Genomic DNA, 49999 nt, shown 5'->3' with positions numbered 1-49999 from the left:
GATCGACACGCTGCTACCGTTTCCAAACTCTACGCAGAACTAGCCTTGTGTGGAAGGTGGAGCGGCTGGACGCTTACTTTACAGTGAATGGTTTTAACTCTTGCTGCCGCTCAATGCAGCCTCAGCCAGCAGGATCAAGAATGCCTTTTCCGTACTCCGTCTCTGCGAGGGGAACTCCATGCCATTCATCTACAAAGATGTAGATACACTGGATATCATTCCACCACCACTTGCCGTAGGCGACGGTAGCTGCGTCGCGCTAATCAAACACTATGTTCCTGGCCTAAAGGGCGTGCCGACGTCAGCATGGAGTGCGGGCGGGAACGTATTGGAATTGGGCGACAAGGTAAAGAGAGGAACGGCAATCGCCACTTTCGTTGACGGTCGCTATCCTAATGCGGTCCATGGCAATCACGCCGCAATCGTTCTGAAGGTGATGAAATCCGGTTTTTACGTCCTCGATCAGTGGAAAGACAAGGGTATTATTCGATCCAGATTCATTCGAATTCCTCCGCCTCACTTGCAATACAACCGTGATGGCTCTTTCAGACACCCCAGCGATAATGCCCTGGCATTTTATGTGATCGAACGATGAACCCTCTTCGCAAACTAGCGATGGCCACTACAGCATGCTGGATGTGCGCCACTGGCGATTGCGCGCAGCAGCGCATCACCTGCCCAGAACTACTCCAACCTGAATCTATGCAGCCCCAACGTCCACCTGCCGGCTGGGATGTATACATGCCGCATGCGCTCAGCTTGACCGAAGGCGGGATGCTGCACGGTGCTCCCAATGAGTCCGCGTATCTGGTCCCAGATAACTACACCAGCAAGAAATTCGGCAAGCAGACTATTCAAACGCAAAGTTGGACCTTCGACGTTCCTCATGGCTACACCACCTGGGCCTACTGCGGCTATGGCGGCGCAGGTGGCCCGCTTCAGTTATTCAAGCGCATCGCTGACGACGCTACGCAATGCATTTTGACGACCAAAAGCATTGATCAGAGAACCAAACAAATGGCGGAGTTCATTTGCAAATAACTCAAGAGCTTGGGTATTCCAAATCGCAACTGATTCCGAGTTTACGTCCGCTAATCCGTGACGAATCTAATTTTTCTGCACCAGCGACTGGCCGATATCCAGCGGCCGGATGTCCAGCCGCATATTGAGGATGGAATAGCTTTGCGGCGCCGCCGACGCGTAGCCCACGCTGTCGCGCGTCTTGGAGAAGGTGAACTGGAAGCCCAGCTCCGGCAGCGGCGTATTGCGGCCGCTGGTGGCGATGCCGATCGCTTCGCTGCGGCGGTTGTTCATCAGGTTCTCCATCAGCTCCACCACCGCGTTCTTGCCCAGGATGTCGGCCGAGAACACCGGCTCGCGCAGCACCGCCGCATGCGCCTTCAGCTTGCCGGCGGCCTTGGCCTCGGACGGCGTGAAGGTATGCGTGCCCAGGTCGTACTGGTCGCCCCGGTCCAGATAGCTGATGACGGCGTTGGAGACATTGAAGCCGGCGCTGGCCGGATCGGTGGTGGCGCGCGTCAGGTCGATCAGCAGCGCGCCCTTGTGGCCGACGATCTCCACCCGCCGCCGGTTGTCGACCACCATCGCCGTGTTCTCGTCGATGCCCAGCCCGAATTTGTAGCCCTTCTTCAGCATGGCCGGGATCATGCGAGCGAAGCGGCCGCGCACCAGCAGGTGCTGGTCGACAAACACGTCGTCACCGATGAAGCCCAGTCCCGGCGCGATCTCCCGGCCCTCGGTCACGCCGCCGCGCAGGGTGGCGAACACCGTGTTCGGCGCATAGAACATGGTGCTGCTCATGATGGCCGCGCCGGCGCTGCTGCCCGCCACCACGCCGCCGTTGCGGTACAGCTCCCACACCGCCTCCAGCACCGCGCTGCGGCTGCCGTCCTCGCGCACCAGCGCCTGCGTGATGCGGGCCTGGTCGCCGCCGACGAAGAACACGCCGCCGGCGCCGCGCACCGCCGCCGCCAGTTCGGGATCGTCGGCCACCTTGCGGAAATCGCTGTCGGCCAGCTTGACGGCCAGCGGCACCAGGAAGGCATCCGCGCCATACTGCTTGAGGAAGCCGACGATGGCCGCGCCCACCGGCGCCGGATCGGCGGCGGCCGACGGCAGCACCGCCACCCGCGCGCCCGGCCCGCCGGCCAGCTGCACGATGCGCTGCCAGACGTCGGCGTTATCCGGCCGCAGGTTGCCGCCGATGATGACCAGCGAGCCCTTGGGCGCGGACGGCGCGACGCTCGACGCAGCCAGCGCCCCGTCCAGCGGCACCGCCAACATCAGCGCCGCCTGCAAGCAATGCTTCAAGAGTGACATCCGCATACGCGCCCCCGCCATGAAAAATGGGATGGAGCCAGAGGCGCCATCCCATCCAATATACCCGATTTTTCGCCGCCGCTAGCGGTAGCGGTACAGCGGCTGTTGCAGCTGGATAGGCCGGATATCCATGCGCAGCTTGAGCACCGAATACGCCTCGACCTCGGTCGAACTGTAGCCGACGCTGTTGATGGTTTTACTGAAGCGGAACTCGAAGCCCAGGTCCGGATAGGCGTCGCGCGGATTGCCGAAGGCGATGCCGATGGCTTCCTGCTGGGCGTTGTCGATCAGGTTGACCATCAGGTCCAGCACCGCGTTGTTGCCCAGGATGTCGTTGGTGAACACCGGCTCGCGCGTGTCCGGCTGGTTGGGATCGAGCTTGTTGTCGGCCTTGTCCGGCGACGGCGTGAACTCGCGCGACACCAGGTTGAACTTGTCGCCCCGGTCCAGGTAACTGATGGTGGCGTTGCTGATATTGAAGCCCTTGATGCCGCGGTCGGTGATCGCCGCCGACAGGTCCAGCAGCAGCGCGCCGCTGTAGCCGATGATCTCGACGTCGCGCTTGGCGTTGACCACCATGGCGCTGTTCTCGTCGATGCCCAGGCCGATCTGGTAGCCCTTCTTCAGCATCACCGGGATCATGCGGGCGAAACGGCCGCGCACCAGCAGGTGCTGGTCGACGAACACGTCGTCGCCGATGAAGCCCAGGCCCGAGGCGATTTCATGGCCGTCGTTGACGCCCAGCTTGAGCATGTCCAGGGTCGGCTTGGCGTCGTAGAACATGGTGGTGCTCATGATGGCCGCGCCGGCGCTGGAGCCGGCCACCACGCCGCCGTCGCGGTACACGTCCCACACCGCGTCCAGCGCCGCCGTGTGCTTGCCGTCCGGGCGCACCAGCGCCTTGGTGATGCGGGCCTGGTCGCCGCCGGTGAAGTAGATGCCGGTGGCCGAATGAATCGCCGCCACCACTTCCGGATCTTCGGCCGCCTTGCGGTAGTCGCTATTGGGCAGCGTGACGCCCAGCGGAATGAAGAACGCCTGGGCGCCGTACTGATTGAGCTTGTTGACGGTGTTCTGGGCCGACTTCTCGGGATTGATCGAGGCCGAGCCGAACACGCCGATGCGCGCGCCCTTGCCGCCGGCCAGGGTGACGATGCGCTGCCAGACTTCGGCGTTGTCGGCCCGCAGGCCGCCGCCGATGATGACCAGGTTGCCCGCCGGCGGCGCCAGCACCGGCTTGGGCGGCGGCACCGCCTTGGCCGGCTTGCTGGACTTGACCGGCGCCTTGGCGGCCGGCGCCGATCCAGCCACCTGCGCCGCACACACGCCCGCGCCGGCGACGACCAGCAGCCATAGCATGACGAGACGCCGCAGTGTAAAACCTGTTAATTTCATGTTGCCCTTCCGATGAAAACCGGCGCCACGCTCACGCGCGGCGCCGTCGATAATGCAGATGATACCAATCAATTACGCAATCCGGCTTAAAGCATCATTACGTTACATTACTTGAAGGCGTAATTGGCGCTGGCATACAGGCGCCGGCCACGCGGATCGGTGTAGGTCGGATCATAGCCCGAGATGAAGAAGAAGGCCTGGTTCGAGTACGGCGGCGCCGTGTTGAACAGGTTCTGCACCCCGGCGCGCAGCTTGAAGGCCTTGTTGACCTGCCAGGCGCCAGACAAGTCCCACAGCGAGTAGGCCTTCACATGGTTGGCCGCCACCACCGTGCCGTCGTCGGTGTTGATCGCCGAGTTCTGGTCTTCGTAGCCACTCGACCAGGTGTTCGACAGGCTGGCCGAATACGGGCCGCGGTCCCAGTCGAAGGTGACGGTATGGCGCCAGCGCGGCACCACGCCGTCGGTAACGAAGCGTCCCAGGTTGCTCAGGTAGGGGTCGCCCGCCGCGTTCTGGATCTTCGAGTTGAGCACATAGGTGCCCGACAGATGGCCGCCGAAATTGCCGGCCCAGGTCTTCACGCCACGGTAGTCCAGCGTCAGGTCCAGGCCCGTGGCCAACTGGGCGCCGCGGTTTTCCTTGTGCAGCTCGATATAGTCGATCAGGCCATCGTCGTCGCGGTGCACCAGGTTGCCGTACTTGGCCAGGTTGCCCAGGATGACGTCGTCGCCGATCTCGCTGATCAGGTCCGTGCGCTTGATGTTCCAGTAGTCCAGCGTCATCGTCACCTGCTTGGACGGCTCGATCACCATGCCCACCGAGTATTGGCGGCTATGCTCGGGCTTCAAGTTGGCGTTCGAATAGCGGCGGGTGTTCCAGTTGTCGGCGCAGTCGGCCAGGCTGTTGTCCACCTTCGCGCAGTATTGCGGATCGGGCAAGGTCGCGGTGCTGCTGTAGACGGTCGGGCGGTACAGGTCCGACATCGACGGCGCGCGGAAGCCGCGGCCGGCCGAGGCGCGGAACAGCATGGTCTTGGCCGGCATATAGGTCACACCCACCTTCGGGCTGGCGGCGCCGCCGACCACCTGGTAGTGATCGTAGCGCGCCGACAGCTGCGCTTCCCACTGTTTGGTGAACGGCAGCAGCAGCTCGCCGTACACCGCCTGCACCGTGCGCTTGTCGCTGGTGGCGCGGCCGCCTTCGGGCGCGGCGTCGTTGTTGATGTTATCGCTCAGCAGCAGCGCCGACGGCGTGAAGTCGGTGCGTTCGTGGCGCACCTCGCCACCGATCGCCAGCGCCGCCTCGCCGCCGGCCAGCGTGCCCACCGCGTGCGAGACCTTGAAGTCGACCGAATCCATCACGCCGCGCGCATGGCGCACGTCGTCGTTGACCTGGATGCTGTCGAGCAGCGCCACGCCGGCCGCGCTGGACGGGCCGAAGGGATTGATCACGCCGTCGTAGATGCCCTTGACCAGCTTGTCATATAGCAGATAGCCGTGGGTGTCCTTGTCCTTGATGGTGTTGACGCTGTGGTTCAGCGCGACGTCGTAATCGAAGCCGTTGGCGCTGCCGGTCAGGCCGACCACGAAGCGCTGGCTTTCGCTGGTCAACTCGCTGGTGCGGCGGCCGGCGTCGTTGAGGCGGATGCGCAGCTCGACATCGCCGGCCACGTCGTCGTCCGCGCTGGCCTCTTCCGACTCCAGGTCGTACTTGGCCAGGCCCGGTATTTTCTTGTAGTTGATCAGCGCTTTCACCCGCGCCGTCGAGGCCACGTAATTGGTCTTCGAGCGGCTCAACGCGACTTCGGCGAACAGCTGGTTGTCGGGGTTCAGTTGCAGCACGCCGCGGCTGAGGAAGTTGACCTTGTCCGACTTCGGATACAGCTCGGTGTCGCGCATGTAGTTGTAGGTGCAGGCGTCGACCCCGCCGATACCGGCCGGCAGGTACAGATTGGCCGGCGGCGCGCAGCCCGGCACCGACAGGTTGATGGTGCGGTTGGTCAACGGCTTGCCGTTGAGGGTGAAGCCGTTGTCGTTCAGGTAGTCGCGCTGGGCGCCGGTCAGCCGGATGTTGGCCGGCGAGGTATAGCCGGACAGCAGGTGCGGCAGGCGCTCCGGGATCTGCAGGTTGCCGATGAACTTGCGCTGCGAGGTGCTCAGGGCGTCGGTGCGCTGCACGTCCACCACCGCGAACACATTGTAGCCCTCGCGCGTCAGGTCGCCGGTGCCGGCGGTCAGTGTGGCGGTGCGCTTGCCGGCGCCGCCCTCCTTGGTCTTGCTGCCGTAGGCGTTCAGCTCCACGCCCTGGAAATCCTTGCGGGTGATGAAGTTGATCACGCCGCCGATGGCGTCGGTGCCGTACAGCGCCGAGGCGCCGTCCAGCAGCACTTCGACGCGCTGGATGGCGGCGGCCGGGATGTTGTTCAAGTCGACGCCGGTGTCGTCGCCGGGCGAGGCGAAGTTGGCCATGCGGCGGCCGTTGAGCAGCACCAGCGTCGACGAGGTGCCGATGCCGCGCAGGTTGGCGCTGTTGAAGCCGCGCTGGTCGTGGCCATCGGTGATGCTGGCGCCGTCGGTCAGGCCGCCGACGTTGGCCGACACGCGCGCCATCAGCTCCGAGGCGGTGGTGACGCCGGCCTTCTCGATATCCTCGCGCGTGATCACCTGCACCGGCAGCGCGGTTTCCGATTCGATGCGGCGGATCGCCGAACCGGTGATCTCCACCTTCGGCAACACGGCCGGATTGGCCTCCGTATTCTGCGCCAGCGCCGGCTGGCCCAGCAGGCCGACCACGGCCCCCGCGCTCAAAGCCAGGCGCACCGACCGCGCCATCATCGTCACTCGCATACTCTGCACATCACCCATGATTTTCTCTCTGATTGTTATATAAATAATTCCATTAAACTAACTGTACGCACATCGCCGGGAAAACTCAAGAAACCAGGCCGCCTTTCGCCCCGCAGCGATTTACTTTGTGAAAATAGTGCTACATACTCAATCTTTGTCGACAAAGTCCTTCCCGCCATGCAAGTACACAAACATCCGCTGTCCGGTCCGCACAGCAACGCCAGCTTTGAACTGACCAGCCTTCACTACGGCCGCCCCGGCGCCGGCAAGAAGGTCTACATCCAGGCCTCGCTGCACGCCGACGAAGTGCCCGGCATGCTGGTGGCGCAATTCCTGCGCAAGGAGCTGGGCGCGCTGGAAGCGGCCGGCCGCATCAGCGGCGAAGTGATACTGGTGCCGGCCGCCAATCCGATCGGCCTGGCGCAGGCCATCCACGGCGCCGCCTTCGGCCGCTTCGACCTCACCACCGGCATCAATTTCAACCGCTCGTACAAGCACGTGGCCGACGACCTGAAAAAATCGCTGGACGGCCTGCTGGGCGCGGACGCCGACGCCAACGTGCGCCTGATCCGCGAACACGCGCGCGCCTCGATCGCCGCCTGGCAGCCGGCCACCGACGCCGACACGCTGAAGAAAACCCTGATGACGCTGGCCGTCGACGCCGACATCGTGCTCGATCTGCACTGCGACAACGAGGCGGCGCTGCACATCTACGCCGGCACGCCGCTGGCCGAAGGCGTCGCGCCGCTGGCCGCCATCCTGGGTGCGCACGCGCTGCTGCTGGCCTACCAGGCCGGCGGCGAACCATTCGACGAAGCCTGCAGCCGTTTGTGGTGGGACCTGGATAAACACTTCGAAGGCCGCTACCCGATCCCGCCCGCCTGCCTGTCGACCACCGTCGAACTGCGCGGCGAAATGGAAGTGAGCTACGCGCTGGCCGAGAAAGACGCGGCCGGCCTGATTCAGTTCCTGACGCTCAACGGCGTGCTGCAGGCGGCGGACGCCGCGGCCGCCGCGGCGGCGGCCGTGCTGCCGGCGCCGCTGTGCGCGGCCACGCCGCTGGAAGGCGTCGAGCCGCTGTACGCGCCGCACGCCGGCATCCTGGTCTACACCCGCGAGCTGGGCGCGCGCGTGGCGCCGGGCGACGCCGTGGCCGACCTGATCGACCCGGTCAGCGGCGAGACCACGGTGATACGCGCCGGCGTGGCCGGGGTGTTCTTCGCCCGCAGCGCGCACCGCCACGTGATCCGTGGCATGAACGTCGGCAAAGTCGCCGGCGCCCAGGCTTACCGTGCCGGCGATTTGCTGAGCCAATGACGCTGTCTAAAAAAATGACCACTAAAAAATTCAAGCTGCCGCACACCTTCGTCCTGCTGTTCATCATCCTGGCCCTGATCGCGGCGGCCACCTGGCTGGTCCCCGGCGGCAAATACGACACCCACCTGGTCAACGGCAAGCAGCTGATCGATCCGGCCACCTTCCACTACATCGCCAGCGCGCCACAGGGTGTGACGGCGCTGATGAAGGCGCCGATCAAGGGCTTCGTCGACGCCGCGCTGATCATCGGCTTCGTGCTGATCGTCGGCGGCGCCTTCTCGGTGCTGCAGAAGACCGAGGCGGTCGATTCGATGATCAAGTCGCTGGCGCGCGCGCACGACAGCTCGGTGTTCATCCAGAGGGCGCTGATCCCGGTGTTCGTCACCATGTTCTCGATCGGCGGCGCCACTTTCGGCATGAATGAAGAAGCCATACCGTTTATATTGATTTTCGTGCCGCTGGCGCTGGCCCTGGGCTACGACACCATCACCGGCGTGTCGATTCCCTTCCTCGGTTCGCAGGTCGGATTCTCGGCGGCGTTTCTGAATCCCTTCAACGTCGGCATCGCCCAGGGCATCGCCGGGGTGCCGGTGTTTTCCGGCTGGGCCTATCGTTTGATCGTGTGGGTGATCGCCACCGCCATCACCATCGTGTTCCTGATGTGGTACGCCGCGCGCGTGAAGAAGACGCCGGAACTGAGCCCGACCTACGCGCTGGACCTGGACAAGCGCCGCGAGCAGCCGCACGGCCTGGGCGAGTTCCACGGCATGACCGGGCGCCACAAGCTGGTGCTGGCGATCTTCGTCGGCTCGCTGGTGATCATGGTGGGCGGCGTGGTCGGCTACGACTGGTACATCGACGAAATCGCCGCCCTGTTCCTGACCATGGGCATCGTCATCGGCCTGGCGGGCAGGCTCGATTCGGGCCAGATCGTCGAAGGCTTCATCCAGGGCGCGCGCGACCTGGTGGGCACGGCGCTGGTGATCGCGCTGGCGCGCGGCACCATGATTTTGGCGCGCGACGCCCACATCATCGACACCATGCTGCACGCGCTGATGCCGCTGGTGCAGTCGTCCAGCCCGATCTTCGCGGCGTGGAAGATGTTCGGCATCCAGACCGTGATCAATTTCTTCGTCCACTCCGGCAGCGGCCAGGCCGCGCTGACGATGCCCATCATGGCGCCGCTGGCCGACCTGGTGGGCGTGACGCGGCAGACGGCGATCCTGGCGTTCCAGTTTGGCGAGTTCACCACGCCGATGATACCGACGTCGGGCATCACCGTCGGCGTGCTGGCCCTGGCGCGCATCCCGTGGATCACCTGGGCCAAGTGGATGGTTCCGCTGCAGCTGATCTACGCCGTGCTGGCGCTGGCGCTGCTGGTGCCGCCCTGCCTGATGAACTGGCAATAACGAACGAATGTCAGACTTGCCCCCACTAACAGCCTAGTTGCTGTAGATGTTGGGGAAGTAGCGCTCCATCAGCGACGCCGGCCGGGCCGGCGGCGTGAAGCCGAACTTTTCGTACAGGCCATGCGCGTCGCCGGTCGCCAGCGTGAAGCGGCGCAGGCCCTGCAGGTCCGGGTGGCCCAGCACCGCCTCCATCAGCTGCGTGCTGTAGCCCCGCCCCCGAAACTCCGGCAGCACGAACACGTCGACCAGGTTGGCGAAGGTGGCGCAGTCGGTCACCACCCGCGCGAAGCCGACCTGCCGCCCGTCCAGGTAGGCGCCGAAGCACAGCGAATTGTCGATCGCCCGCTCCAGCACCGGCAGCGGCATGCCGACCGCCCACGTCGACTGCTCGCTGATAAATTGATAAATCAGCGGCACGTCCAGGTCCGCCTTGTTGGTGCTGATGTGCAGAGTCGTCATGTTTTCGATAATCAAAATACTAATGTTGACATATTTTTGAGCAGCTTGCGGTTTATAATCGGTGCTGACATCAATCATATTACTCACGCGTACAAGCCTTCCCCACTATGACAGCACAACTTTCCAAAAAAAGCGAAGCCTGGTCGGCCCGTTTTAACGAACCCGTCTCGGACCTGGTCAAACGCTACACCGCCTCGGTCTTCTTCGACAAGCGCCTGGCCAAGGCCGACATCCAGGGCTCGCTGGCCCACGCCGAAATGCTGGCCGCGCAGGGCATCATCAGCGCCGCCGACCGCGCCGAGATCGAGCGCGGCATGGCGCAGATCTCCGCCGAGATCGAAGCCGGCCAGTTCGAATGGCTGCTGGACCTGGAAGACGTCCACCTGAATATCGAAAAACGCCTGACCGAACTGGTAGGCGACGCCGGCAAGCGCCTGCACACCGGCCGTTCCCGCAACGACCAGGTGGCCACCGACATCCGCCTCTACGTGCGCTCGGCGATCGACGACGTGGTGGTGCTGCTGGCGGCCCTGCGCGGCGCCCTGACCGACCTGGCCGAGAAAAACGCCGACACCATCATGCCCGGCTTCACCCACATGCAGGTGGCGCAGCCGATCACCTTCGGCCACCACATGCTGGCCTACGTCGAAATGTTCGGCCGCGACGCCGAGCGCATGGCCGACTGCCGCAAGCGCGTCAACCGCCTGCCGCTGGGCGCCGCCGCCTTGGCCGGCACCACCTTCCCGATCGACCGCCTGCGCGTGGCCAAGACGCTGGGCTTCGACGACGTCTGCCACAACTCGCTGGACGCCGTCTCGGACCGCGACTTCGCCATCGAGTTCACCGCCGCCGCCTCGCTGATCATGACCCACATCTCGCGCATGTCGGAAGAACTGGTGATCTGGATGAGCCCACGCGTGGGCTTCATCGACATCGCCGACCGCTTCTGCACCGGCTCGTCGATCATGCCGCAAAAGAAAAACCCGGACGTGCCGGAACTGGCGCGCGGCAAGACCGGCCGCGTGTACGGCCACCTGATGGGCCTCCTGACCCTGATGAAAGGCCAGCCGCTGGCCTACAACAAGGACAACCAGGAAGACAAGGAACCGCTGTTCGACACCGTCGACACCGTGGTCGACACGCTGCGCATCTTCGCCGACATGGCCGGCGGCATCAGCGTCAAGCCGGAGGCGATGCGCGCCGCCGCGCTGCAAGGCTACGCCACCGCCACCGACCTGGCCGACTACCTGGTCAAGAAAGGCCTGCCGTTCCGCGACGCCCACGAAGCCGTGGCCCGCGCCGTGCGCGCCTGCGACGACCTCAAGATCGACCTGTCGGAAATGTCGCTCGACCAGCTGCGCGCCTACTCGGCACTGATCGACGACGACGTGTTCGCCGTGCTGACGCTGGAAGGCTCGGTCGCCGCGCGCGACCACGTCGGCGGCACCGCCCCCAACCAGGTGCGCAAGGCCATCGCCCGCGTGCGCGAGCAGCTGGCCAAATAAGGCAATGGCGCGCCCGACGCTCACCTATCGCAAACCGCAACTGGGGCGCGACTACTGGGTCATGGACAACATCCTGCCGAACGCGCAGGAAGTGGCCCAGCGCTGCTTCGCCCGCGAGGACTGGGAACTGGGCGCGCCGCATCGCCCCGAGCCGTGGCCCGGCATGCGCAGCAAGGGCGCGCTGCTGCCGGACGAACTGGCGCAGGTGGAAGCCTGGGTCAAAAAAGTCACCGGCGCCAAAAAGCTGTGGCAGGAAGCCACGCCGCAAGGCAGCACCCTCAATCACAACTACGTGCAGCTGGTGGGCGGGATCGAATCCGGTCCGCGCCCGCACACCGATTCCCTAAAACTGTGCCGCTACGCCGCCGTGATCTACCTGTCGCCCGATCCGCTGCCGGCGGCCGGCACCTCGTTCTACCGCCTGCGCTACCCGGACGGCACGCTGGGCGGCAATTACTGCAGCCCGCCGCACGCCAACCTGCGCGAGGCGCTGGGCGTGACCAGCCTGCCGCCGCAGGCCTGGCAGGAGGACCAGCGCGTCGACAACCAGTTCAACCGCATCCTGCTGTACCGCGCCAACCTGGTGCACTCGGCCAGCAGCTACTTCGGCTGCGACCACGACGACAAGCGCATGACCGCCGTCTTCTTCTGGATGGCCTGAGCTGGAAGTTGTTTCAAAATGAGCGCAGCTAGGCGCGGCCCCGAAGACAGTGCGAATGCACGGCGAGGGACCGCAACGACGCTGCGGTCTTTTTGAAACGACTTCCTACTGGGTGACGATCTTCGATAAGACAGTGAACGCCGCGCCGGTCTGGTTCTGCTCCAGCAGGATGGTCAGCTCGGTGTAGGTGCAGATCATGTTGACCAGGTTGATCTTGTCCCACGCCAGCTGCTTGAGGATGGCGTGATAGATGCCGGGCGTGCGGCTGGTGTCCGGGTTCAGGTGCAGCGTCACCGCGTTCAGGTTGTCCTGGCGCGCCAGCAGCCGCTCGCCGGCGAACACCTCCTCCACCATCGCCGTCAGCACGCGGCTGCAAATGACCATCACCTCGTTGACCCCGCGCGTGACCGTGACGAAGGCGCCGCGCATCGGCTCCGCCTTCGCCAGCAACTGGCGATGGCATTCGTTGATGCTGTCCGAATAGCGGTAGGTGTATTCGGTCAGCTCGGTGCGGGTGGTCAGCTCGCCGGTCTTCTGCGCCAGCGCGAGCGGCTGGTTGCTGGCCTCCGGCAGGCGCTCGGCCACGCGCCGCAGCGCCATCACCACCGCCGCCTGGCCGACCGGCTTCCACATGTCGCTCTCGAGCTGCGGCTGCAGCTGGCGCGCCAACTCCGACAGATTAATCAAATTGCGCCGCAAGCCCTCCGTGAGGAAGGACGACTCCATGACGATGCGTTCTACTTTGGTAGCAATCGACAGCATACAAGCTCCCCTGTCCGCGCGCCGGCGGACAAAAACGATACTGAACTGCAGGCGCTGCGCCAGGCGGCGCGCCTTGGTAGGCGTCCGCGCGGCGACGCAATCCCGCTGCCGGCGCCTCGGGTGGAGGCGCAGCGGCAGTCAAGGTGCGGCAAGCGGTGATGATTGGAGGGCGATGCTAGGCCGGTGGCGGCGCCGTTGTGTGGGCGGCGCGCAGTGCGCGGGCGGAACTGACGTTATGCGTTGGGTGTGCGGTCATTATTTTCTTCCTGTGGTTCCCGTTGCGCTTGTTACCAAGGGTCGTGCCCTGCGCTTTTTATATGCCAGTCACGAACCATAATCCGAGCTGGCATCAACTAGTTTAATTCGCAATATTAGAACTCTGCAACTACGATTTGCTGAAAATTTGGGCATTGTGTTGCGTAGCCACCGAAAATAGAGGGTCCCCCCTAGTTCGTTGTTGATATAAGACAAACCTGGCCTATCGTGCGCATTCATGCGGCTTACATCTGGTATGGAGACCTCCGCCGGCGCGGTTTGCCGCTCGCCGGAGTGTCTAATTTCGGACATTTTTTTGTTCCGCGACTAATTTTCCAAGTTTTTTGACTTCGTCATCTCGACAGGAATAGTGTCGCCCCTACTCGCCGTTTTAGCCGCAAAAAAACGCTGTCAGGCCAACCGCCGACGCAGCGTCGGGAACGCCGAGTTGGCCACTATCCCGGCCAAGGCCGCACCTAGCGAAAACACATAGACCCCATGGAGAAGAGATGAATTTACGTAAGACCCTACTTGCTGCATCCATTGTCGCCGCACTGCCGATGATGGCCTCCAACGCAGCCCAAGCGGCGGCACAGCTGATGTCCGCGCCAGTGGCCCAGGCCTCTCCACAAGAGAGCGCCGGCCTGGTGGCCAAGCTGTCCGCGTTGGACAACCAGCGCGGCCTGTCCGCCGACCATAGCTTCCGCATCGCCAGCCAGCACCCCGGCGTCGTCGGCGAGAAGATCACCCGCGCCAACCACACCTTCAAGGGCCTGCGCGTATTCGGCTCGGAATCGGTGGTGGTGACCAACAGCGCCGGCGACATCATCAGCGAATCGGTGGCCGACCGCCGCACCGCGCTGAGCGCCCCCGCCGCCTCGGGCGGCGGCCGTTCCGCCACCGTCGCCCCGGCCGACTGGAATCCGACGCTGAGCGCCACCGACGCCATCGCGCTGGTGGTCAAGGCCGTCGCGCCAAGCGGTACGCACCGCTGGGAGCCAAGCGCCGAGCTGCTGATTTACCCGGTCATGAAATCGGTGCGCGTGGCCTCGGCCCTGAACAAGTCCGAAGCAGCCCTCAACGCGATGGACCTGGAAGAAGTAGTCGACCACTATGAGCTGGCCTACTACGTGAAGACCCGCATGGCCGACAAGGGCAAGCCGGTGTACTTCGACACCATGGTCAACGCCAAGACCGGCGCCGTGATCACCCAATGGAAAGCGCTGCAGACCGTGGTCGGCACCGGCAACAGCCAGTACAACGGCGTGGTGCCTATCCAGACCACGCTGTCGGGCAGCACCTACAAAATGCTGGATTCCACGCGCGGCACCGGCGGCACCTACGGCGGCATGGCGATCACCGACGCCGCCCACAGCTCGGCCAACAATCCGAACGCCGGCAGCATCTACACCAACACCACCAACACCTGGGGCGACGGCAAGCAGTACGTCAACGGCGGCAGCGACACCAACGCCAACGGCCAGACCGCCGCGGTCAACGCGCTGTGGGGCCTGATGAACACCTACGACGGTCTGAAAAATGTGCTGGGCTGGCAGTCGCTGGACGGTAACAACACCGCCACCTACATCGCCGCCCACGTCGACAACTCCTACGACAACGCCTTCTACGACGACGGTTGCAAGTGCATGTACATCGGCGACGGCTCCAGCTTCTACAGCCTCGGTTCGATCGACGTGATCGGCCACGAGATGTCGCACGGCGTCACCGCCTCGACCTCCAATCTGAACTACTCCGGCGAATCGGGCGGCTTGAACGAATCGAACTCGGACATCGGCGGCGAGATGATCGAAGCCTACGCCCGCAACGGCGGCACCGGCAGCGTGATCCCGGCCACCGGCAACGACTGGATGATGGGCAAGGAGATCAGCAAATCCGGCCAGCCGCTGCGCTGGATGTACAAGCCTAGCAAGGACGGCGGCAGCCCGGACGCCTGGAGCAGCACGATCTCCAACCTCGACGTCCACTACTCCAGCGGCCCTAACAACCGCATGTTCTACTTCCTGTCGCAAGGCTCGAACTCCAGCTCGACCAGCGACTACTACTCGAAATACCTGGTCAAGAGCCCGGCCGCGATGACCGGCATCGGCAACGACAAGGCGTTCCGCATCTGGTTCAAGGCCAACACCACCAAGTTCACCTCCACGACCAACTACGCCGACGCCCGCAACAAGGTGCTGGCCGCAGCGACCGAGCTGTATGGCGCGGGCTCGAAAGAAGCCATCGCCGTGCAGCGCGCCTACGCGGCGATCAACGTCGGCGCCGACATCGACGAAACCGGCGCCACCGGCGGCGTGTCGATCACGACCCAGCCGTCCAACGTCAGCGTCGCTGCCGGCTCCACCGCCTCGTTCAGCGTGGGCGCGTCCGGCGGCACTTCGCCGTACAGCTACAAGTGGTACCGCAACGGCGCCGTCATCAGCGGCGCCACCTCGGCCACCTACTCGCTGACGGCGCAGACGGCCGACAACGGCGCGGTGTTCAACGCCGTGGTCAGCGACTCGTCGTCGCCGGTCAAGACCGCCACCTCGGGCAACGCCACGCTGACCGTCGGCACCACCGGCGGCACCACCGAGCGCGTGACCAACGGCGGCTTCGAGTCCGGCGCCACCGGCTGGGCCGGCACCACCGGCGTGATCGGCAACTACAGCGGCCAGACCGCCTATGAAGGCACGCAGTTCGCCTGGCTGGGTGGTAACGGCACCACCGCGTCGGAAACCATCACCCAGGCGGTGACGATTCCTTCGACCGTGACCTCGGCCACGCTGACCTTCGCGCTGCACATCGACACCGATGAAACGGGCAGCACCGCCTACGACAAGCTGGTGGTGACCGTGAAGAACAGCGCCGGTTCGGTGCTGGGCACCCTGGCCACGTATTCGAACGTGAATGCGGCCAGCGGCTACCAGGTCCGCACCTTCAACATGAGCGCGTACAAAGGCCAGACCGTCACGCTGTCGTTCGCCATGACGGAAGACTCGTCGCTGCAAACGTCGTTCGTGGTGGACAAGGTCAGCCTGATCACCCAGTAAGTGTGATACGCAGCCCCGCCTGACCCGACGGGGCTGTTTTTGCCGGGGCGGCAGTCGACCGCCGCCCCGTTTTTTTCAGCTGAGTGTTTAAGGCAGTACGCATGCAATGCAGTACCATCTCCAAGTGCAGGGTGGGCCATCCGGCCCGCAAACCATAGCGATCGACGCCGCCAGCGAGGCGGAAGCGATCCGGCAGGCGGCGCGCAACGGCTGGCGCGTGCTGGCCATCGGCAGTACCGAATCCACTGGTGCGGGGGCGCGCGCGCCCGCGCGCCTGAGCAAGCAGCCCTTCCCGCTGCTGCAATTCAGCCAGGAGCTACTGGCCCTGCTGGAAGCGGGCCTGAACCTGAGCGAAGCCACCGCCACCTTGCTCAACAAGGAAACCCGCGGCGGCGCGCGCGCCACGCTGGCCGCGATCCAGCGCTCGCTGCAACAGGGGAAAAGCTTCTCCGACACCCTGGCCGACTTCCCGGCCGTCTTCCCCGACCTGTATGTCGCCACCGTGCACGCGGCCGAGCGATCCGGCAATCTGCCGGAGGCGCTGGCGCGCTTCGTCGGCTACCAGCTGCAGTTCGACGCCATCCGCAAGAAGCTGGTCTCGGCCGCCATCTATCCCACCATGCTGCTGGTGGTGGGCACGCTGGTCACCTTGTTTTTGATGGGCTACGTGGTGCCGAAGTTCAGCGTGGTGTACGAAAGCTCGGGCCGCGAAATCCCGTGGGCCTCGCAGATGCTGCTGTCGTTCGGCCAGACGCTGGCCGCGCATCCCTGGCTGAGCGCCAGCGCGCTGGGCGGCGTGGTGCTGGGCGTGGTGTTCGGCCTCGGTAACGCCGCCATGCGCCAGAAGCTGGTGCTGGCCGTGCTGCGGCTGCCGGTGCTGTCGGCCAAGGCCGCCGAATTCCGCCTGGCGCGCTTCTACCGCGCGCTGTCGCTGCTGCTGCACGCCGGCATACCGCTGTCGAAGGCGCTGGCGATGACCAACGCCATGCTGCTGCCGGAGCAGCAGCTGCAGCTGGTGCAGACGCGCCGCGCGGTGGAACAGGGGCTGCCGTTTTCCACCGCGCTGGAACAGAACGCGCTGGCCACGCCGGTGGCGCAGTCGCTGCTCAAGGTCGGCGAGAACACCGGCCGCCTGGGCGACATGCTGGAACGCTCGGCCAAGTTCCACGACGAGGAATTCGCCCGCTGGGTGGACTGGGCCTCGCGCCTGCTGGAACCCGTCCTGATGACGCTGATCGGCGTGGTGATCGGCGGTGTAGTCGTATTGATGTACATGCCGATCTTCGAATTGGCGGGGAGTCTGTCTTGAACGCACGCGAACCGGCTGTCCTCAGCCCCGAGATGCTGCATGGCGCTCGCGCCGCGGCGATGGCGCAAGGCCGCCCGACCATGGCGCTGCTGCAGGAAACCTGCGGCCTGACGCCGGAAGAACTGACCCGCCAGCTGGCCAAGCTGTTCTGCTATCCGGCCTGGCCGATGAGCAAACTGCAGGCGGCGCTGCCGGCCTTCGACCTGCTGTCCTACACCGACTGCGCGCAGCGCGACTGCGTGCTGCTGCGCGACGCCGACAACACCGGCGCGGCGCCGGTGCTGGTCATCGGCAATCCGTTCGCCGAGGACACCTTGCAGTGGGCCGACTACGCCATCGGCTGCGCCTACAGCGTGGCGCTCGCGCATCCCGACGACCTGACCGTCTACCTGGTGCAGCAGGAGAGCGTGCAGCAGGCCATGCAGGACATGATGGAGGACGGCAGCCACGGCGAGCTGGCGGACCTGGACCAGACCATCGAGGACATCTCGCTGATACGCATCAGCGAAGACAGCAGCCCGGTGGTCAAGCTGGTCAACTCCACCATCTACGACGCGCTCAAGTTCCAGGCCAGCGACATCCACCTCGAATGCGACGCCGCCAGCCTGGTGATCAAGTACCGCGTCGACGGTGTGCTGGTGCAGGCCGGCACGGTGCAGGGCCTGCAGATGGCGGAGCAGATCATCTCTCGCATCAAGGTGCTGGCGGAGCTGGACATCGCCGAGCGCCGCGTGCCGCAGGACGGCCGCTTCAAGGTGCGCGTCAAGGGCAGCGAGATCGACTTCCGCGTCTCCATCATGCCCAACATCTTCGGCGAGGATGCGGTGCTGCGCCTGCTGGACCGGCGCGCGCTGACCGAGGCCGCCGCCGCGCTGCGGCTGGAAAGCCTGGGCCTGAACGACGACGCCATCGTGCAGATCCGCCGCCTGGCCGCCAAGCCGCACGGCATGCTGCTGGTGACCGGGCCGACCGGTTCCGGCAAGACCACCACGCTGTACGCCGCCATCACCGAGATCAACACGGGCCGCGACAAGATCGTCACCATCGAAGACCCGGTGGAATACCGGCTGCCGCGCGTGCTGCAGATTCCCGTCAACGAGAAGAAGGGCCTGACCTTCGCGCGCGGGCTGCGCTCCATCCTGCGCCACGACCCGGACAAGATCATGATCGGCGAGATCCGCGACGACGAAACCGCGCAGATCGCGGTGCAGGCTTCGCTGACCGGCCACCTGGTGTTCACCACCGTCCACGCCAACAATGTGTTCGACGTGGTCGGCCGCTTCCTGCACATGGGCGTGGATCCGTACAGCTTCGCGGCGGCGCTGAACGGCATCGTCGCCCAGCGGCTGCTGCGCCTGAACTGCGAGCACTGCGCGGTGGACGTGGCGCCCGCCCCGCAGGACCTGATCGACAGCGGCCTGGCCGCCGACGCCGTGCATGACTGGCGCTTCAAGGCCGGCGGCGGCTGCGGCCATTGCCGCGGCACCGGCTACAAGGGCCGCAAGGCCGTGGCCGAGGTGCTGATACTGAACGACGCCATGCGCGAGATGATCTGCACCCGCGCACCGGTCAGCCGCATGAAGGAAGAAGCCGCGACCATGGGCTTCCGGCTGGCGCGCAGCGCCGGGCTGGATCTGGTGCGGCTGGGCGAAACGACTTTACTGGAGCTCAATCGTGTCACTTATTGAACGTCTTGCCGGGTTGGCGCCGCTGGCTATGCTGGCGCAGCGCCGCCTGCGCGTGCTGCTCGCGCCGCAGCAGCTGTTGTGCGTGGTCCGCCAAGGCGGCCGGCTGGTGGACGGCAGCGCGCAGCACATCGCGGTCGACGGCGCCGGCGGCCACTGGCAGGCCGGCATCGACGCGCTGCGCGCGCTGCTGCAGCAGCCGGACATCGCGGCGGCCAGGCTGCCGCTGGAGATCAGCCTGTCCGGCCGCTGGAGCCAGCTGGTGCTGGCGCCGTGGAGCGATGCGCTGCTGTCCGAGCCAGCGGCCAGCCGCTTCCTGCAAACGCAGCTGGCGGCCCTGTACGGCGACAGCGCGCGCGGCTGGAGCGTGGTCGGCGACGATGCGCCTTACGGCCACACACGCCTGATCTGCGGCGTCGACAGCACGCTGCTGCAAGCCCTGAAGGAGGTCGCCGCCGAATGCGGCCACGCCTGCCGCGTGATCGAGCCGCTGCTGGGCACCGCGCTGCGCGCGCTGGAAGCATCGCAACCAAGACGGCTGCGCAAAGGTAAGGCCGCCACCACCGACGCGCTGGCGTTGATCGAACCTGGCCGCATCACGATGGCGGCGCTGCGCGACCACCGCATCGTCGCCATCCAATCGCAGCCGGCCAGCGAGGCATGGCGGCTCGAATTGCCGCAAGCGTGGCAGCGCTGGACCTTGCGCGCGCCGGAACTGGCCGGCATCGAGCAGGTGGCCGTCACGGACCTGAGCGCGCTGCCTACCGCGGTTGCGGCCACACCGTCCGCCGCCGCGCTGCATCTGGTACCCAGCGCGTCATCCTCGCGTTTCCACCTGAGCGCCAATCCGTTCGGCGCTCCCGCCGCCGTCGCCGTGGCCGCGACCCGGCAGGCGCCTGCGACTTCGCCGGAGGTGGCGGCATGACGCACCTGAACTTCCTGCCACGCGCCACGCAGCCCACCGGCTGGCGCCTTGCCGTGCTGGCGGTCGGCCTGCTGATGCTGCTGCCCGCTGCCGGCAACTGGATCTCGCAACTGCAAACCGTCAAACGGCTGGAGGCGCGGCTGGACGCGCAATCGGCCGCCACGCAACCAACGCGTTTGACGCGCCCCGCGCTGGCGCCGGCGCAGCAGCACGAAATGGATCTGCAGGTAAAAGCGGTGGCCGAAGCGGTCCGCCAGCTCAACCTGCCGGTCACGCGGCTGATCAAGGCCATCGTCGCGCCGGCCGATGTACGGGTGGCGCTGCTGGCACTGGACCTCAGCGGCCAGCCGCCGCAGGACGGCGCCGACACCGCCGCCCCTTCCGGCGCGCTGAAGATCGCCGCCGAAGCGGAAACCGCGCAAGACATGATCAACTACCTGGCCTTCCTCAACCAGCAGCCGATGTTCCGCTCCGTGTACCTGGTCAAACACGAGATGGCGGCCGGCGCCGGTGATCGGCCCTATCACTTTCAGCTGGAGGCCCAATGGCGGCAATGAAATCCGGCGCGCTGCCCAAGCTGAAGCTCGCGCCCAACCTCGCACCCAGGCTGGCGTGGCAAGCTAGCCGCCTGCTGCGCCAGGCCGGTCCCGGCGCGGTGGCGGGCATCGCCTGCGCGCTGCTGGCCGTGCTGGCGCAATGGCACGCGACCCAACTCGACCAGCGCCAGGCCGCGTTGACGCGCCAGCTCAACGCGGCCGCGCGCGCCGCCGCCATGCCGCATACGCCGGCGCCGACGGCCGCTGGCGGCGTGGCCGCCTTCTACGCCTATCTGCCCGCGCACGACGCCATTCCCGACCAGCTCAAGGAACTGGTGAAGGTGGCGCAGCAAAGCGGCATCGCATTGAACAAGGCGGAGTACAAACCTGAGCTGGACGCCAAGGCCGGCTTCCTGCGCTACCGCATCACGCTGCCGGTCAAGGCGGATTATGCGAGCGTGCAGACCTTCATCATCGGCGCGCTGCAAGCGCTGCCGACGCTGACGCTCGATTCGGTCGCCTTCAAGCGCGAGCAGATCGAATCCGGCGAGATCGAAGCGCGCATCCAGTTCGTGCTGCTGGTGCGGCAGGAGGCGCGGCGATGAGAAAGATCGTGATCGGCGCAGCCGCCGTCGCCACGCTGCTGGCCGCATGGTTCGCGCCCGACCAGGACGGCGGCGTGGTCGGCCCCGCAGCCGCCACCACGCGCGAAGCCGCGCCGGCGCCCGTGGCTGCCGCCGCGCCCCCGGCCAACGCAGCGCCACCAGCCGACGGCATCGACTTGCAAATCCACCCACGCGTCGCCGACGACGAGATGGGCAACGTCTTCGCCAAGCAAAGCTGGACGCCGGAGACGCCGAAGAAGATCATGATGGACCAGGCGCAGGCCCAACAAACGGCGCAACAGGCCAGCGTGCCCGCCGGCCCGCCAGCCCTGCCCTTCCAGTTCATGGGCCGCTTCACGGATGAAGGCAAGACCGCCTACTTCCTGCAAATCGACGGCCAGAACGTCGTCGCCCGCCCCGGCGAAAAAGTCAACGACAACTACCTGCTCGACAGCGTCAGCGACAATACGATGAACTTCATCTACCTGCCGCTCAATCAGAAACAAACCTTAGTCGTAGGGGACACCAATTGAAATCGACCGCCCACCGCCTGCACATCCTCGCCGTCACGTTGTTGCTGAGCGCCTGCGCCGGCAGCCAGACCTTCAAGGAAGGCAACGCCCTGCTGGACGCAGGCCAGATCGACCAGGGCCTGGCCAAGCTGGAACAGGCCGCGCGCGACGACCCGCACAACGCCGAGTACCGCATCGTGTTGCTGAACCGCCGGCTCAAGCTGGTCAACGCCATGAACGGCCAGGGCGACATGCTGCGCGCGAAAGGCATGCCCGCCGAAGCCGGCGCGATGTACGACCGCGCACTGGCGCTGGATCCGTCCAACCAGGTGGCGCGCCAGGGCAAGGCGGCGCTGGATCAGGACCAACGCCAGCAGAAGGTGACGGGCGATGTGGAGGCACTGGTCCAGCGCGGCGGCGACGCCAATCTGGCGCAGGCGCAGGAACTACTGCGCCCGCTGCTGGTGGAACGTCCCAGCCAGCGCGACCTGCTGCGCCTCAAGACCCTCGTCAGCGACGCCCAGACCCGCCTGCGCCCCGCCAGCGGACGGCTGGCCATGGCCTACCGCAAACCGGTGACACTGGAGTTTCGCGACGCGCCGCTGCGCGCCGTGTTCGATTTCATCAGCAAGGTATCGGGCCTGAACTTCGTGTTCGACCGCGACGTGGATCCCAACCTGCGCGCCACCATCTCGGTACGCGATACCAGCATCGAGGAAGCCATCGGCATGCTGCTGAGCGCCAACCAGCTGGAACAGAGCATCACCGGCGAGCGCTCCATCACCATCTACCCCAACAACCCGCAGAAGCAGAAGGACTACCAGCAGCTACTGGTGCGCAGTTTCTTCCTGGCGAACTCCGACGTGAAGACGGTGGCGTTCTCGCTCAAGACACTGCTCAAGGCGCGCGACATCGTCACCGATGAACGCATCGGCAGCATCATCATGCGCGACACGCCGGAAATGATACGCATGGCCGAACGCATCATCGCCGTGCAGGACGTGGCTGATCCCGAAGTGATGCTGGAAGTGGAAGTGCTGGAAGTGAAGCGCTCGCGCATCCAGGAGCTCGGTGTGCGCTGGCCCGACACCGTCGGCCTGACGCTGCTGGGCAGCGGCCAATACGGCGCGCTGAACGTGGGTGACCTGCGCAAGATCACCGGCAGCACCATCGGCCTGGGCTTCGGCACCGTCACCATCAACGCCAACAAGAACGACACCGACAGCAATATCCTGGCCAATCCGCGCATCCGCGTGCGCAACAAGGACAAGGCCAAGGTGCTGATCGGCGACCGCGTGCCGGTGATTACCGTCACCACCAACAACGGCGTCAGCTCGGACAGCGTGAACTACGTGGACGTGGGCCTGAAGCTGGACGTGGAGCCCAACGTCTACCTGGACGACGAGGTGGCGATCAAGATCAACCTGGAGGTCAGCAGCGTGGTCAAGGAGATCGTCAGCAAATCCGGCACCCAGGCCTACCAGATCGGCACCCGCAGCGCCGCCACCGTGCTGCGCCTGAAGGACGGCGAGACGCAGGTGCTGGCTGGCCTGATCAGCGACGAGGACCGCACCACAGCCAACAAGGTACCCGGCGTCGGCGACCTGCCGGTGCTGAGCCGTTTGTTCGGCACCCAGAAGGACGATTCCACCCGCAGCGAGATCGTGCTGTCGATTACGCCGCGCGTACTGCGCTCCATCCGCCGGCCGGAATTGTCGGCGGCGGAGTTCAATTCCGGCACCGAATCCGATATCGGCGGCCGCAGCCAGATAGGCAGCACGCTGGCTTCCGTGCCCGATACGGCGGCGGACATGGCGCCCACGCCGCGCGAAACCGCGCCGGCCCTGGCGCCGGCCGGCAGCTCTGGCATGACCGGCGGCGATACGCCGCCAACGCCGCCAGCCAAACCGGAACCGATCAACCCCGTACCCCACACGCCGCCGAAGAAGGGCCAATAGCCATGCCGCGCAAGGATCAAGGTGGCTTCACATTCATCGAGTTGATGATTACGCTGTCCATCCTCGCCACGCTGGCGATGGTGGCGGCGCCGATGGCGCAGGTGGCGCTGCAGCGCGAAAAAGAGCACCAGCTGCGCGCCGCGTTGATCGAGATCCGCGAAGCCATCGACGCCTACAAGCGCGCCGCCGACAATGGCCGCATCAAACTGGCGATGGGCGAATCCGGCTATCCGAAAAAGCTGGAGGACCTGGTCGCCGGCGTGCCGGACCAGCGCAGTCCGCGCAAGCAGAATATGTACTTCCTGCGCCGCATACCGCGCGATCCGTTCGCGCCTGCCGACGGCAACGGCAACGGCTTCGCCAGCAGCGCCGCCGGCGGCGGCTGGGCCGTTCGTTCCTACGCCTCGCCGCCGGACAATCCTGCCGAAGGCGAGGACGTATTCGACATCAGCTCCCGCTCCACCATCATGGGACTGAACGGCGTCCCCCTCAAACAATGGTGACGCCATGAAGCGCAACAAGGGATTCACATTGGTCGAACTGCTGGTGGTGCTGGCGATCATTTCCCTGCTGCTCACCATCGCGCTGCCGCGCTACTTCAGCTCCGTCGACAAATCGAAGGAAGTGGCGCTGCGGGAGAACCTGCAAGTGCTCCGCAGCGGCATCGACAAATACTACGCCGACCGCGGCGAGTACCCTGCGGCGCTGGCGGACCTGGTCGCGCAGCGCTACTTCCGCAAGGTGCCGCTGGACCCGGTGACGGAATCCGCCACCACCTGGCAGCTGCTGCCATCGGCCGACGCCGACAAGCCCGGCGTGGCCGACATCCGCAGCGGCGCCAAAGGAAAAACCCGTGATGGCATTCCGTTCGAACAGCTTTAGGCGGCAAGGCGGCTTCGCCTATCTGTGGACGCTGATGCTGGTGGCCTTCATGGGCGTCGGCCTGACCATCGCCGCCGACCTGTATGCGACCGCCATGCGGCGCGACAAGGAGCGCGAGCTGCTGTCCATCGGCCACGAGTTCCGCCACGCGCTGGAGGCCTACAACAAGGCCAATGGCGCCGGCCAGTATCCGCTGACGCTGGAGGAGCTGCTGAAGGACCCGCGCTTCCCCAACGCCAAGCGCCATCTGCGCCGGCTGTACAACGACCCGATCACCGGCAAGCCCGATTGGGCGCTGGTGCTGCAACAGGGCCGCATCGTCGGCATCCGCTCGACTTCCACCAAACGGCCCATCAAGCAGGACAACTTCGACGACGACGACGCCGGCCTGGCGAAAAAACCGCGCTACGCCGACTGGATATTCGCCTATCCCTATGACCTGTTCATCGTGCCGCAGAATGCGGAAGCCAAACGCTGACTCGTTGCGAATTTGTTGATATGGGACAGAACCCCCAAGCCATCCAAGATCTAGCGTGATTCATCCGCCACGCGGAATCGGCGACATCATTCGATGCCAGCTGGAATGGTCGAACTTGGGAGGATGAGATGATCCTGCGTACACGCCTGCTACCCGCCACCACCGCCGTCGCCGCTGCGACCGCGCTGCTGGCCGCCACCGCGACGCTCGCGGCAGACCAACTGATGGCCCCTCCGGTCAACACGCTCACGCCGCAGGACAGCTCCGGCCTGGTCGCGCAACTGGCGGCGATGGACGCCGCGCGCGGCGTCCCGCCCGACCTGAGCTTCCGCATCAGCAGCCTGCATCCCGGCGTGGTCGGACAAAAGATCGTCCGCGCCCAGCACACCTACAAAGGCTTGCGGGTGTTCGGTTCGGAGTCGGTGGTGGTCACCAACGCCGCCGGCCAGATCGTCAGCGTCTCGAGCGCCGACCGGCGCGGCCGGCTGGCCACCGGCCTGGCGCCGGCCTCCATCAGCGACATGGTGCCCACGCTGAGCGCCAACGACGCCATTACCGTGGCGGCCAACTCCATCGCCCCGCGCGGCACCAATCGCTGGCCGCCCAGCGCCGAGCTGCTGATCTACCCGGTCATGAAAACGGTGCGTCTGCCGTCGGCGCTGAACAAGCCGGAGTCCGAGCTCAATGCGCTCGACGTGGAAGAGGTGGTGGACAGCTACCAGCTGGCCTACTACGTCAAGCTGCGCATGGCGGAAGACGGCAAACCAATCTACTACGACACCGTCGTCGACGCCAAGACCGGCGCCATCATCGCACAGTGGCAGGCGCTGAAAACGGTGGTCGGCACCGGCAACAGCCAATACAACGGCGTGGTGCCGATCAATACCACGCTGTCCGGCGCCAGCTATCAGATGCTGGACGACTCGCGCGGCGTCGGCGGGAAATTCGGCGGCATGGCGATCACCAACGCCGATCACAGCTCGGCCAACAATCCCGATCCCGGCAGCATCTACACCAACAGCAGCAACACCTGGGGCGACGGCAAGCAGTACATCAACGGCGGCAGCACCACCAATGCCAACGGCCAGACCGCCGCCGTCAACGCCTTGTGGGGCCTGATGAACACCTACGACGCCAACAAGAACGCGCTGGGCTGGCATTCGCTGGACGGGAACAACACCGCCACCTACATCGCCGCCCACGTCGATACGTCCTACGACAACGCCTTCTACGACGACAGCTGCAAATGCATGTACATCGGCGACGGCAACAGCTTCTACAGCCTGGGCTCCATCGACGTGATCGGCCACGAGATGTCGCACGGCGTGACCGCGTCGACCTCGGACCTGACCTACTCCGGCGAATCGGGCGGCTTGAACGAATCGAACTCCGACATCGGCGGTGAAATGGTGGAAGCCTACGCGCGCGCGGGCGGCACCGGCGCCGTGATACCGGCCACCGGCAACGATTGGATGATGGGCAAGGAGATCAGCAAGACCGGCCAGCCGCTGCGCTGGATGTACAAGCCGAGCAAGGACGGCCAAAGTCCCGACGCATGGAGCAGCACCATCAAATACCTGGACGTGCACTACTCCAGCGGACCGAATAACCGCATGTACTACTTCCTCTCGCAGGGCTCCAGCAGCGATCCCGCGTCCGACTACTACAGCAAATACCTGGTGAAGAGCCCCGCCGCGATGACGGGCGTGGGCAACGACAAGGCCTACCGGATCTGGTTCAAGGCGAACACCACCAAGTTCACCTCGTCGACCAACTACGCCGACGCGCGCGCCAAGGTGCTCGCTTCCGCGCAGGAGCTGTACGGCGCCGGATCGAAAGAGGCCATCGCCGTGCAGCGCGCCTACGCGGCGATCAACGTCGGCGCCGACGTCGACGAAGGCGGCACGTCCGGCGGCGATGTCTCGATCACCACGCAGCCGGCCAGCGTGACCGTGGCGCCCGGTGCGACCGCGTCATTCAGCGTGGGCGCCAGCGGCGGCACGCCGCCCTATGCCTACAAATGGTACCGCAATGGCGCCGAGATCGCCGGCGCGGCGGCGGCCAGCTACTCGCTGACGGCGCAGATCGCCGACAACGGCGCGATGTTCAACGCGGTCGTCAGCGACGCCGCATCGCCACCCAGGAGCGCCACCTCGGCCAAGGCGACACTGACCGTCGCCGCCGGCGGTGGCGGCACCGAGCGCGTGACCAACGGCGGCTTTGAAAACGGCACCACGGGATGGCACGGCAGCACCGGCGTGATCGGCAGCTTCGCCGACCAGCCGGCGTACGAAGGCACGCGCTACGCCTGGTTGGGCGGCAACGGCTTCTACGCGATCGAAGTGCTGACCCAGTCCGTGACGATACCGTCGAACGCCACGTCGGCGATGTTGACCTTCGCACTGCATATCGACACCGATGAAACCAAGCCCACGGTTTACGACCGGCTGGTCGTCACCGTGCGGAGCAGCACGGGGGCCGTGCTGCGCACGCTGGCCACCTGGTCCAACCTCGACGCCGCCGACGGCTACCAGATTCGCAGCTACGACCTGGCCGCCTTCAAGGGCCAGACGGTGACGCTGTCGTTCGCCATGCGGGAGGACCGCTCCAAGCAGACCTCCTTCGTGCTCGACAAAGTCAGCCTGATAACGAAGTAATCAGCGCAGGCTGACGAACACCGGGTTCGAGTAGAACCACAGGCTGCGGTAGTTACGGTCGTTGATGTCGTTGAAGCGCGCGGTGTTGTCGGTGGTGCCGGTGCGCTGGTCAGCCAGCGGTTCGCCATCCTGGGTCAAGCCGGCGACATCGGCGCCAAGGTTGGTGCCGCGCAGACGGTAGTACTGGTTCTTGCTGGCGGTGGTCTCGTAGCTGATGCTGAAGTAGCCGTCCGCATCCACCTTCCAGTCCGCGCTGTTGAAGCGCTTCACCACGCGCGTGCTGGCGTTGGTGGCCACGCTGTAGGCCGCGCTGCCCGGCGTGGCTTTGGCCGTAACGTCGCCGACGATCAGGTCGACGTGGTCGACCACCGGCTTGACGTTGGCGGCGGTGCCGCTGTCGACCGGCTTCTCGTAGTTGTTTTTGGCCGGCGACTTGAAGCGGATCGTGATCGTCACCTTGTCGCCGCTGACCACCTTCAGTTCCCCGCCCATCTCCTTGCGGTCATCCTTGCTGGCCAGGTTGAAGTCCAGCGCGTTGATCAGGTCCCCGTAGGACGAGAACATTTTTCCGGAGCGCAGACCTTGCAGCAGGTCCTTGGCGGCCGGCTTGCCCTGGGCGCTGTTGAAGACGTAGTTCTTCGCGTACTCGCCGGGGAAGTAGCCGCTGCTGCTGTTGCCGACGATTTTGAAGTGGGTGTCCGAATCGGTCAGGTTCCAGATGCGGCGACCTTCGCCCAGCAGCGCATCCCACGTGCCGCCGACCTTGGCCACGATGTAGTCCACGCCGCCGTAGGCGCGCAGCGGCGCGTTCTCCGGCGTGTAGGCGGCCGTGTAGCCGCCGCGGTCCGGCTCCATCTGGTTGCCAACCATGCCTTCGATGGCGAACATGATGTTCGGCGCGAGGTCGTTGAAGCGGCGGAAGTCGTCGATGGTGTAGCTGCCCTTGTTGCGCGACGGGTGATTGACCACGGCGTAGCTGGTGTCCGGGTAGTTGTCCTTCAACCAGCTGATGGCCTTCAGCGCGTCGTCGGCGGTGGCGTTGTAGCGGGTGGTTCCGTACTTGGCCTTCCATGCGGCGACATCGGCCGCATCGAACAGCGCCGCGTCACGGGTGGTGAACAGGTACTCGAATTCCTTCATGCCCTTGGTGCTGGAGGCCAGCTTGTCGCTGCCCTCGAACAGGCCGATGCCGATGTGGTCATGCGTCGGCATGTCCCACTCGAAGCCGGAGAAGATCAACTTGTCGGCGTAGGTGCCGGCCGCTTGCAAGGCCTGCACGCGCGGGATCTCATAGCGCTCGACGCCGAGCGACAGCGGAATCGCCGCCGGCAGCGGCGCGCCCTTTTCGTCGCGCGACGACAGGCGCAGGTGGTTGCTGACCGCCATCCAGTCCAGGCCATAGGTGGTGAAGGCCTTGCCCAGCACCTTGTCCAGCGTCTGGCTGATGTCCGTATCGGGCGACTGCGTGGTGTGGGTGTGCAGGTCGCCGGCGATCCAGCGGCCGCTCGGAATCGGCGGCACGACGACGGCTGCGGCTTGGTCGCCGCCGCATGCGACGGCGCTCAGCAGGATGACTATGGCGGTCGGAATCAGCAATTGGCGTGGACGAAAATGGGAGGCAAGCGACATGATGGTGAGTCCTGAAAGTGGATGCGGAATTCGGCACACTAGCATTGGCGTATTACCTGTCTGTGACTTGGCGACGGGGGCAAAACTGTTATGATCGTCGGCTGGCGCAGACACAGATCCGCGCAGTCACGCAAATCAATTCAGGGATATAAAAATGACTATTGGCGGAAAAACCATGGAAGAGGCCTTGGCCTCGCTGTCCGACATGACCGCAGGCGCGGTCCCCATCGGCAAGGACGAGCACCTCCAGCGCCTGGCACGCGCGCAGGCTTACATGCGCGACCAGGGCATCGCGGCGATCTACGTCAACGCCGGTTCCAACATGACCTACTTCACCGGCACCAAGTGGCACGCCAGCGAGCGCATGGTCGGCGCCATTCTGCCGGCCAGCGGCGCGGTGGAGTACATCGCCCCCGCTTTCGAAGAGAGCACGCTGAAGGACTTCATGCTGGTCGAGGGGAACGTCAATACGTGGCACGAGCATGAGAGCCCGTACCAGCTGTTCGTCGACACGCTCAAGCGCATGGGCATCGCGCCAGCGGCTGCGGGCGGCGTTGCGCCGCGCGTCGGCATCTGCGAGAGCGCGGCTTTCTTCATCTACGACGGCATCCGTCCGCTGGCCGATGGCTACGCATTGGAAAACGCCGGCAAGGTCACGGCCCACTGCCGCACCCGCAAGTCCGCCAACGAGATCGCGCTGATGCAGCGCGCCAAGGACATGACCTTGGCCGTGCACGTGGCCACCGCCAGCATGCTGCGCGAGGGGATCACCACCGTTGAAGTGGAAGAGTTCATCAACCGCGCGCACCGCAAGGTCGGCGCCTCCGGTTCCTACTTCGTGATCGTGCTGTTCGGCGAGGCGACCGCCTATCCGCATGGTGTGAGCTATGTGCAAACGTTGCAACCGGGCGACACTGTGCTGATCGATACAGGCTGCAAACTGCACAACTACATTTCCGACATCACGCGCACCTATGTGTACGGCGAAATCAGCGCGCGTCAGCGTTCGGTGTGGAACAGCGAAAAGGCGGCGCAGGTGGCGGCCTTCAACGCGGCGCAGCTGGGCGTGCCGTGCGAGCAGGTGGACATGGCCGCGCGCCGTTCGCTGGAGGCGGACGGTTTCGGTCCCGGCTACAAGCTGCCAGGCCTGCCGCACCGCACCGGCCACGGCATCGGCCTCGATATCCACGAATGGCCGTATCTGGTCGGCGGCGACAAGACGCCGCTGGACGTGGGCATGTGCTTCTCGAACGAGCCGATGATCTGCATCCCCGGCGAATTCGGCGTACGCCACGAGGACCATTTCTACATGACGGAGAACGGTCCGAAGTGGTTCACCGAACCGGCCCACAGCATCGACGATCCGTTCGGACTGCGCAAGTAACACCTCGCACTCCGCCGCGCCGGGACTATCTTGTCCCGGCGCGGTTACTACTTTAGCTGTGTTTCATCACCAATGTCAGGATGTCGTAGCTGGCCACCAGTTCGTCGTTCTGGTTGGTCACTTGCACGTCCCACGCGACCACGCCCTGGCCGACGCCTTTGTCGTCGGTGCGGTTGCGGTCCACTTTGCGCTTGCAGGTCAGGCGCGCGCGGATGGTGTCGCCGATGGCCACCGGCGTGATGAAGCGCAGGTTGTCCAGGCCGTAGTTGGCCAGCACCGGACCAGGCGCCGGCGACACGAACAGGCCGGCGGCGGCCGACAGCACGAAGTAGCCGTGCGCGATGCGCTTGCCGAACTGCGTGTCCCTGGCGGCGATGTCGTCGAAGTGCATGTAGAAGTAGTCGCCGGAGACGCCGCCGAAGTTGACGATGTCCGCCTCGGTCACGGTGCGGCGGTGCGTCAGCAGCGAATCGCCCATCTTCAGGTCTTCGAAGTAGCGGCGGAACGGATGGACTTCGCTCTCCTGCACTTTAGCGCCGCGCACGTATTCGCCGGTGACGGCGGCCAGCATGGTCGGCGAGCCTTGCACCGCGGCGCGTTGCAGGAAGTGGCGCACGGCGCGGATGCCGCCCAGCTCTTCACCACCGCCGGCGCGGCCAGGGCCGCCGTGCTTCAGTTGCGGCAGCGGCGAACCGTGGCCGGTCGAGTCGACCGACGCTTCGCGTTCCAGGATCAGCACACGACCGTGCGAGGCGGCAGCCATCGGCACGGCGTAGGCAGCGGTGGCCGGATCCTTGGTCACCAGCGTGGAGACCAGCGAGCCCTTGCCGCGCGCGGCCAGCGCCAGCGCCTCGTCGATGCCGTTGTAGCTGATGATGGTGCTGACCGGGCCGAAGGCCTCGATATCGTGCACCGCGTCGTTGCGCATGCCGTCGCGGCACAGCAGCAGCGTCGGCGAGAAGAAGGAGCCGTTGGCGACGCCGTCGCCGATCAACTTGAAGCCGTCGCGTTCACTGAACAGCACCTCGTTGCCGCGCGCGAGCAGCTCGACGCGCTCGGCGACGTCGCGCTGCTGCTCCTTGGATGCCAGGGCGCCCATGCGCACACCCTCCACCGACGGATCACCGATGCTGACCTTGGCCAGGCGCTCGCGCAGGCGCGTACCGACCGCGTCCACCATATTTTCCGGCACGATGATGCGGCGGATGGCGGTACATTTCTGGCCGGCCTTGCCGGTCATCTCGCGCGCCACTTCCTTGACGAACAGGTCGAACTCGACGTCGTCCGGCGTGACGTCCGGCGCCAGGATGGCGCAGTTGAGCGAATCCGCTTCGGCGGTGAACGGCACCGAGTTGGCGATCAGGTTGCGGTTGGTGCGCAGCTTGGCGGCGGTATCGGCCGAGCCGGTGAAGGTGACGACGTCGGCGCCGCCCAGGCGGTCCAGCAGGTCGCCGGTGCTGCCGATAACCAGTTGCAGCGCGCCTTCCGGCAGCAGGCCGGAATCGTTCATCATGCGCACCAGGGCTTCGGTCAGGTAGCTGGTGGCGGAGGCAGGTTTGCCGATGCACGGCATGGCGGCCAGGAAGCTGGGCGCGAACTTCTCCAGCAGGCCCCAGATCGGGAAGTTGAAGGCGTTGATGTGCACCGCCAGGCCGCCGCGCGGCACCAGGATGTGGGTGCCGGAGAAGCCGCCGTTCTTACCCAGCGCCATGGCCGGGCCTTCATGCAGCACGTTCGACGACGGCAGCTCGCGGCTGCCCATGCTGGCGTAGGCGAACAGCGTGCCGGTGCCGCCTTCGATGTCGACCCAGCTGTCGGCGCGGGTGGCGCCGGTCAGGTGCGAGATCGCGTACAGCTCTTCCTTGCGGCTGGCCAGGTACAGCGCCAATGCCTTCAGGCGCGCGGCGCGCTGCTGGAAATCCATCTTCATCAACGCCGGCACGCCGGTCTTGCGGGCGTAGGTGACGGCTTCGTCGAAGTCGATCTTCTCGGCGTGGGTGTGGTAGATCAGCGCGTTGTTCAAGGCGCTGTGCAGCGGTGCAGACGCTTCGGCGCCGATCCATCGGCCGCCGATCCAGCTTTGCAGGGTTGATGCCATGTTTAACTCTCCGTTGATTATGCTTGGGCGTTTTTGTGCAGGTGCAGCGGCAGCGAGCTTTCCCACTCGACGCGCTTGCGGTCCGGTTCCACTTCGGTCAGCGCTTCCACTTCGCGCATGGTGTTCATGGAGCGCACCGCCAGTTCCTGGTACTGGCCGGTGCCCTCGGTCTTCCATTTAATCTCGTCGTCGCGCAGTTCGCGCGCCACCTTGGCCGGCGTGCCGACCACCAGGCTGCGCGGCGGCACCTGCATGCCGGCGCGGACGAAGCTCATGGCGGCGACGATGCTGTCGGCGCCGATGATGGCGTTGTCCATTACCACGCTGTTCATGCCAACCAGCGCGTTGCGGCCGATGCGGCAGCCGTGCAGCACGGCGCCGTGGCCGATATGGCCGTCGCGCTCGACCACCGTGTCAGCACCGGGGAAACCGTGCATGACGCAGGTGTCCTGGAGGTTGGCGCCCTCCTCCAGGATCAGGCGACCGAAGTCGCCGCGCAGCGCGGCCAGCGGGCCTACGTAGCAGCGCGGGCCGACGATGACGTCGCCGATCAGTACCGCGCTGGGATGCACGTAGGCGGTCGGGTGGACCACCGGCGTGACGCCGTTGATTTCGTAGACTTTGACCATGACGGCGCTCCTGCGCTTTACACGCGTTCGATGACGAGGGCGATGCCCTGCCCAACGCCGATGCACATGGTGCACAGCGCGTAGCGGCCGCCGGTGCGTTCCAGCTGGTTCAGCGCCGCCAGGACCAGCCGCGCGCCGGATGCGCCCAGCGGATGGCCGATGGCGATGGCGCCGCCGTTCGGGTTGACATGTGCCGCGTCGTCGGCCAGGCCGAGATCGCGCGTGACGGCCAGGCCCTGCGCGGCAAAGGCTTCGTTCAATTCGATGACGTCCATCTGTTCGATGGTCAGGCCGACCTGCGCCAGCACCTTCTTCGACGCCGGCGATGGACCGAAGCCCATGATGCGCGGCGCCAGGCCGGCGGTCGCCATGCCCAGCACGCGGGCGCGCTTGCGCAGGCCGTACTGCTCGGCGGCGGCGGCCGACGCCAGCAGGATCGCGCAGGCGCCGTCGTTGACGCCCGAGGCGTTACCGGCCGTGACGCTGCCATCCGGCTTGACCACGCCTTTCAGTTTGGCCAGCATCTCCACCGTGGTGTCCGGACGCGGATGCTCGTCGGTGTCGACGATCTTCGGATCGCCTTTTTTCTGTACTAGCGTGACCGGTACGATTTCATCCTTGAACACGCCGGCCGCATGGGCGGCGGCCCAGCGCTGCTGGCTGCGCACCGCGAACGCGTCCTGGTCGGCGCGACTGATACCGAATTCCTGGGCGACGTTTTCGGCCGTCTCCGGCATGCTGTCGATGCCGTACTTGGCCTTCATCAGCGGATTGACGAAGCGCCAGCCGATGGTGGTGTCTTCGATCTTGGCGGCGCGCGAGAAGGCGCTGTCTGCCTTGCCCATGACGAAAGGCGCGCGCGTCATGCTTTCGACGCCGCCGGCAATCACCAGCTGCGCTTCGCCGGCCTTGATGGAACGCGCGGCGATGCCGACCGCGTCCAGGCTGGAGCCGCACAAGCGGTTGATGGTGTTGGCGGGGACATCGACCGGCAAGCCGGCCAGCAGCGCGGCCATGCGGCCGACGTTGCGGTTGTCTTCACCGGCGCCGTTGGCGCAGCCGTAGTAGACGTCATCGACCTTGGACCAGTCCACGCCGGGATTGCGGGCGATCAGCGCGGCGATGGGCAGCGCGGCCAGGTCGTCGGCGCGCACGCCGCCGAGGGCGCCGCCGTAGCGGCCGAATGGGGTGCGGATGGCGTCACAAATAAAAGCGTCGTTCACGGAATCTCCTTAAGTTTTTGGGCGCTGGTCGACCACGCGGCGGGCCTTGCCCGTTAATGTGCGCTCGATGCCGTTGGGGGCCAGCAGGCGCACCTTGGTGGTGACGCCGACATAGGTTTTGATGTGGTGTTCAAGCTCGCGCGTCAGCGCTTCGACTTCACTATCGGCGACGCCGGGCCGCAGCTCGGCCAGCACGTCCAGTTTGTCGAGGTGGCCGTCGCGACTGATCACCAGCTGGTATTGCGGCGCCAGTTTCGGCATCTTGAGTATTAGTTCTTCGATCTGCGACGGGAACACGTTCACACCGCGGATGATCAGCATGTCGTCCGAGCGGCCGGTGATCTTGCCGATGCGGCGCATCGAGCGCGAAGTGGCCGGCAGCAGTCGCGTGAGGTCGCGCGTGCGGTAGCGGACGATGGGCAGCGCTTCCTTGCTCAGCGAGGTGAATACCAGCTCGCCCTCCTCGCCGTCCGGCAGCACCTCGCCGGTTTCGGGATCGATGATCTCGGGGTAGAAATGGTCTTCCCAGATCACCGGTCCGTCCTTGCTCTCGATACACTCGCTGGCGACGCCAGGGCCCATCACTTCGGACAGGCCGTAGATGTCCACCGCGTCGATGCCGGCGCGTTGTTCGATCTCGCCGCGCATGGCGTCGGTCCACGGCTCGGCGCCGAAGATGCCGACCTTGAGCGAGCTGGCGGCGGGGTCAAGGCCCTGCCGCTGGAATTCCTCGATGATGTTCAACATGTACGACGGCGTGACCATGATGATGGACGGCTTGAAGTCCTGGATCAGCTGCACCTGCTTTTCGGTCTGGCCGCCGGACATCGGGATCACCGTGCAGCCCAGTCGTTCAGCGCCGTAGTGCGCACCCAGGCCGCCGGTGAACAGGCCGTAGCCGTAGGAGATATGCACCATGTCGCCGCGACGGCCGCCGGCGGCGCGGATCGAACGCGCCACCACGTTGGCCCAGGTGTCGATGTCGTTCTGGGTGTAGCCGACCACGGTCGGCTTGCCGGTGGTGCCGCTGGAGGCGTGCACGCGCACTACCTGCTCCTGCGGCACGGCGAACATGCCGAACGGGTAGTTGTCGCGCAGTTCTTTCTTGCCGGTGAAGGGGAACTTGGCCAGGTCGGCCAGTGTGTGCAGGTCGTCGGGATGGACACCGGCGGCGTCGAACGCGGCGCGGTAATGCGCGACGTTGTCGTAGGCGTGCTTGAGCGACCACTTCATGCGCTCCAGTTGCAGCGCTTGCAGCTCGTCCTTGCTGGCGCGTTCGATCGGCTCCAGATCGGACGGCGCGGGTGTGCGTTGAACCATCGGTGTCTCCTCGTTACTCGGCGTGCTGCGGCAGTATATGACCGCTGACCCGGTGCGACTTCCCCCGGAACAGCGCGACGGTGCGGCCGTCCTGGTTGGTGACCTTGACGTCGTAGACGCCGCTTTTTCCGGCTAGCGCCTGCTCGGTCGCGTCGGCGGTCAGCACGTCGTGCAGGCGGGCGGGCGCGAGGTAGTCGATGGTACAGGCCGCGCCCACGGTGGTCAGGTTGTGGCTATTGCAGGCGAAGGCGAAGGCGCTGTCGGCCAGCGTGAAAATGAAACCGCCGTGGCAGCTGCCATGGCCGTTCAACATGTCGGCGCGCACCGGCATCGACATGCGGGCGTGACCGGGCGAGATGGCGTCGATCTTCATGCCCAGTCCCTGCGAGGCCGGGTCGCCCTCGAACATGGCGGCGCCGACGGCTTGCGCAAGCGCCTGTGCTTCTTCGACGTTGAGCGCGGAGGCCAGCATGGCGGTCTTAGTCATGGAAGCGTCCTCCCGCTACCTGCTTGCGGCGCAGCAGCGGCGACACGCGATAACGGTCCTCGCCATAGCCTGCGGCCAGGTTGGACAGCACGGCGACGATCTGGCCGATGCCGACAGCGTCGGCCCAGGCCAGCGGCCCGCGCGGGTAGTTGACGCCCTTCTGCATGGCGATGTCCGCCGCTTTTGCATTGCAGACACCCTGGTTGACGGCGTCCGCCGCCTCGTTGGCCAGCATGGCGACCGTGCGCATGACGGCCAGGCCGGGTACGTCGTCCAGTCGCGTGACGGTGAAACCGGCCGCCTGGAACAGGCCCACCACGGCGTTGAAGGCCGCAGGCGAGCACTGGTCCGCGCAGCTGACGGCGATGCGCTTGGCGGTGGCGTAGTCCAGCGCCAGGTCGAACAGCACCGTGTCCGGATGATGGCTGTCGTGCGCGCGCTGGGTGGCGCTGCGGCCGTCGGTCAGGTAGATGGCGGCGCCGTTGCAGTGGAATGCTGGCGCGTCGTCGGTGCCGGCCACGTGGCTGCGCACTTCCGGCGTCTTGCGGTGCGAGATATTGATGCCGGAGGCGCGCAGGCGCGCCGCCAGCGCGTCGCACACCGCGCCGCCGACCGCATGCGATGGACCGACCGCTGCACCCGGCTCGATGGTGTAGCTGGCGAATTCCGGCTTCGGCTGCGCGGCTTCCGCCTGCGGTTGCGGCACGGCGGGAGCGGCATCGCCATAATGGTAGAAGCCACGGCCAGATTTACGGCCGAGGAAACCGGCGTTGACCATCTCCTGCTGCAGCACCGATGGCGTAAAGCGCGGATCGTTGAAGTAGGCGCCGAACACCGATTGCGTGACCGAGAAGTTGACGTCGTGGCCGATCAGGTCCATCAACTCGAAGGGGCCCATGCGGAAGCCGCCGCAATCGCGCATGACTGCGTCGATGGTGGCGGCGTCGGCGGCCTGCTCGTTCAGCAGGCGCCAGCCTTCGGCGTAGAACGGCCGCGCCACGCGGTTGACGATGAAGCCCGGCGTCGACTTGGCGTGCACCGGCTGTTTACCCCACGCGGCGGCGGTGTCGTACACGGTTTGCGCGACGGTGGCGTCGGTGGCCAGGCCGCTGATCACTTCGACCAGCGCCATCAACGGCACCGGATTAAAGAAGTGCATGCCGACCAGCCGTGCCGGCACGCGCAGCTTGGCGGCGATGGCGGTGACGGAGATCGACGAGGTGTTGGTGGCCAGGATGCAGTCGTCGGCCACGATGGCCTCCAGCTCGGCGAACAGGCCGCGCTTGACGTCGAGGTTCTCGACGATGGCCTCGACCACCAGCGCGGAGCCGGCGATGTCTTTGAGTGTGATGGCCGCCTGCACGCGGGCGATGGAAGCGGCGCAGTCGACGGCGCTCATGCGCTCCTTGGCCACCAGCTTGTTCAGCGCGGCGGCGATGTCGGACATGGCCTTGGCCACGGCTTCCGGCCGGGTATCGAACAGCTTGACGGTGTAGCCGGCGACGGCCGCCACCTGCGCGATGCCGGCGCCCATGGCGCCGCTGCCGATGACGGCGACCGCGCGGTCGGTATAGAGAGCTGCCATCTTATTTCCCCTTGAATTGCGGCGCGCGCTTTTCCATGAAGGCGGCCACGCCTTCGCGGTAGTCGTCGCTGCGACCCAGTTCGCTCATCATTTCGCATTCCAGCGCCAGCTGCTGTTGCAGCGAATTGTGCGGGCTGCATTGCAAGGCTTGTTTGGTGAAGGCCAGGCCCTTGGTTGGCGCGGTGGCGAAGTGGCGCGCCATGGCCTGCGTTTCGGCGGCCAGTTCGTCGTCCGGCACGGCCTTCCAGATCAGGCCCCAGGATTCGGCCTTCTCGGCGCTGAGCTTATCGCCCAACATGGCCAGGCCCATGGCGCGCGCACTGCCGATCAGGCGTGGCAGGAAGTAGGTACCGCCGGTGTCGGGGATCAGGCCCAGTTTGCAGAACACTTCGACGAAGGAGGCGGATTTTGCGGCCAGCACGATGTCGCAGGCCAGCGCGATGTTGGCGCCTGCGCCGGCGGCCACGCCGTTGACGGCGCAGATCACCGGCATAGGCAAGGCGCGCAGCGCCAGCACCAGCGGGGCGTAGTTTTTTTCCACCGAGTCACCCAGGTCGACCGGACGGGCGCCCGGCTCCACCGAACGATCCGACAGATCCTGGCCGGCGCAGAAACCGCGGCCGGAGCCGGTCAGCACGAACACCCGCACGCTCTTGTCGTGACTGACCTTGTGCATGGCGTGGCGCACTTCCTCGTGCATGGCCTGGGTGAAGCTGTTGAGCTTATCGGGGCGGTTCAGCGTCAGCGTGGCGACGCCGTCGGTGATATCGAAGAGGATGTTCTCGTAGTTCATGGCGTCTCCGGTGGGATGTTTTTTATTCGGCCTGGTCGAAGTCGATAACGACTTTGTCGGTGATGGGGAAGCTCTGGCAGCTCAGCACATAGCCGCGCGCGATTTCGTAGTCTTCCAGCGCGTAGTTGACGTCCATGTCGACTTTACCTTCGAGCAGTTTGCAGCGGCAGGTCGAGCACACGCCGCCCTTGCAAGAGTAGCGCATGTCGATGCCGGCCTTGAGGCCCGCGTCGAGCAGCGATTCCTTGTCCTGGTCCATGGTGAAGCTGGTGGCGTTGCCGTCCAGGATGACCGTGACTTCGGTTTCGTGGCGGCCCGCTTGCGGGTCGATGGCGCGCGGCTTGTGCTGGTTCTTGGGGATGCTGGCGGCGAACAGTTCGATCTTGATCTGCGCCTTCGGCATGCCGGCTTCCTGCAAAGCTTCCGAGACGCCGTGCATCATGTCCTCCGGGCCGCAGATGAAGGCGACGTCGATGTCTTCCACCCACACCCAGTGTTTCAGGAATTGCGCCGCCTTCTCCTTGGTGATGCGGCCGTTGAACAGTTCGATGTCCTGCTGCTCGCGGCTCATCACGTAGGCCAGCTTGAGGCGCTCCATGTAGGTGTCCTTCAGGTCGGACAGCTCGTCCTTGAAGATCACCGACGACGAGGCGCGGTTGCCGTAGAAGAGCGTGAAGCGGCTGTGCGGCTCGGCCGCCAGCGTGGTCTTGATGATCGACAGGATGGGCGTGATGCCGCTGCCGGCGGCGAAGGCCAGGTAGTGCTTGCGGTTGGCGGCGTCCAGCGGCACGTTGAAGTGGCCCATCGGCGGCATCACGTCGAGTGTGATGCCGGGCTTGATGGTGTCGTTGGCCCAGCTGGAGAACAGGCCGCCCTGGGTGCGCTTGATGGCCACGCGCAGCGCGCCCTCCTGCACGGCGGAGCAGATCGAGTACGAGCGACGCACGTCTTCGTCGCCGATCTGGGCGCGCAGCGTCAGGTGCTGGCCTTGCTGGAATTTGAAGCTCTGTTGCAGCTCGGGCGGCACGGCGAAGGTGACGGCGATGGTGTCGCGCGTTTCATTGCGCACTTGCGAGACGGTCAGCGGGTGGAATTTGCTCATGATCTTTTTAGTGGCACTTGAAGTAGTCGAAGGGCTCGCGGCAGTCCAGGCATTTGTACAAGGCCTTGCAGGGAGTGGAGCCGAACTGGCTGGTGATTTCGGTGTGGTACGAGCCGCAGTTGGGACAGGCCACCGTCAGGCGCGGCTGCGCGCGGCGCGAGATGGCGGCGTGCGGACCTGTGTGCAGGCCGCTGATGTCGATCACCTGCTGCGCCGGCGGCGCGATGCCGTAGCCTTGCAGCTTGGCCTTGCCCGCTTCGCTCATCCAGTCGGTGGTCCAGGCGGGCGACAGCTGGTTTTGCAGACGCACGTCTTGCAGGCCGTGTGCGTGCAGGGCCTCGGTGATGGCGTCGGCGATCACCTGCATCGCCGGGCAGCCGGAATAGGTCGGCGTAATGGTGACGGTGCAGGCGCCGTCGGCGGCCAGCTGCACGTCGCGCACGATGCCCAGGTCAACGATCGAGATGACTGGGATTTCAGGGTCGGAGACCTCGGCCAGCCAGGCCCAGACTAGGGCGGCGGCGGGTGAGTGATCGGCGGCGCTGGTGGCGGCGGCTGTCATGGCGGACTCCCTGTTACCAGATGGAGCCGGGATAGGCGCGCTGCAGGAACTGCATCTCGGCCAGGATGTAGCCCAGGTGCTCGCTGTGGCGGCCTTGCTTGCCGCCGCTTTGCATCCAGGCGTCGGCTGGCGGCATGGTCAGCGTGGCTTCGCCCAGGATCTCGGCCACGTGGGCCAGCCATTGCGCGCGCAGGTCGGCGGCGGCTGGCGCCACGCCTTCGGCCACCATCGCGTCATCGATGGCGTCGTAGGCGAATACTTCGCCGCTGTACATCCACAGTTCGTTCACGGCCGCTTGCGTCTTGGCGTGGCTGACGTCCGTGCCGTCGCCCAGGCGCACGATCAGATCGCCGCTGCGGCGCAGGTGGTAGGTCACTTCCTTCAGCGATTTCTCGGCGATGGCGGCGATACGCGTGTCGCTGCTGCGCGTCAGGCCGACGATCAGGAAGTAGTGCCAGGCGTCGAAGAAGAACTGGCGCACCATGGTGTCGGCGTAGTTGCCGTTCGGTTGCTCCAGCAGCAGGCAGTTCTTGAAGTCGTGGGCGTCGCGGTGGTAGGCCAGCTTGTCTTCGTCGCGGCCGGCGCCTTCCAGCTCGCCCGCGTACTCGTACCACAAACGGGTCTGGCCCAGCAGGTCGAGCGCGACGTTGGTCAGCGCCATGTCCTCTTCCAGCGCCGGGCCCTTGCCGCACAGCTGCGACAGTTGCTGGCTCAGGATCAGGGCGTTGTCGCCGAGGCGCAGCAGGTAATTTACTTTGGTCTGCACGATGGACTCCGCTTACAGGTTCTTGACTTCTTCCGGCATCGGGAAGAAGGTCGGGTGGCGATACACCTTGCTGTTGGACGGCTCGAACAGCGCGCCCTTGTCGCCTGGGCTGCTGGCGACGATGTCGGCTGCGCGCACCACCCAGATGCTGACGCCTTCATTGCGGCGGGTGTAGACATCGCGCGCGTTGTTGACCGCCATTTCGGCGTCCGGCGCGTGCAGGCTGCCGACGTGTTTGTGCGCCAGCCCGTGCTGGCTGCGGATGAATACTTCCCACAGTGGCCATTCTTTGCTCATCTTGATCTCCTTATGCTGCTTTGGCGGTGGCGTGTTTGTCGGCGTGGGCGACCAGCGCTTCGCGGAACCAGGCGCCGTCGTCCCAGGCCTTGACGCGTGTGCGCAGGCGCTCGCGGTTGCACGGGCCGTTGCCCTTCAAGACGTTGTGGAATTCGCTCCAGTCGATGGCGCCGAATTCGTAGTGGCCCGTCTCGGCGTTGAATTTCAGGTCGGGGTCGGGCACGGTCAGGCCCAGGTATTCGGCTTGCGGCACGGTCTGGTCGACCATGCGCTGGCGCAGTTCGTCGTTGGAGAACAGCTTGATGCGCCATTGCGCCGACTGCGCGCTGTTGACCGATTCCGCGTCGGAAGGGCCGAACATCATCAACGACGGCCACCACCAGCGGTTGAGCGCATCCTGCGCCATCGCCTTCTGTTCCGGCGTGCCTTTGGCCAGCGCCATCATGATGTCGTAGCCCTGGCGCGCATGGAACGATTCTTCCTTGCAGACGCGGATCATGGCACGCGCATACGGACCGTAGGAGCAGCGGCACAACGGGATCTGGTTGATGATGGCCGAGCCGTCGACCAGCCAGCCGATCGCACCCATGTCGGCCCACGACAGGGTCGGGTAGTTGAAGATGCTGGAGTACTTGGCCTTGCCGGAATGAAGCGCTGCCAGCAGCTCGTCGCGCGACACGCCCAGCGTTTCGGCGGCGCTGTACAGGTACAGGCCGTGGCCGGCCTCGTCCTGGATCTTGGCCAACAGGATGGATTTGCGTTTCAGCGTAGGGGCGCGGGTCACCCAGTTCCCCTCGGGCAGCTGGCCGACGATTTCCGAGTGCGCATGCTGGGAAATTTGCCGGATCAGGGTCTTGCGGTAGGCGTCCGGCATCCAGTCCTTGGCCTCGATCTTGACGCCGTCGTCGATGCGGGCCTGGAAGGCGCGCTCGTCGGCGGCCATGTCGTCCGCCGTGCGGACCGTGCTCAGGCCCGTCTCCACCATTTGTGCATACATCGCTGTCTCCTCATCGCTGATGATCCATAATACGATACATATTTTGCTTTGACTACGAATTTTTTGACTCAGATCAAAAATCAGTATCCCATCGGCAACGACGGTGAAATAAATGCTGCGCCGATGGCCAGGCAAAGTAAACTCTTGTTTGTGTGTATAGAAAGAGATGTCTGCCCATGAATTGCAACGACTGGATAACCGGATTTTTGGCCAGCGACCCGCCGCGCTCGAAGTCGCTGGTGGTGACCATCTTCGGCGACGCCATCGTGCCGCACGGTGGCATGGTGTGGCTGGGCAGCCTGATCGAGCTGTTGGCGCCGTTCGGCGTCAACGACCGGCTGCTGCGCACCTCGGTGTTCCGGCTGGCGCAGGAAGGCTGGCTGGGGGCGCAGCGCGACGGCCGCCGCAGCTCGTACGCGATCACGCCGCCGGCGATGACGCGCTTCGTGCACGCCTACCGCCGCATCTATGCGCCGCTGAATGTGCATTGGGACGGCAGCTGGACCCTGATCCTCAACGGCGACGGCGCGCTCAACGCGGCCGAGCGCAGCGCGGTGCGCAAGGAATTGCTGTGGGAAGGCTATAGCGTGATCGCGCCCGGCATCATGGGCCATCCGGCGGCCGACGGGCCGGCGCTCGACGAGCTGCTCAAGCGGCTGGGGGTGGCGGGCAAGTTGTTCGTGGTGCAGGGCAAGGCCATGCGCCAGGTCAGCGGCCGGGCCTTGAGCGATTTGGTGGCCGACGGCTGGGACCTGAGCGGCGTGGCGCAGGGCTACCAGCAATTCATCGCGCAATTCGAGCCGCTGCTGGCGGCGGTGCAGGCGGCCGAAGCGGAAGGCGGACTGGCGCCGCAGCAAGCCTATGTGGTGCGCACATTGTTGATCCACGCCTATCGCCGGGTGCAGCTGCACGATCCGCAACTGCCGGTCGAGCTGCTGCCGACGCCATGGCCGGGCGCGCTGGCCTACGAGCTGACGCGGGCCATCTATCTGGCCGTCTATGCCGCGGCCGAGCAGCACATCGACGCCACGCTGCGCCGCGAGGACACCGCAGCCCCCGCCGCCGAGCCCGCCTTCTTCGACCGCTTCGGCGGCCTGGCCTAGCGCTGGGCCGGCGTCAACGCGGCTACCAGCGGAAACGCGGCAGGGTCACGCAGCGAGGCAACCGACAGATCGATGTCCAGCGCCGGCCAATACAAGTGTTCGGGGCTGGGGCGCAGCACGTCCTCCAGCTGCGCCAAAGTGACGCTGGCAAACCACGGGAAGTCCACGTAGGCCGCATACAGTTTTTCGTCGCCCAGATCGACCCAGAAGCCGTGCGGCGAAATGTCGAGTATGCGGACTTCGCCGGCCCGCTCGGCGGATGACTCATTGTGAGAAATACGTGCGCCAGACATTTTGCATCTCCTGTTGATGCGCAGCGACAAACCGCGCAGCCGTTTGCAACTGCTGCGCCGACAGGCCGGTATGTTCTGCGAGCGCGATCTCCGGCTCCAACCAGAATTTCGCCGAGCCGTCAGGGTGAGACACATGCACGTGCATTCGGGTTTCCTCGCGCGAGAAAAAGAAGTACCGATAGCCGGCTTGGCGAAACAGCGTGGGGGTCATGGGGATTGTACTCCTGCGGCAGCCTCCCTCAACTTAGCAAAGCCGGCACGACCGGCATTGCGTTGGCGCAGACTTGACCCCGGGCTTGGCGCGACCCTGTATCATGTCGCCACTGCGCCACAAGCGCAAACAAATTTCTTACATAGAATTTACCGGGATTCAGCCATGTCTATCAAAATCAGCCAGCAATTCGACGCCGGCGCCATCGAGGTCCTGCGTGCCGACGATCCGGCCGCCATCGACCTGAACATCCGCAAGGACTCGCACGCCGACATCACGCAATGGTTTTATTTCCGCGTGCAGGGCGCGCAAAGCACGCCGCTGGCGCTGCGCTTCCTGAACGCCGGCAGCGCCGCCTATCCGGACGGCTGGAAGGATTACCAGGCCGTCGCCAGCTACGACCGCGACAACTGGTTCCGCGTGCCGACCACCTATGACGGCACCGTCATGACCATCAACCACACGCCGGAATACGACAGCGTCTACTACGCCTATTTCGAGCCGTACTCGTGGGAGCGCCACCTGTCGCTGCTGGACAACGCGCAACTGTCGCCGCTGGTCAAGCTGGTCGACCTGGGCAACACCATCGACGGCCGCGACCTGAACATGCTGGTCATCGGCGATCCGGAAGCGGAGCAAAAGGTCTGGGTCATCGCGCGCCAGCATCCGGGCGAGACGATGGCCGAGTGGTTCGTCGAAGGCATGGTCGAGGCGCTGCTGGACCCGGCCAATCCCTTCGGCCGCCAGTGCCTGAAGGAAGCCGTGTTCTACGTGGTGCCGAACATGAACCCGGACGGCTCGGTGCGCGGCAACCTGCGCACCAACGCGGCCGGCGCCAACCTGAACCGCGAATGGCTGAACCCGACCATGGAACGCAGCCCGGAAGTGTTCCTGGTCAAGAACAAGATGCTGGAAATCGGCTGCGACCTGTGCCTGGACATCCACGGCGACGAAGGCCTGCCTTACGTGTTCGTGGCGGGCAGCGAGTCGCTGCCGACCTTCACCCCGGACCAGGAAGAAGCGCAGCAATACTTCATCGACAATTTCCTGATCGCCAGCCCGGACTTCCAGGACGACTACGGCTACGGCGAAACGCCGTACACCGACGAGACCCTGACCATGGGCTCGCCGCACATCACCCACGCCTTCGGCTGCCTGTCGCTGACCGTGGAGATGCCGTTCAAGGACAACGCCAACGATCCGGATCCGGACACCGGCTGGAACGGCGCCCGCAGCGCCGAACTGGGCAAGTCGGTGTTGCAGCCGGTGCTGCAATCGCTGTTGGCCCAGCAGTAAGTCCTTAGCTGAGCCCTTCCCTGCGGCGCGACAATATCGCCGCCGCAGGGAAAAATACACTGGACCTCATCGGCGCACCCGCGCGCCGCGACTGGAGGTTCAGCATGCATACCCTGACTTGGAAACGCCGCGCACTGTTGTTGATCGTGCTGATGCTGTGCGCCTGCTCCACGCCCTACCGTCCGCCGCAGTTGCTGGACGCCGGCACCACCTTCCCCGGCCTGATCGACCTGGCCGCCGGCGCCGGCGGCAAGAACGCCGACGTGCTGCTGGTGCACGGCATCTGCACCCATGACGCCAGCTGGGCCGGCGTGGTGGTGGGCCAGCTGATGCAATCGCTCACGGGCGCGACCAGCTCGTCTTCCGCCCATGCCGCCGCTGGCAGCCTACAGGTCCAGATCGTATCGTCCAGCGTCGCGACGCCCGCCGGCGGTTTGCGTTTCAATGCGCTGATCTGGTCGCCGCTGACCACCGGCCTCAAGCGCCAGCTGTGCTACGACCAAACCGGCAAGTCGTCCATCTGCGAAGGCACGCCGCCGTTCACATCCACCCGCGCCCGCCTCAACGCGCGCTTCAAGGATGGCTTGATCGACGATTGCCTGCCCGACGCGCTGGTCTACCAGGGCGTGGCGCGCGACGACATGCAGCGCCGCATGCGCGATGCGATCTTGCAGGTGCTGGACGCCGGCGATGCCGCGTCGGATATACCGCTGGTGGTGATTTCACACAGCATGGGCAGCAAGATCCTGTTCGACACCCTGCTGCGCATGACGGAGGAAGCGCCCGGCTCGCGCGCGGCGCTGGTGGCGCAAAAGGCGGTGGCTCGCCTGCGCTTGCTGGTGATGGCGGCCAACCAGATACCCCTGCTGTCGCTGGCCGATCAGCAGATAGGCGCGCCGGCACTGGCGCCGGCCACGCCCGACAGTCTGCAACGGCTGCTGCAAAAGCGGCCGACCGCAACGGCCGCCGCCGACCAACGCCTGACGCTGGTGGCGTTCACCGATCCCAACGACCTGCTGTCGTACACGCTGCAATCGGAAAAATACGCGCGCCAGGGTGTGACGGTGTACAACATCCTGGTCTCCAACGCGAGCACCTACTTCGGCCTGCTGGAGCGCCCGGACTACGCGCACCTGAACTATCTGACCAACCCCGACGTCGGCAGACTGGTCGCTTGCGGCCTGCCGTCAAGCACGCACTGCAAGCGAGAGTAAGCCAGCGATCAGCCGCCGGCCACCACCATGTTTTCGATCAGGATGGAGCCGGTCTGCTTGGTGCCGCGCACCAGCACATCGGCGCCGACGGCGACGATCTGCGCCAGCATGTCCTTCATATTGCCGGCGATGGTGATCTCCTCCACCGGATACTGGATCACGCCGTTCTCGACCCAATAGCCCGACGCGCCGCGCGAGTAATCGCCCGTCACGTAGTTGGTGCCCTGGCCCATCAGCTCGGTCACCAGCAGGCCGGTGCCCATCTTGCGCAGCATGGCGGCGAAGTCGTCGCCCTTCTTGGTCAGCGACGAGGTCAGCGACAGGTTGTGCGAACCGCCGGCGTTGCCGGTGGTGGTCATGCCCAGCTTGCGCGCCGAATAGGTCGACAGGAAATAGCCCTGCACCACGCCATCCTTGACCACGTCGCGCTTGACGGTGCGCACGCCTTCCTCATCGAACGGCGCCGAACCGACGCCGCCGACCACGTGCGGATCTTCCTTGATCTGGATATGCTTGGGCAGCACCTGCTTGCCCAGCGAGTCGAGCAGGAAGGTGGACTTGCGGTACAGCGCACCGCCCGAGGTCGCCTGCACGAAGGCGCCCAGCAGGCCGGCCGCCAGCGGCGCCTCGAACAGCACCGGGCAGGTGCGGGTGTCGATGGTGCGCGCGTTCAGGCGCGCCAGCGCGCGCTCGGCCGCGTAACGGCCGATCGCTTCCGGCGCCGACATCTGCTTGGCGTCGCGCACCGAGGTGTACCAGTCGTCGCGCTGCATCTTCGAGCCCTTGCCGGCGATCATCGCCACCGACAGCGTGTGGCGCGAATACGGATAGCCGCCGATGAAGCCGCGCGAGTTGGCCGCCACGAAGTGCGACTGCTGCACATGCACGCCGGCGCCTTCCGAATTGGTGACGCGCGGATCGACGTCGAAGCCGGCCGCCTCGGCGCGCTGCGCCAAGGTCACCGCGTCGGCGGTCGAGATATCCCACGGATAGAACAGCTTCAGGTCGCGCGGCGCCAGTTCCAGCTGGTCGGCGTCGGCCAGGCCGGCACAGTCGTCGTCCGAGGTGAAGCGGGCGATGTTGTAGGCCGCCTCCACCGTCGCCTTCAGCGCCGCTTGCGAAAAGTCCGAGGTGCTGGCGTTGCCGCGGCGCTGGCCGATGAACACCGTCACCCCCATGCCCTTGTCCTTGTTTTGCTCGATGGTCTCGATTTTGCTCTTGCGTACCGACACCGACAAGCCGCTGCCTTCGCTGATTTCGACGGCGCAATCGGTGCCGCCCTGCTCCTTGGCGAACGCCAGCACATCGCGTGCGAGCTGCTTCAACTGGTCCTGGGTGTGGGTAAAATGGGTATCGCTCATGGGCTGTAATCTTCGGGTGGCCACTAAAACAGGTATCATAGCAGTCGTTTACAGTTTACAGGTGCGGCCACGTGCCGAACCGAAAGTTAATATTATGGTAAATCCCAACCGCGGAGCCGTCGGCTTCAGCTCCACCGAATTCGAACAAGAATACGAACGCCCGTCCAAAACCGAGCTTAAACGCCAGTCGGACGCCCTGCAGAAGATGGGCGAAACCCTGGTCGAAGCCCCGCGCGACCGCGTCAAGCGCGTGCCGATGCCGGAGGACGTGCTGGAAGCCATCCTGGCCTGCCAGCAGATCACCAACCACGAGGGCCGTCGCCGCCAGATGCAGTACGTGGGCAAGAAGATGCGCACCCTGGACGAGGCCGAAGTGGCCGTGATCCAGCAAACCATCGACAGCTGGAAGGGCGCCTCCAAGTCGGAGACGGCCGCCATGCACGCGCTGGAACGCCGCCGCGACAAGCTGCTGGTCGACGACAAGGCGCTGACCGTGCTGCTGGAAGAGAACCCGGAACTGGACGTGCAGCAGCTGCGCACGCTGATCCGCAACGCCCGCAAGGAACAGGCCGAGAACAAGCCGCCGAAGGCCTACCGCGAGATCTTCCAGATCCTCAAGCAGATCGAGTCCAAGAAGGGCAAGGCTGCCGCCGAGACCGACGACGAAGACAGCGAGTCCGATGACGAGTAACGTCGACACCCTGGTGATCGGCCTGGTGTCGGTCTCCGACCGCGCCAGCGGCGGCGTCTACCAGGACTTGGGCCTGCCGGCCCTGCAAGACTGGCTGGCGCGCGCCCTGACCACTCCCTACCGGCTTGAAACCCGCCTGATCGCCGACGAACGGGCGCAGATCGAAGCCACGCTGACCGAACTGGTCGACGTCGCCCGCTGCCACCTGGTGCTGACCACCGGCGGCACCGGCCCGGCGCGGCGCGACGTCACGCCGGAAGCCACGCTGGCCATCGGCACCAAGGAAATGCCCGGTTTCGGCGAGCAGATGCGCCAGATCAGCCTGCACTTCGTGCCGACCGCGATCCTGTCGCGCCAGACCGCCGTGATCCGCGAAACGCTTGACCATGCCGCGCTGGTGCTGAACCTGCCCGGCCAGCCCAAGGCCATCGCCGAGACGCTGGGCGGCCTGCGGGACGCTGCCGGCGCCGTGCTGGTGGGCGGCATCTTCGCCGCCGTGCCCTACTGCGTCGACCTGATCGGCGGTCCCTACATGGAAACCGACCCGGCCGTGTGCCAGGCCTTCCGCCCCAAATCCGCGCTACGCCCCCAACCCTGAGGACGCCCATGAGCACCCTGTTGCAAACCATCGAAAAAGAAACCGGCGCCAACCCGAGCGTGGCCATCATCTGGATGCACGGCCTGGGCGCCGACGCCAACGACTTCGTGCCCATGCTGCACGAGCTGGACCTGCGCGGCCTGCCGGCGATCCGCTTCATCTTCCCCAACGCCGACACCATGCCGGTGACCATCAACAACGGCTACGTGATGCGTGCCTGGTACGACATCGTCGCCAGCGACCTGGGCCGCCAGGAAGACGAAGCCGGCCTGCGCGCCTCGCAGGCCAAGGTGGAAGCGCTGATCGAGCGTGAAAAAGCGCGCGGCATCCCGGCCGAGCGCATCATCCTGGCCGGCTTCTCGCAGGGCTGTGCGATGACGCTGCAAACCGGCATGCGCCTGCAGGAAAAGCTGGCCGGCCTGATGTGTTTGTCGGGCTACGTGCCGATCGCCGCCAAGGCCGCCGCCGAGCATACGGCCGCCAGCCTGGCCACGCCGATCTTCATGGTGCACGGCCGCATGGACCCGGTGATCCCGGTGGCCCGCGCCGAACAATCGCGCGACCTGCTCCAGCAACTGGGCTACCACGTCGAATGGCACGACTACCCGATGCAACACTCGCTGTGCCAGGAAGAAGTGGACCACATCAGCGCCTGGCTGAAAAAAGTGCTGTAAACAACGGGGGTCAAGTCTGACATTCGGACACGAACTCTGCCGTAACGTTGCTTACGGCAGAGTTCGTGTCCGAATGTCAGACTTGACCCTGAACCTTCCCCTCAAATTTCTTGTAAACATTTGAGGAAGCTGTTAACTTT

Annotated in this window: 46 protein-coding genes; 25 read left to right on the top strand and 21 right to left on the bottom strand. The window is 65.4% G+C overall.

Going from position 1 to position 49999, the window contains the following annotated elements; translation table 11 throughout:
- Positions 1-178: 178 nt before the first annotated feature.
- The gene (locus tag AC07OK_RS29435; RefSeq protein ID WP_494693597.1) at positions 179-595 is read left to right on the top strand and encodes a BPSL0067 family protein; all 417 of its coding nucleotides are present in this window, start codon (positions 179-181) and stop codon (positions 593-595) included.
- Positions 596-615: 20 nt separating this feature from the next.
- Positions 616-1041 (top strand): STY0301 family protein, encoded by a 426-nt coding sequence (locus tag AC07OK_RS29430; RefSeq protein WP_494693596.1) that lies wholly within the window; start codon positions 616-618, stop codon positions 1039-1041.
- Between the two features lie 66 nt (positions 1042-1107).
- On the opposite strand, the gene AC07OK_RS29425 is transcribed toward AC07OK_RS29430, so the two are convergent.
- The 3 genes from AC07OK_RS29425 to AC07OK_RS29415 all read right to left on the bottom strand — a co-directional run bounded on the left by AC07OK_RS29425 (position 1108) and on the right by AC07OK_RS29415 (position 6566).
- Positions 1108-2340: a cyanophycinase gene (locus AC07OK_RS29425; RefSeq protein ID WP_494693601.1), complete on the bottom strand. Its 1233-nt coding sequence runs from the start codon at positions 2338-2340 to the stop codon at positions 1108-1110.
- 81 nt (positions 2341-2421) lie between these two features.
- The gene (locus AC07OK_RS29420) at positions 2422-3699 is read right to left on the bottom strand and encodes a cyanophycinase (protein ID WP_494693595.1); all 1278 of its coding nucleotides are present in this window, start codon (positions 3697-3699) and stop codon (positions 2422-2424) included.
- Between the two features lie 143 nt (positions 3700-3842).
- Positions 3843-6566 (bottom strand): TonB-dependent receptor, encoded by a 2724-nt coding sequence (locus AC07OK_RS29415; RefSeq protein ID WP_494693600.1) that lies wholly within the window; start codon positions 6564-6566, stop codon positions 3843-3845.
- A 192-nt stretch (positions 6567-6758) separates the two neighbouring features.
- On the opposite strand from AC07OK_RS29415, the gene AC07OK_RS29410 reads away from it, so the two are divergent.
- Positions 6759-7898 (top strand): succinylglutamate desuccinylase/aspartoacylase family protein, encoded by a 1140-nt coding sequence (locus tag AC07OK_RS29410; protein ID WP_494693594.1) that lies wholly within the window; start codon positions 6759-6761, stop codon positions 7896-7898.
- Positions 7899-7912: 14 nt separating this feature from the next.
- Complete coding sequence (locus AC07OK_RS29405) at positions 7913-9307, top strand: YfcC family protein (RefSeq protein ID WP_494693593.1); 1395 nt, start codon at positions 7913-7915, stop codon at positions 9305-9307.
- 33 nt (positions 9308-9340) lie between these two features.
- Here AC07OK_RS29405 and AC07OK_RS29400 read toward each other — a convergent pair whose 3' ends face one another.
- The gene (locus AC07OK_RS29400; protein WP_494693592.1) at positions 9341-9766 is read right to left on the bottom strand and encodes a GNAT family N-acetyltransferase; all 426 of its coding nucleotides are present in this window, start codon (positions 9764-9766) and stop codon (positions 9341-9343) included.
- Between the two features lie 107 nt (positions 9767-9873).
- Between AC07OK_RS29400 and argH the strand changes: the two genes are divergently transcribed.
- Together argH and AC07OK_RS29390 are read left to right on the top strand one after the other, a co-directional pair.
- The gene (argH, locus tag AC07OK_RS29395; protein ID WP_494693591.1) at positions 9874-11271 is read left to right on the top strand and encodes an argininosuccinate lyase; all 1398 of its coding nucleotides are present in this window, start codon (positions 9874-9876) and stop codon (positions 11269-11271) included.
- A 4-nt stretch (positions 11272-11275) separates the two neighbouring features.
- On the top strand, positions 11276-11932 hold the full coding sequence (locus AC07OK_RS29390) for a DUF6445 family protein (protein WP_217940900.1): 657 nt from the start codon (positions 11276-11278) through the stop codon (positions 11930-11932).
- A 105-nt stretch (positions 11933-12037) separates the two neighbouring features.
- Here the strand turns inward: AC07OK_RS29390 and AC07OK_RS29385 are convergent, their stop codons facing one another.
- On the bottom strand, positions 12038-12694 hold the full coding sequence (locus tag AC07OK_RS29385; protein ID WP_494693590.1) for a hypothetical protein: 657 nt from the start codon (positions 12692-12694) through the stop codon (positions 12038-12040).
- Positions 12695-13458: 764 nt separating this feature from the next.
- On the opposite strand from AC07OK_RS29385, the gene AC07OK_RS29380 reads away from it, so the two are divergent.
- The 12 genes from AC07OK_RS29380 (at position 13459) to AC07OK_RS29325 (ending at position 27546) form a co-directional block, all read left to right on the top strand.
- A complete protein-coding gene (locus AC07OK_RS29380; protein WP_494693589.1) occupies positions 13459-15999 on the top strand; it encodes a M4 family metallopeptidase in 2541 nt (846 codons plus the stop codon).
- Between the two features lie 106 nt (positions 16000-16105).
- Positions 16106-17308, top strand: a complete 1203-nt coding sequence (locus tag AC07OK_RS29375; RefSeq protein WP_494693588.1) for a type II secretion system F family protein — start codon at positions 16106-16108, stop codon at positions 17306-17308.
- Positions 17309-17340: 32 nt separating this feature from the next.
- Entirely contained in the window at positions 17341-18996 is a 1656-nt protein-coding gene (locus AC07OK_RS29370; protein ID WP_494693599.1) for a GspE/PulE family protein, read from the top strand.
- Positions 18983-19918 (top strand): hypothetical protein, encoded by a 936-nt coding sequence (locus AC07OK_RS29365; RefSeq protein ID WP_494693587.1) that lies wholly within the window; start codon positions 18983-18985, stop codon positions 19916-19918. The genes AC07OK_RS29370 and AC07OK_RS29365 overlap by 14 nt, the downstream gene beginning before the upstream one ends.
- Positions 19915-20475 carry a hypothetical protein gene (locus AC07OK_RS29360; RefSeq protein WP_494693586.1) on the top strand — a complete coding sequence of 187 codons (561 nt, stop codon included), beginning with the start codon at positions 19915-19917 and terminating at the stop codon, positions 20473-20475. Before AC07OK_RS29365 ends, AC07OK_RS29360 begins: the two co-directional genes overlap by 4 nt.
- The gene (locus tag AC07OK_RS29355; protein ID WP_494693585.1) at positions 20463-21059 is read left to right on the top strand and encodes a hypothetical protein; all 597 of its coding nucleotides are present in this window, start codon (positions 20463-20465) and stop codon (positions 21057-21059) included. Before AC07OK_RS29360 ends, AC07OK_RS29355 begins: the two co-directional genes overlap by 13 nt.
- The gene (locus tag AC07OK_RS29350; protein WP_494693584.1) at positions 21056-21592 is read left to right on the top strand and encodes a hypothetical protein; all 537 of its coding nucleotides are present in this window, start codon (positions 21056-21058) and stop codon (positions 21590-21592) included. The genes AC07OK_RS29355 and AC07OK_RS29350 overlap by 4 nt, the downstream gene beginning before the upstream one ends.
- Positions 21589-23529 (top strand): secretin GspD/PilQ domain-containing protein, encoded by a 1941-nt coding sequence (locus tag AC07OK_RS29345; RefSeq protein ID WP_494693583.1) that lies wholly within the window; start codon positions 21589-21591, stop codon positions 23527-23529. Before AC07OK_RS29350 ends, AC07OK_RS29345 begins: the two co-directional genes overlap by 4 nt.
- Before the next feature lie 2 nt (positions 23530-23531).
- Complete coding sequence (locus AC07OK_RS29340) at positions 23532-24032, top strand: type II secretion system protein (protein ID WP_494693582.1); 501 nt, start codon at positions 23532-23534, stop codon at positions 24030-24032.
- A gap of 4 nt (positions 24033-24036) precedes the next feature.
- Positions 24037-24411 (top strand): type II secretion system protein, encoded by a 375-nt coding sequence (locus tag AC07OK_RS29335; protein WP_445230235.1) that lies wholly within the window; start codon positions 24037-24039, stop codon positions 24409-24411.
- Positions 24386-24889, top strand: a complete 504-nt coding sequence (locus AC07OK_RS29330; RefSeq protein ID WP_494693598.1) for a type II secretion system protein — start codon at positions 24386-24388, stop codon at positions 24887-24889. The genes AC07OK_RS29335 and AC07OK_RS29330 overlap by 26 nt, the downstream gene beginning before the upstream one ends.
- A gap of 128 nt (positions 24890-25017) precedes the next feature.
- Complete coding sequence (locus AC07OK_RS29325; RefSeq protein WP_494693581.1) at positions 25018-27546, top strand: M4 family metallopeptidase; 2529 nt, start codon at positions 25018-25020, stop codon at positions 27544-27546.
- On the opposite strand, the gene AC07OK_RS29320 is transcribed toward AC07OK_RS29325, so the two are convergent.
- Positions 27547-29175, bottom strand: a complete 1629-nt coding sequence (locus tag AC07OK_RS29320) for a CehA/McbA family metallohydrolase domain-containing protein (protein ID WP_494693580.1) — start codon at positions 29173-29175, stop codon at positions 27547-27549.
- A 154-nt stretch (positions 29176-29329) separates the two neighbouring features.
- On the opposite strand from AC07OK_RS29320, the gene AC07OK_RS29315 reads away from it, so the two are divergent.
- Positions 29330-30559, top strand: a complete 1230-nt coding sequence (locus tag AC07OK_RS29315) for a M24 family metallopeptidase (RefSeq protein ID WP_494693579.1) — start codon at positions 29330-29332, stop codon at positions 30557-30559.
- A gap of 52 nt (positions 30560-30611) precedes the next feature.
- Here the strand turns inward: AC07OK_RS29315 and paaZ are convergent, their stop codons facing one another.
- Genes paaZ through paaA form a run of 12 tightly spaced genes read right to left on the bottom strand, consistent with a single transcriptional unit; the run spans position 30612 to position 42418 of the window.
- On the bottom strand, positions 30612-32657 hold the full coding sequence (gene paaZ / locus AC07OK_RS29310) for a phenylacetic acid degradation bifunctional protein PaaZ (RefSeq protein WP_494693578.1): 2046 nt from the start codon (positions 32655-32657) through the stop codon (positions 30612-30614).
- A gap of 17 nt (positions 32658-32674) precedes the next feature.
- Entirely contained in the window at positions 32675-33286 is a 612-nt protein-coding gene (gene paaY / locus AC07OK_RS29305; protein WP_332852900.1) for a phenylacetic acid degradation protein PaaY, read from the bottom strand.
- 17 nt (positions 33287-33303) lie between these two features.
- On the bottom strand, positions 33304-34509 hold the full coding sequence (pcaF, locus tag AC07OK_RS29300) for a 3-oxoadipyl-CoA thiolase (RefSeq protein WP_494693577.1): 1206 nt from the start codon (positions 34507-34509) through the stop codon (positions 33304-33306).
- A 9-nt stretch (positions 34510-34518) separates the two neighbouring features.
- Positions 34519-35829, bottom strand: coding sequence for a phenylacetate--CoA ligase PaaK (gene paaK, locus AC07OK_RS29295; RefSeq protein WP_494693576.1), 1311 nt, complete (start codon positions 35827-35829; stop codon positions 34519-34521).
- Between the two features lie 13 nt (positions 35830-35842).
- A complete protein-coding gene (gene paaI, locus AC07OK_RS29290; RefSeq protein ID WP_494693575.1) occupies positions 35843-36316 on the bottom strand; it encodes a hydroxyphenylacetyl-CoA thioesterase PaaI in 474 nt (157 codons plus the stop codon).
- Positions 36309-37901 (bottom strand): 3-hydroxyacyl-CoA dehydrogenase PaaH, encoded by a 1593-nt coding sequence (gene paaH / locus AC07OK_RS29285; protein WP_494693574.1) that lies wholly within the window; start codon positions 37899-37901, stop codon positions 36309-36311. Before paaH ends, paaI begins: the two co-directional genes overlap by 8 nt.
- Position 37902: 1 nt before the next feature.
- On the bottom strand, positions 37903-38694 hold the full coding sequence (gene paaG / locus AC07OK_RS29280) for a 2-(1,2-epoxy-1,2-dihydrophenyl)acetyl-CoA isomerase PaaG (RefSeq protein WP_494693573.1): 792 nt from the start codon (positions 38692-38694) through the stop codon (positions 37903-37905).
- Between the two features lie 22 nt (positions 38695-38716).
- Complete coding sequence (paaE, locus tag AC07OK_RS29275) at positions 38717-39796, bottom strand: 1,2-phenylacetyl-CoA epoxidase subunit PaaE (protein ID WP_494693572.1); 1080 nt, start codon at positions 39794-39796, stop codon at positions 38717-38719.
- A gap of 7 nt (positions 39797-39803) precedes the next feature.
- Positions 39804-40358: a 1,2-phenylacetyl-CoA epoxidase subunit PaaD gene (gene paaD, locus AC07OK_RS29270; protein WP_494693571.1), complete on the bottom strand. Its 555-nt coding sequence runs from the start codon at positions 40356-40358 to the stop codon at positions 39804-39806.
- Between the two features lie 13 nt (positions 40359-40371).
- Positions 40372-41124 carry a 1,2-phenylacetyl-CoA epoxidase subunit PaaC gene (gene paaC, locus AC07OK_RS29265; RefSeq protein WP_494693570.1) on the bottom strand — a complete coding sequence of 251 codons (753 nt, stop codon included), beginning with the start codon at positions 41122-41124 and terminating at the stop codon, positions 40372-40374.
- A gap of 12 nt (positions 41125-41136) precedes the next feature.
- Positions 41137-41421 (bottom strand): 1,2-phenylacetyl-CoA epoxidase subunit PaaB, encoded by a 285-nt coding sequence (paaB, locus tag AC07OK_RS29260; RefSeq protein ID WP_020701068.1) that lies wholly within the window; start codon positions 41419-41421, stop codon positions 41137-41139.
- Positions 41422-41431: 10 nt separating this feature from the next.
- Positions 41432-42418 (bottom strand): 1,2-phenylacetyl-CoA epoxidase subunit PaaA, encoded by a 987-nt coding sequence (gene paaA, locus AC07OK_RS29255; RefSeq protein WP_332852891.1) that lies wholly within the window; start codon positions 42416-42418, stop codon positions 41432-41434.
- A 176-nt stretch (positions 42419-42594) separates the two neighbouring features.
- On the opposite strand from paaA, the gene paaX reads away from it, so the two are divergent.
- Entirely contained in the window at positions 42595-43521 is a 927-nt protein-coding gene (paaX, locus tag AC07OK_RS29250; protein WP_494693569.1) for a phenylacetic acid degradation operon negative regulatory protein PaaX, read from the top strand.
- On the opposite strand, the gene AC07OK_RS29245 is transcribed toward paaX, so the two are convergent.
- Positions 43518-43814, bottom strand: a complete 297-nt coding sequence (locus AC07OK_RS29245; protein WP_494693568.1) for a DUF2442 domain-containing protein — start codon at positions 43812-43814, stop codon at positions 43518-43520. The two genes, paaX and AC07OK_RS29245, sit on opposite strands and share 4 nt — an antisense overlap.
- A complete protein-coding gene (locus AC07OK_RS29240) occupies positions 43786-44025 on the bottom strand; it encodes a DUF4160 domain-containing protein (RefSeq protein ID WP_494693567.1) in 240 nt (79 codons plus the stop codon). The genes AC07OK_RS29245 and AC07OK_RS29240 overlap by 29 nt, the downstream gene beginning before the upstream one ends.
- A 165-nt stretch (positions 44026-44190) precedes the next feature.
- Between AC07OK_RS29240 and AC07OK_RS29235 the strand changes: the two genes are divergently transcribed.
- Complete coding sequence (locus tag AC07OK_RS29235) at positions 44191-45321, top strand: M14 family metallopeptidase (RefSeq protein ID WP_494693566.1); 1131 nt, start codon at positions 44191-44193, stop codon at positions 45319-45321.
- Between the two features lie 104 nt (positions 45322-45425).
- The gene (locus AC07OK_RS29230) at positions 45426-46535 is read left to right on the top strand and encodes a hypothetical protein (RefSeq protein WP_494693565.1); all 1110 of its coding nucleotides are present in this window, start codon (positions 45426-45428) and stop codon (positions 46533-46535) included.
- 8 nt (positions 46536-46543) lie between these two features.
- Here the strand turns inward: AC07OK_RS29230 and pmbA are convergent, their stop codons facing one another.
- Positions 46544-47896, bottom strand: a complete 1353-nt coding sequence (gene pmbA, locus AC07OK_RS29225) for a metalloprotease PmbA (protein ID WP_494693564.1) — start codon at positions 47894-47896, stop codon at positions 46544-46546.
- 94 nt (positions 47897-47990) lie between these two features.
- Between pmbA and yjgA the strand changes: the two genes are divergently transcribed.
- Genes yjgA through AC07OK_RS29210 form a run of 3 tightly spaced genes read left to right on the top strand, consistent with a single transcriptional unit; the run spans position 47991 to position 49859 of the window.
- Positions 47991-48587: a ribosome biogenesis factor YjgA gene (gene yjgA / locus AC07OK_RS29220; protein ID WP_494693563.1), complete on the top strand. Its 597-nt coding sequence runs from the start codon at positions 47991-47993 to the stop codon at positions 48585-48587.
- Entirely contained in the window at positions 48577-49185 is a 609-nt protein-coding gene (mog, locus tag AC07OK_RS29215) for a molybdopterin adenylyltransferase (RefSeq protein ID WP_494693562.1), read from the top strand. Before yjgA ends, mog begins: the two co-directional genes overlap by 11 nt.
- Before the next feature lie 8 nt (positions 49186-49193).
- Entirely contained in the window at positions 49194-49859 is a 666-nt protein-coding gene (locus AC07OK_RS29210; RefSeq protein ID WP_494693561.1) for an alpha/beta hydrolase, read from the top strand.
- Positions 49860-49999 lie beyond the last annotated feature (140 nt).

It is taken from the genome of Duganella sp. GW821-FHT07G03, from assembly GCF_059418605.1.
Note: the sequence above shows the minus strand (reverse complement) of the source record. Positions and strands in the feature narration are given on the sequence as shown.

Coding starts and splice junctions, on each gene's coding strand:
- AC07OK_RS29420 (WP_494693595.1), bottom strand. CDS start 3,699: ATGCTATGGCTGCTGGTCGTCGCCGGCGCGGGCGTGTGTGCGGCGCAG.
- AC07OK_RS29370 (WP_494693599.1), top strand. CDS start 17,341: ATGCTGCATGGCGCTCGCGCCGCGGCGATGGCGCAAGGCCGCCCGACC.
- AC07OK_RS29360 (WP_494693586.1), top strand. CDS start 19,915: ATGACGCACCTGAACTTCCTGCCACGCGCCACGCAGCCCACCGGCTGG.
- paaX (WP_494693569.1), top strand. CDS start 42,595: ATGAATTGCAACGACTGGATAACCGGATTTTTGGCCAGCGACCCGCCG.
- paaE (WP_494693572.1), bottom strand. CDS start 39,796: ATGAGCAAATTCCACCCGCTGACCGTCTCGCAAGTGCGCAATGAAACG.
- AC07OK_RS29335 (WP_445230235.1), top strand. CDS start 24,037: ATGAAGCGCAACAAGGGATTCACATTGGTCGAACTGCTGGTGGTGCTG.
- AC07OK_RS29405 (WP_494693593.1), top strand. CDS start 7,913: ATGACCACTAAAAAATTCAAGCTGCCGCACACCTTCGTCCTGCTGTTC.
- AC07OK_RS29320 (WP_494693580.1), bottom strand. CDS start 29,175: ATGTCGCTTGCCTCCCATTTTCGTCCACGCCAATTGCTGATTCCGACC.
- pmbA (WP_494693564.1), bottom strand. CDS start 47,896: ATGAGCGATACCCATTTTACCCACACCCAGGACCAGTTGAAGCAGCTC.
- AC07OK_RS29375 (WP_494693588.1), top strand. CDS start 16,106: ATGCAGTACCATCTCCAAGTGCAGGGTGGGCCATCCGGCCCGCAAACC.
- mog (WP_494693562.1), top strand. CDS start 48,577: ATGACGAGTAACGTCGACACCCTGGTGATCGGCCTGGTGTCGGTCTCC.
- paaB (WP_020701068.1), bottom strand. CDS start 41,421: ATGAGCAAAGAATGGCCACTGTGGGAAGTATTCATCCGCAGCCAGCAC.
- AC07OK_RS29435 (WP_494693597.1), top strand. CDS start 179: ATGCCATTCATCTACAAAGATGTAGATACACTGGATATCATTCCACCA.
- AC07OK_RS29330 (WP_494693598.1), top strand. CDS start 24,386: ATGGCATTCCGTTCGAACAGCTTTAGGCGGCAAGGCGGCTTCGCCTAT.
- AC07OK_RS29415 (WP_494693600.1), bottom strand. CDS start 6,566: ATGGCGCGGTCGGTGCGCCTGGCTTTGAGCGCGGGGGCCGTGGTCGGC.
- AC07OK_RS29235 (WP_494693566.1), top strand. CDS start 44,191: ATGTCTATCAAAATCAGCCAGCAATTCGACGCCGGCGCCATCGAGGTC.
- paaH (WP_494693574.1), bottom strand. CDS start 37,901: ATGGCAGCTCTCTATACCGACCGCGCGGTCGCCGTCATCGGCAGCGGC.
- paaD (WP_494693571.1), bottom strand. CDS start 40,358: ATGACAGCCGCCGCCACCAGCGCCGCCGATCACTCACCCGCCGCCGCC.
- paaI (WP_494693575.1), bottom strand. CDS start 36,316: ATGACTAAGACCGCCATGCTGGCCTCCGCGCTCAACGTCGAAGAAGCA.
- AC07OK_RS29380 (WP_494693589.1), top strand. CDS start 13,459: ATGAATTTACGTAAGACCCTACTTGCTGCATCCATTGTCGCCGCACTG.
- paaK (WP_494693576.1), bottom strand. CDS start 35,829: ATGGTTCAACGCACACCCGCGCCGTCCGATCTGGAGCCGATCGAACGC.
- AC07OK_RS29390 (WP_217940900.1), top strand. CDS start 11,276: ATGGCGCGCCCGACGCTCACCTATCGCAAACCGCAACTGGGGCGCGAC.
- AC07OK_RS29325 (WP_494693581.1), top strand. CDS start 25,018: ATGATCCTGCGTACACGCCTGCTACCCGCCACCACCGCCGTCGCCGCT.
- paaG (WP_494693573.1), bottom strand. CDS start 38,694: ATGAACTACGAGAACATCCTCTTCGATATCACCGACGGCGTCGCCACG.
- argH (WP_494693591.1), top strand. CDS start 9,874: ATGACAGCACAACTTTCCAAAAAAAGCGAAGCCTGGTCGGCCCGTTTT.
- paaA (WP_332852891.1), bottom strand. CDS start 42,418: ATGTATGCACAAATGGTGGAGACGGGCCTGAGCACGGTCCGCACGGCG.
- AC07OK_RS29240 (WP_494693567.1), bottom strand. CDS start 44,025: ATGACCCCCACGCTGTTTCGCCAAGCCGGCTATCGGTACTTCTTTTTC.
- AC07OK_RS29230 (WP_494693565.1), top strand. CDS start 45,426: ATGCATACCCTGACTTGGAAACGCCGCGCACTGTTGTTGATCGTGCTG.
- AC07OK_RS29245 (WP_494693568.1), bottom strand. CDS start 43,814: ATGTCTGGCGCACGTATTTCTCACAATGAGTCATCCGCCGAGCGGGCC.
- paaY (WP_332852900.1), bottom strand. CDS start 33,286: ATGGTCAAAGTCTACGAAATCAACGGCGTCACGCCGGTGGTCCACCCG.
- AC07OK_RS29210 (WP_494693561.1), top strand. CDS start 49,194: ATGAGCACCCTGTTGCAAACCATCGAAAAAGAAACCGGCGCCAACCCG.
- AC07OK_RS29425 (WP_494693601.1), bottom strand. CDS start 2,340: ATGTCACTCTTGAAGCATTGCTTGCAGGCGGCGCTGATGTTGGCGGTG.
- AC07OK_RS29315 (WP_494693579.1), top strand. CDS start 29,330: ATGACTATTGGCGGAAAAACCATGGAAGAGGCCTTGGCCTCGCTGTCC.
- yjgA (WP_494693563.1), top strand. CDS start 47,991: ATGGTAAATCCCAACCGCGGAGCCGTCGGCTTCAGCTCCACCGAATTC.
- AC07OK_RS29430 (WP_494693596.1), top strand. CDS start 616: ATGGCCACTACAGCATGCTGGATGTGCGCCACTGGCGATTGCGCGCAG.
- paaZ (WP_494693578.1), bottom strand. CDS start 32,657: ATGGCATCAACCCTGCAAAGCTGGATCGGCGGCCGATGGATCGGCGCC.
- AC07OK_RS29355 (WP_494693585.1), top strand. CDS start 20,463: ATGGCGGCAATGAAATCCGGCGCGCTGCCCAAGCTGAAGCTCGCGCCC.
- AC07OK_RS29385 (WP_494693590.1), bottom strand. CDS start 12,694: ATGCTGTCGATTGCTACCAAAGTAGAACGCATCGTCATGGAGTCGTCC.
- AC07OK_RS29400 (WP_494693592.1), bottom strand. CDS start 9,766: ATGACGACTCTGCACATCAGCACCAACAAGGCGGACCTGGACGTGCCG.
- AC07OK_RS29350 (WP_494693584.1), top strand. CDS start 21,056: ATGAGAAAGATCGTGATCGGCGCAGCCGCCGTCGCCACGCTGCTGGCC.
- AC07OK_RS29340 (WP_494693582.1), top strand. CDS start 23,532: ATGCCGCGCAAGGATCAAGGTGGCTTCACATTCATCGAGTTGATGATT.
- AC07OK_RS29410 (WP_494693594.1), top strand. CDS start 6,759: ATGCAAGTACACAAACATCCGCTGTCCGGTCCGCACAGCAACGCCAGC.